Here is a 56,589-nt window from a genome sequence, read left to right on the forward strand (position 1 = left end):
ATCGATTCCCGGTCCCGATCCTTGAGTGTGATCTCGCATGGCGGACGCAATTCGCTCAGGATGTGAACTGCGGGGGCGGAGCGTCACGCCGCACCGACTGCCCGCGCCCCTGCTCAGGATGCCTCAGTATGCCTCGACGACCTTGACGTCCTCCTCCGTGACCTCGCCGTCCACGATGCGGTACGAGCGGAACTGGAAGGGGCCGGCGTCGTCGGAGTCGGCGGTGGAGACGAGGACGTAGTGCGCGCCGGGCTCGTTCGCGTAGCTGATGTCGGTGCGCGAGGGGTAGGCCTCGGTCGCCGTGTGCGAGTGGTAGATGATCACCGGCTCCTCGTCGTTGTCGTCGAGCTCGCGGTAGAGCTTGAGGAGGTCGGCCGAGTCGAACTCGTAGAACGTGGGCGAGCGGGCGGCGTTCAGCATCGGGATGAAGCGCTCGGGGCGGCCGGAGCCCTCCGGGCCCGCGACGACTCCGCAGGCCTCGTCGGGGTGGTCCGCGCGGGCGTGGGCGACGATCTGGTCGAACAGGGCCTGGGTGATGGTCAGCATGAGCCACAGGATAAGCAGACGGGCCGCCGCGTACCGAGTGGTGGTACGCGACGGCCCGGATGCTGGACGGAACGCTTACGAGCGCTTGGCGAAGGCCGCGCCCTGGGGGTTGCGGCTCTTGAGCACCAGGTAGGAGATGCCGAGGATCAGACCCCACAGCGGAGCGCAGTACAGCGAGATCCGGGCGTCCTTGTCGACGCCCATCATCACGATGACCATGCCGATGAAGGCGAGGGCGAACCAGCTGGTGAAGGGGGCGCCGGGCGCCTTGAAGGTCGACTCGGGCAGTTCGCCGCGGTTGGCCTTGGCCCGGTAGCGGATCTGGCTGACGAGGATCATGATCCAGGCCCACATGCCGGAGATCGTGGCGAAGGAGACGACCATCTCGAACGCCTTGCCCGGCCACTGGTAGTTGATCCAGACGCCGAACATCATCAGCAGCGCCGAGAAGGTGGTGCCGATGAGCGGGGTGCCGCTCTTGGTGAGGCGGGTGAAGAGCTTCGGGCCCTGGTTGTTGAGCGCGAGGTCGCGCAGCATCCGGCCGGTGGAGTACATGCCGGAGTTGCAGGACGACAGCGCCGCGGTGAGCACGACGAAGTTCACGATGCCGGCGCCGACGGCGAGGCCCATCTTGTCGAAGGCGGCGACGAACGGGGAGACGCCCGGCTGGAAGTTGGTCCAGGAGACGACCGACAGGATCATGATCAGGGCGCCGACGTAGAAGACGGCGATACGCCACGGCACGGTGTTGATGGCCTTGGGCAGCGTCTTCTCCGGGTCCTTGGACTCGCCGGCGGTGACACCGACCAGCTCGACCGCGAGGAAGGCGAACATGACGATCTGCAGGGTCATCAGCGTGCCGCCGATGCCCTTGGGGAAGAAGCCGCCGTCGGCCCACAGGTGGGTGACGGAGGCGGTCTCACCCGCGTCGGAGAAGCCGAGGGTGAGGATGCCGAGACAGATCAGGATCATGCCGATGATGGCGGTGACCTTGACCATGGAGAACCAGAACTCGAGCTCGCCGAAGAGCTTCACGGAGATCAGGTTCGCGCCGTAGAGGATGATCGTGAAGATCAGGGCGGACACCCATTGCGGGATGTCGAACCAGTACGTCATGTACTGGGCGGCTGCCGTGACCTCGGTCATTCCGGTGACGACCCAGAAGAGCCAGTACGTCCAGCCCGTGACGAAGCCCGCGAAGGGGCCGACGAACTCCCGCGCGTACTCGGAGAACGAGCCCGAGACGGGGCGGTACATGAGCAGCTCGCCCAGCGCCCGCATGATGAAGAAGATGACCAGGCCCGCGATGGCGTAGGCCAGGATGAGGCTGGGGCCGGCCTTCGAGATGGCCTTGCCCGCGCCGAGGAAGAGGCCGGTGCCGATGGCACCGCCGATCGCGATCATCTGGATCTGCCGGGCTCCCAGTCCACGCTGGTAGCCCTCGTCCGCGCCCGCGGCCTCTTTGCCGTCGTTCGGTTCGACCTGCAACGAGGTCATGGTGATGCGCCCTTTCTCCATGCTGATCCGCCGCGACCGCTGCGCGGTAACGGATCAGGTCCTGATCCCCCCGGATGTGGATGGAGTGCTACCGGCGGTCTGCCGGTCCAAGCGCCCTCGCGGACAGGGGTGGCGTCCGCGAGCGGTCGTGAAGATTTATCACGGCCGCAACAGTGATCCACTGAGGTGAGGGTGACGCACCACACAGGAAGAAGCGGACAAAGGGCACGCGAAGCAGCAAAGTGTCACAGTGCGGTGACGCGATCGTTATCCGGATTTGAGTGTCCGTTGAGCGAACACTCGTCCGGGACGGGTGTCACCGTCCCGGACAAAGAGGCCCCGATCCGGTGCCGTCAGGGCCGTAGCGTCTCGATGAGCGTCTCCTGGAGGGCCCCGAGCCAGAGGTAGGCCATCACCATGGGCTTGCGCGGGTCGGAGTCCGGCAGCCGGTACAGCTCGTCGTTCTCGTCCTCGTCGGTGACATCCAGCCGGGTACCGATGGTCAGCCGCAGGTCGTTGAGCGCGCCCAGCCAGTGCAGGCAGTCCTCGGCGCCGAGCTCCAGCACGGCGCCGCCGTCGCCCGCCACGGTCAGCGAGTCCAGGCTGCGGACCACCGCGAGCGCGTCCTCGCGCTTACGGGTACGCAGGTCGTTCTCGGTGAAGCGGCGGAACTCGGCGGAGGCGGCGCGCAGCTCCTCGTTCTCCTGTACGGCCTCGGGGTCCGCGTACGCCTCGGGGAACAGGCGCGCGAGCGCCGGGTCGGAGGGCGGTTCGCTCGGCCCGTCGGCGAACAGGGCGGCCAGCGGGTCCTCGCCCTGGGCCGGCTCGTCACCGGGACCGATGAGCTCCAGCATCTGGACGGCCAGGGAGCGCAGGATGGAGATCTCGACCTCGTCCAGCGCCACGGCGGCGCCGCCGCCCTTCAGCGGCTCGAAGTGAGAGCTCATCAGCCACGGTCCTGGGAGAGCGTGGCCCACAGTCCGTATCCGTGCATCGCCTGCACGTCCCGTTCCATCTCCTCGCGGCTGCCGCTGGAGACGACGGCGCGTCCCTTGTGGTGGACGTCGAGCATCAGCTTGTGCGCCTTGTCCTTGGGGTAGCCGAAGTAGGCCTGGAAGACGTAGGTGACGTAGCTCATCAGGTTGACCGGGTCGTTGTGCACCAGGGTCACCCAGGGCACATCGGGCTCGGGGACGGCCGCACTCTCCTCGGCCGACTCGGTCTGCTCGATCTCCAGTGGCACAGTCACTCCACCCATGCTGCCACCTGAGCCCCCTCGTCGCACAAACGACCCCGCCGGTTCAGCGAGGAGATCTCGTCAGAGTGACGAAATGTGCGCTAGCATGACGTCATGAACACTGCAGACCTTGGACTGCCGGTGGACGTGCCGTCGACCGCGCTCTTCACCGATCAGTACGAGTTCACGATGCTCCAGGCGGCGCTCAAGGCCGGGACCGCCGAGCGGCGCTCGGTCTTCGAGGTCTTCACCCGCCGGCTGCCCGAGGGCCGCCGTTACGGAGTCGTCGCGGGCACCGGCCGCGTCCTGGACGCGGTGGAGAACTTCCGCTTCGACGCGGGCGTGCTCGGCTTCCTGCGCGAGCGGCACATCGTCGACGAGCCCACCCTCGAATGGCTCGCCGGCTACCGATTCCGCGGCGACATCTGGGGCTACCCGGAGGGCGAGGTGTACTTCCCCGGCTCGCCGATCCTGCGGGTCGAGGGCTCCTTCGCCGAATGCGTGCTGCTGGAGACGGTGATCCTGTCGATCCTCAACCACGACTCGGCGATCGCCGCCGCGGCCTCGCGCATGTCCGCGGCCGCCGGCGGGCGCGGCCTGATCGAGATGGGCGCCCGCCGCACGCACGAGCTGTCAGCCGTCGCGGCCTCCCGCGCCGCCTACGTCGGCGGATTCGACTCGACCTCCGACCTGGCGGCCGGTTTCCGCTACGCCATCCCCACAGTCGGCACCAGCGCCCACGCCTTCACCCTGCTGCACGACACCGAGCGCGGCGCCTTCCGGGCACAGGTCGACTCGCTGGGCCGCGGCACGACCCTGCTGGTCGACACCTTCGACGTGGCCGAGGCCGTGCGCACGGCGGTCGACATCGCGGGCCCGGAGCTCGGGGCCGTACGGATCGACTCGGGCGACCTGCTGCTGGTCGCGCACCGGGTGCGCAGGCAGCTGGACGAGCTGGGCGCGGTGAACACCAGGATCGTCGTGACCTCCGACCTCGACGAGTACGCGATCGCGTCGCTGGCGGCGGCCCCGGTGGACGCGTACGGCGTGGGTACGCAGCTGGTCACGGGCAGCGGGCACCCGACCTGCTCGATGGTCTACAAGCTCGTCGCGCGGGCCCGCTCGGCGGATCCGAAGGCCCCGCTGGAGCCGGTGGCGAAGAAGTCGCTGGGTGGGAAGCTGTCGATCGGCGGCCGCAAGTGGGCCGCCCGCCGGCTGGACGAGCAGGGGGTCGCCGAGGCCGAGGTCGTCGGGCTCGGCGACGTACCGCCGGCGCTGGTGGACCGGCAGCTGCTGGTGGAGCTGGTCAAGGGCGGCGAGAGCGTGGCCCGTGAGCCGCTGGACGCGGCGCGCGAGCGGCACATCGCGGCACGGGCCGGGCTGCCCATGTCGGCGATCCAGCTCTCGCGCGGCGAGCCGGTGATCCCGACCGAGTACGCGTAGACGCCGGGAGAGGGGGCCGCGGGCCCGAGGCCCCCTCCCGCCGGGCGTGTCGAGTCTCTACGCTCGGTAGTTGAACGCTCCGCAGTCGTCCGGCCGACCCCATCCTGCCGGACAAGGTCCGCCCGGCCACCGTGCCGATCGTCATCCAGCCACCGAAGGACACCCGCCATGCACCGCGCCTTGATCGTCGTGGACGTTCAGAACGACTTCTGCGAGGGCGGCAGCCTCGCGGTGCCGGGGGGTGCCGATGTCGCAGCCGCCATCACCGAACTGATCGGCCAGGCCCAGCCGGGCTACCGCCATGTGGTGGCCACGCGCGACCACCACATCGACCCCGGCGGCCACTTCTCCGACCACCCCGACTTCGTCGAGTCCTGGCCGCGGCACTGCGTCGCGGGCACGGAGGGTGTCGGATTCCATCCGAACTTCGCGCCGGCCGTCGCCTCGGGCGCCGTCGCCGCGGTCTTCGACAAGGGCGCGTACGCGGCGGCCTACAGCGGCTTCGAGGGCACCGACGAGAACGGCTCGACGCTGGCCGAGTGGCTGTGGGCCCGCCGCGTCACCGAGGTGGACGTCGTCGGCATCGCGACCGACCACTGCGTACGCGCCACCGCGCTCGACGCGGCCCGCGAGGGCTTCACGACCCATGTGCTGCTGGACCTGACGGCAGGGGTCGCGAAGGAGACGACCGAGCGCGCCCTGGAGGAGCTGCGCGCGGCGGGTGTGGAGCTGAGCGGGAAGCCGGTGGTGGCCTAGGGGTGTTCGGCGGATCAGGGCCGGACAGGACGCGGCGTCTGGTGCATCTCCCGAGGCCCGCAAGGGCCGAGGTGCCGTCGCCCGGGGGGTGCCCCCGGGCGAAGCCCTGGGGGAGCGTCGTGGCCCCGGCCAAGATCCGCCGGACACCCCCCTGGGCCGCCGAACCCCTCGCGGCCGGTCAGGCGGGGCGTGCGGATCTGAGCAGGGCCCGTATCGGGCGCCAGAGCTCCGGGGCCGTGCCCTGGTCCGCGCGCCACAGCAGACCGTCCGGGTGGTGCAGCACGGCGGTGACCTCGTCCGGCGTGGGCGGCGCCGCGTTGCCCCGGAGGTAGACCGCGCGCAGGCCCAGATTGCGCAGCCGGGTCAGGGCCCTGGCCCGGTTCGCGGCATGCACCAGGAACCGGACGGTGGTCCCGTCTCCGGCCGGGCTGGGCAGGCTGAGCGCGACGACCACGCTGCCGTTGGGCAACTTGCAAAAACCTCCGCCGGGCATGCGGAACCACTCCCCCGTGCGTTCGCTGTCAATAAGGACTTCGTCCCCCGCACCTAAACACGATCGGCCGTCGCCCGCTAGAGGGCGACGGCCGATACTCCTGTGACCTGCTGTTTTACAAACTACTTGGTCGACGGACCGACCTGGACCGTGATCGTCTGGCCGCTGCGCGGCTCCTTGACGATCGCGATCTTGGTGTTGGTGTCAGTTACCTTGACGCCGGCTGTCGGATTCTCGGCGTACCAGTAGACGCCCTTGCGGTCGTCGAACACGGAGGTGCCGGGCTGCGACGCCAGCGAGAACGGAACGCCCGCGTTGTGCAGCTGGAAGGCGTCCGTGCGGTACCGGCTGAACGTCGAGTCGAACGTCTGGATCTTGTTGCGCATGAGCGTGCCGTCGGCCCACTTCAGCGGCTTGGCGTGCGCATCGATCGGAAGGACGAGGCCCTGGCCCGGGTGGGCGCTGGTGTTGTTGTCCTTCTGGGAGGTGTCCCACTGCCAGATCAGCAGGCCGTTCTGGTACGGGTAGTGCTCGACCCAGCCGTCCTTCGGCGCCTTCCAGCCGAAGTTGTACGGGCCGACCTTGAGGGTCTTGTCGTACGAGACGTACTGGCGGTTCTCCGCGATGTAGTACTGCTCGTACTCCTTGGTGAAGCCCTCACCGATGCGGGAGAAGCCCTTCGCGGTCCAGCCGGCGACCTCGGTCTCGGCGTTGTCCGAGAACAGCGGGGCGCCGTCCGCGTTGATCACGAGGGAGTCGGCCGCGAAGCCCTTGCCCGCGACGCCGCCGTCCGTCTGGTAGCGGAAGCGGACGTCGACCTTCTTGCCCGCGTAGGCGTCCAGCGCGTAGACGAGCTTCTTGTGGCCGCCCGACGGGCCGGTCAGCGCCGGCTTGTCGCTCGCGTCGCGGGTGATGGCCTTGCCGTCGGCGGTGCCCTCCACCGGCGTCCAGTTGGCGCCGCCGTCCGTCGACACCTCGGCGTAGAGGTAGTCGTAGTCCGCCTCGATGTCCCACCAGCCGGTGAGCTCCAGCGTGGCCTTGGACTTGCCGGAGAGGTCGACCGTGCGGGACAGGGTGTTCTTTAGGTCGTCACCCATGTCGCTCCACCACTGCTGCGAGCCCTCGGCGGGCTTCACGACATTGGTGGTGACCTTCTTCTTCGGCAGCTCGACGAGGAGCGCCTGCGGCTTCTTGGTGTTGTACGCGGCCACACCCAGCGTGTGGGTGGACTTCGTGGCCGCCTTGGCCTTGGTGTAGTTGAGCCAGCCCAGCTGCAGCTTGTCCCAGGCGGTCATGTCGCCGGGGAGGTCGCCGATGGAGTCCTTGCCGGTGCCGAGCCACGAGCCGGCCGACATCAGGGTCCAGTAGCCGGTCGAGTTCTCGCCCTTGCCCGAGGTGTCGTAGTGGTCGGGCAGACCGAGGTCGTGGCCGTACTCGTGGGCGAAGACACCGAGGCCGCCGTTCTCGGGCTGCACGGTGTAGTCGCCGACCCAGATGCCGGTGTCGCCGATCTGGGTGCCGCCGGCCTTGTTCTGGCCGGGGCCGGTCTTGCCGGCGTCGGTGCCGTACGCGTACCAGCGGTGGGCCCACAGGGCGTTGGGGCCCTCGGCGCCGCCGCCCGCGGACTCGTCCTCGCCGGCGTGGACGAACTGGAAGTGGTCGATGTAGCCGTCGGCCTCGTTGAAGTCGCCGTCGCCGTCGTGGTCGTAGCGGTCCCACTTGTCGTACTCGGCGAGGGTGGCCTTGATCTCGGCGTCCGACCTGCCCTTGGCCTTCTGGTCGGCGACCCAGGCGTTGACGCCGTCGCGGACGGCGTCCCAGGCGTTGGCGCAGTTGGACTGGCCGCAGTAGTTGGAGCCGTAACGAGCCTCGTTGTAGTCGACCTTGACCCAGTCGGAGACCATGCCGTCGACCGAGTAGCGGCCGGAGGAGGTCTTCTCGTAGTAGGTCTTCAGGGAGTGCTTCGGCCGGCCGTTCTCGTCCTTGCCGGTGCCGAAGTACAGGTCCTCGAAGTGCTTCTGGTTGTAGTCCGCCTGCCAGGCCGTGGAGTTGTCGACCGCGCGGTCGGGCTGGGCGATCTTGTTGTGCAGCGGGCCGGGCGTGCCGCCGTACTTCTTGACCGGGGGCTTGGGGCCGTCCGCGCCGTCCGGGTCGTACATCGTCGTGTCGTCGACCTTGTCGCCGAACTCCACGAGGATGGTGAAGATCTTGTCGGTCTTCTCCCGGGCGAGCTCGACGTACTTCTTGTCGTCGAGCTTGACGACGTTGGAGCCGCCGCGCTTCTGCACGGTGGCGTCGCCGGATATCAGCTGCTCCATGGCAGCCTCGCGCTGCGCTTCCTGCTGCTTGCTGAAGGGGCCGTCGAGGTCGTGGTCGACGTGCTCCTTCTGCGGTGCCGGGTCGTGCCGCTCGATGGCGGCCGCCGGGTCCGACGCCTGCTGGTTGTCGGCCTGGGCGAAGGTGAACGCCGAGGCCGTCGCGGTCGTCGCGGCAAGGGCAACGACAACCGCGGACGCTCTGAACGTCCGTCGCTTGCTGGTCACTTGATGGTGTCCTCCCCCGCGTTCCGTCGCCGCTGCGGACCGGAGTGTGGGGTCGTCCGCGCGCGCGGTATACGCGTCTCAAGTGACGACATTTGACCGGAGTTGAAGAAGAAAAGACAGCCCTTGACTTGCACACTCCAACTGCACTATGCAGGAGTGGAGTTCCGCTATCCGGACGATGCCGAATACGGACAAGAGGCGCAGAATCCCGGCCGAGCGGGGGCGGAATGACTCCGTGCGCCCCCCATGCACCGGCACCGTGGGTTAGGTCACGCTTACTGCCGGTTCCTCACGGGCATTCAGGACCGTAGAGTCTTGCGGCGGTGCGACTACCGGCCCCCAAGTCTCTCCCCGCCCCTGTCCCGAGGACGGATACCGTGATGCCGCGTCCGAATGCCGCACAGTACGCCTACGGTTCGGCCACCGTCGTCTTGTCGACCGTCGCCCTGCTGCTGCTGACCCGCGCGACGAGCGGCATCCCCGTCGCCGCGATCGGCGTCCTCGCCCTGGGGCTCGGCCTCGCCGTCGCGTTCGCCCTCCCCGCGCGCCGCTCCGCCCGGCCGTACGGGGAGTCCGCCGCCGCCGACGGTCTCACCACCCGGGTGCCGACGCCGCGCGCCGGGGCCGGGGTCGCCGGGCACTCGCTACGCCGCTGAGACGACGACCGTCTTTCCCGCCTTGTCGTGCAGGCCCTGCTTGTAGGGCTTGTCGGTCAGCACGGTGACGAGGATGACGAGCCACCAGAGGCAGTAGCAGCACACCAGCGCGGGCACCCACAGCACGACGGCCCGCATCAGCGCGGAGCTCGTGTCCGGCGTCCGCCCGTCGTTGAGCATCGCAACGCGCAGCTTCATCAGCCGTTTGCCGACGGTCTGCCCGTTTCTCTTCGTCGTCATGATCGTGTCGTAACCGATGTACGCGACCAGGGAGATGAGCGTCAGCAGCCACTGCCGGCCGGTGTTCACCTGGTCGGTGATCTCCTCCCAGTCGTCGCCGTCCGCCGTCATGTCCCAGCCGCCGATCAGCAGAGAGATCACCGCGAGCGGGATCGCGATGATCAGGATGTCGATGAGCCGGGCGACGAAGCGCTTGCCGAACTCGGCGAGCGGCGGCATCCCGGCGAGCGGGTCCGCCCCGCCGTAGGCGCCCCCATAGGCGTTCGGACCGTAGGGAGGCGGCATGCCGCCCTCGCCGTACGGACCGCCGGGCGCGCCCGCGCCGCCGCCGGGGGTGTCGTACGGGGACCCGCCACCGGGCGGCGGGCCGCCCTGCCCTCCGCCCGCGCCGTACGGAGAACCGGGCGGTGGGCCCTGCCCCGCGCCGCCGCCCTCCCCGCCGGGCGGAGGCTCCTGCGGCCTCTTGCGGAACGGGTCGTCATCGGGCGGCGGACCGGGCGGCGGCTGATCGTTGCTCATGGGGGCAGTGCATACCGGCACAAAGGGCCTCGCAACGGCTCGCGCGCGTTCGGGCGAACGCGCGCGCGGCGGCGTGCGACGCGGATCAGCCGGTCACGAACGTGTGCGCCGCCTTGTCGTGCCAGCACTGCCGCCACGGGCGGTCGAACAGGCACCACAGCACATTGAGCACACCGACGACGAGGACGCCCAGCACGCTGTAGGCCAGCCAGCGGCGCAGGGCCGCGCCGAACGGCGGCGGTTCGTGGGACTCGATGTCGACCACCTTCACCCCGCACAGCTTCTTGCCCAGGGTGCGGCCCCACTTGGCGGTCGGCAGCGCCTCGTACAGCGCGCCGAGGACGAGGAGCGCGCCGAGGACGATGCCGAGCTGGCCGGCGGTGGTCCCGTCGATGAGCCAGACCGTGACCGTTTCGCCGGACAGCTTCGCCGCCTCGATCTTGTCGCCGATGTGGTCGAGAGCGCTGGAGACGACCGGGACGGCGACGGCGCCTACCAGCGCGCCGAGCACCAGGGTGTCGACGAGCCGGGCGGCGAGCCGCTTGCCGAGGGATGCGGGCCGGGCATTCGCCTGGGCCTGGGCGGCCGCCAGGAACGGGTCGTTGACCGGGGGCTTCCACGGCAGGACGGGCTGGTCGCCGTCGGACGCCGGGCCCGACTGGGCGAGCTGGTGGACCTGCTGCGCCCAGGAGGCGGCGCCGCCGCCGGGGCCGTTGGTGACCGGCGTCTGCGGGGCGGGGGCCTGGGCGCTCTGTGCCTGCGGCTGCGACTGCTGCGGCTGCTGTTGCGGCTGCGGCTGCGGCTGCGGGGCAGGAGAGGAGGCCTGCGGCTGGGCGGGGACGCCCGGCTGGGGCCGCTTCGGGGGCGCGGCGGCACCCGCTCCGAGCGCGCGGATCGTCATGGTGCCGTCGGGCTGCCCGTCGGGAGCAGGGCCGCCGGGACGCCGGGCGCGGATGGCGGCCGTGTGCTCGGCGGGCTGACGGCCCGAGGGGGCGTCGCCGGACGGGGCGCCGCCGGATTCGCCGGCACCGGGGCGCAGCGCGCGGATGGCGACCGTACCGTCCGTGAGGGGCCCGTCCGTGGCGGAGGGCCCGATCGGACGGGCGTCGCCCGGGGCATCGCCGCGGCCAGTGCCGCTCTGCGGCGTGACCGACCGCATGCCGGGCAACTGGCCGCCGCTCGGGTCGACGGTGCCCGAGGGCTCGGCCGGCCGTCGCGGGTCGGACGCGCCCGCGCCGGGGCGGTCGGCGGCGCGCGGGTCCTGGGCGCCGCCCCAGGAGACGCGGTTGTCCAGGTCGCCGCCGAAGCCGGACTGGCGAGCGGCGTCCGCCTGCCAGGCGGACGCGGGCTCGGGGCGCGCCGGTGCGGCGTCGGGCTCCTCGTCGAGGAAGACGGGGCCCGTCTCCTCCACGGCCGGAGTGGGCGCGGGCGTCGCCCGGGCGGGTGCGGACGCCGCGGAAGCGGGCGGGGTGGGCATCTCCTCGCCCGACGCGGGCGCGGGCCTGCTGGTACCGGGCACCCACGCGGAGCCGTTCCAGTACCGGACATATCCGGGAATGGAAGGGTCCGGATAGTAGCCGGGCGTGGGGCTGCTGTCGCCGGTGGCCGGGGTTGGGGCGCTCATCACCGTGGTCCCGTATCTCTTCGAGGCCTCAATTCAAGGCTCCACATCTATCAGACCCTCGCCCGCGCCTGGACCGGTCCGTCGGTAACGACCACTTTCCGGTAGTGGCGGGGTCACGGAAAGTTACCACCCGAAGTCGCGTAAGAGCAGTGGGGGAAGCCGCTCTCTTCCTGTGAGGCCCGCTGCGGGCGGGCCCGATCGTCACACAGAAGAGAGGAAAAGCGACGATGAAGAACACCGTGGTGGAACGCGAGCTGGAGCTGAAGCTGGTGCTGTCGCCCGAGCGCAGCGTCCCCGTGCCGGCCCGGCTGACCTACCGGACCGGCGACCCGTACGCCGTCCACATCACCTTCCACATCGGCTCGGACCACCCCGTCAACTGGACGTTCGCACGCGAACTGCTCGTCGAGGGCGTGTTCCGGCCGTGCGGCAACGGGGACGTGCGGGTGTGGCCGACGAAGTCGCAGGGCCGCAGCGTCATCCTGATGGCGCTCAGTTCACCCGACGGTGACGCGCTGCTGGAGGCGCCGTCGGCGGTGGTGTCCGCATGGCTGGAGCGGACGCTGCGGGTGGTGCCGCCCGGCTCGGAGACGGAGCAGCTCGGCATCGACGACGGCCTGGCCGAGCTGCTCTCCCCGACCAGGACCGAGGACGCGTAGCGGAGCGAAGGGGTGAGGTCTCAGAACAGCTTGCCGGGATTGAGGATCCCGAGCGGGTCGAAGGTGCGGCGAATACCGCGCTGCAACTCCAGCCCCACCGGCCCGAGTTCGCGTGCCAGCCAGTCCTTCTTCAGCACGCCGACGCCGTGTTCGCCGGTGATGGTGCCGCCCAGCTCCAGACCGAGCGCCATGATCTCGTCGAACGACTCGCGGGCCCGCCGCGACTCGTCGGGGTCGAGGTGGTCGAAGCAGACGACGGGATGGGTGTTGCCGTCACCGGCGTGCGCACAGACGCCGATCGTGAGGTCGTACTTGTCGGCGATGGCCGCCGTCCCGTCGATCATCTCGCCCAGCTTCGAGCGCGGGACGCAGACGTCGTCGATCATCGTCGCCGACTTGACGGTCTCCAGCGCGGTCAGGGACAGCCTGCGGGCCTGGAGCAGCAGTTCGGACTCGGCCACGGTGTCGGCGGGTACGACCTCGCTCGCACCCGCCGCCTCGCAGAGCGCCGCGACCGCGGCGAGGTCGGCGGCCGGGTCCGGGGTGTCGAAGGCGCACAGCAGCAGGGCCTCGGTGGTCTCCGGCAGACCCATGTTCGCCAGCTTGTTGACCGCCCGCACGGTGGTGCGGTCCATGATCTCCAGCAGCGACGGTGTGTGGCCGCGCTCCATGATCGCGCAGACGGCGTCACAGGCACGCGCCGCGGAGGGGAACTCGGCGGCCAGCACGAGCTGGGCGGGCGGCTGCGGCCTCAGTGCCAGGACCGCCTCGACAACGATGCCGAGGCTGCCCTCGGAGCCGACGAACAGGCGCGTGAGGTCGTATCCCGCGACGCCCTTGGCGGTGCGCCGGCCCGTGGTCAGCAGCCTGCCGTCGGCGAGGACGACCTTCAGCCCGAGCACGTATTCGGCGGTCACCCCGTACTTGACGCAGCACAGACCGCCGGACGCGGTGCCGATGTTTCCGCCGATGGTGCACATCTCCCAGCTGGAGGGATCCGGCGGGTAGTACAGGCCGTGCTCGTTCACCGCACGGGACAGCGCCGCGTTGACGACGCCCGGCTCGACCACGGCGATCCGGTCGACCGGGTTGATCTCCAGGATCCGGTCCATCTTGGTCAGCGAGAGCACGATGCAGCCGTCCGAGGCATTGGCCGCGCCCGACAGGCCGGTGCGGGCGCCCTGCGGCACGACGGGAACGCGCAGCGCGGTGGCGGTCCGCATCACGTGCTGGACCTGCTCGACGGTCCGGGGCAGGACCACGACGGCGGGGCTGCCCGCGTCGCAGAAGCTCGCCATGTCGCGTCCGTACGAAGCGGTCACGTCCGAGTCGGTGATCAGTGCCTCGGCGGGCAGGCCGGCACGCAGCCGTTCCAGAAGATCGTCCATGATCCCAGCGTCGCACCGGGGGCCATCGGTGTGAACCCGTCTGCGTTCCGCTTCGCACAGCCGAGTGTGTTCTTCGTATGGGCTGCCCGCTGACGCACAGTGAGCGCCATGAAGAGCGAAACCCTGAAGAACGCCGCAGTCAGCACGCTGGTCGGCGCGACGCTGGTCACCGGGGTGATCCTGCTCGCGCCCACGTGGGGGGAGGAGGGGAGTACGGGGCCGTCCGTCCAGCGGCCCGCGTCCCGCGCGATGGCCGCCGCCGGGGCGGGCGCGCCGGCCGCCCCGGCGGATCTGAAGGCGCTGATCGGCGACCATGAGGCATGGCTGCGCGACCATCCGCGTGACGGGCAGTCATGGGCAGTGCTCGGCGCGGCGTACGTGGAACGGGGCAACCGGCTCGGGCAGCCGGCGGACTTCCCGAAGGCGGAGCAGGCGCTCAGACATGCGATGGAGCTCGGAACGGGGCAGGAGGGCGACGTCCGCGCGCTGGTGGGGATGGCCGCGCTGTCCAACGCCCGGCACGACTACGTGGCCGCGCGCATCTGGGGCGAGCGGGCACGCAGACAGGCGCCGAAGGCGTGGACGGTGTATCCCGTGCTCATCGACGCCTACAACGGTCTGGGCGACCGCAAGGCCGTCGGCAAGGCGACGGACGCCTTCCAGGAGCTGCACTCGGGGCCCCAGGTGCAGGGCCGCGAGGCGCAGCTCTACCAGGACCGGGGCTGGCGCGAGGACGCGGCGGCCCTCGCGTACGACGCGACGGCGAACGCCCGCACCCGCCCCGAGAAGGCAGCCGCGCTCGTCCGGCAGGGTGACCTGGCCTGGGAGCGGGGTGAGGCCGCAGAGGCCGTGCGCCACTACGACGCGGCGCTGGAGGCCGACCCGGACAGCCACCGGGCCCTGACAGGACGTGCCCGGGCCCTGGTGGCGCTGGACCGTACGGATGACGCACAGCGGGACTACCAGGAGGCGCTCGACAAGGCACCGCTGCCGGAGTACGCGCTGGAGGCGGGCGAGTTGGCCCAGTCGCTGGGCCTGGACGGGGACGCCGCGACGCACTACGCCCGGGTACGGACCCTGGTGGAGGAGGCGCGCGCCCACGGGGTCGACGACGATCTGGTGCTGGCGCGGTACGAGGCGGACCACGGCGACGCGGCGTCGGCAGTGCGGCGCCTCCAGGGCGAATGGTGGCGCGGCCACCGCAGCGTGGACGTCGCGGACGCGATGGGCTGGGCGCTGTACCGGGCTGGCCGGGCGAAGGACGCGCTGCCGTTCGCGAAGCTCGCGACGGGGCCGGAGCAGCGGAACGCGCTGTTCTCGTACCACCGGGGCGAGATCGAGCGGGATCTCGGCAACCATGGGCCGGCGCGCCGGCACATCGAGGAGGCGCTGCGGACGAACCCGGACTTCTCGCCGCTGCACGCGCCGGTGGCGCGCGATTCCCTGTCCGCGCTCGGCGAGCCGCCGCCGGGTGGCCCGGTGGACATGGACGGTGACGGGCCGGATGCGGTGACCGTGCCGGCGCCGTCGGCGGGGGCGGGGGTGCCGTCTGCGGTGCCGTCCGTCGTCCCGTCTGCCGTGCCGTCTGCCGTGCCGTCGGCCGGGGTGGAGGCTTCGACGTCCCCGTCCGCCAGTTCGTCGGCGGGGGCTTCCGTGGCACCGCAGCAGCGGATGGCGCAGCCGTCGGCGGCGCCGTCCGCGCCGTCGGGGCCGGAGTCGGCTTCTGCGTCGGTGGCGGGGGGCGGGGAGTCGGATTCCCCCACCCCGCCCCTTCCCGAAACCGGGGCTTCGCCCCGGACCCCGTAGGTCCGGGGCCGGGGTGGGTTGCCGCTGCGCGGCACCCGCCCCGTAGGCGGGGCCACGACGAGGGGGCACCCGGGGGCAGCGCCCCAGGGACTACAGGTTGCCGCGCTTGTCCTGTTCGCGCTCGATCGCCTCGAACAGCGCCTTGAAGTTGCCCTTGCCGAAGCCCATCGAGCCGTGGCGCTCGATGATCTCGAAGAAGACCGTCGGGCGGTCCTGGACCGGCTTGGTGAAGATCTGCAGCAGGTAGCCGTCCTCGTCGCGGTCCGCGAGGATCTTCAGCTCGCGCAGCTCGTCGATCGGCACCCGCGTGTCGCCGACCCACTCGCCGAGCGTGTCGTAGTACGCGTCCGGGACGGAGAGGAACTGGACTCCGGCCGCGCGCATGGTGCGCACGGTGGCGACGATGTCGTTCGTCGCGAGCGCGATGTGCTGGACACCGGCGCCGCCGTAGAACTCCAGGTACTCGTCGATCTGCGACTTCTTCTTCGCGATCGCCGGCTCGTTGATCGGGAACTTGACCTTCTTGGTGCCGTCGGCGACGACCTTCGACATGAGCGCGGAGTATTCGGTGGCGATGTCGTCGCCCACGAACTCCTTCATGTTGGTGAAGCCCATGACCTTGTTGTAGAAGGCCACCCACTCGTTCATCCTGCCGAGCTCGACGTTGCCCACGCAGTGGTCGATGGCCTGGAAGGTGCGCTTGGCCGGCGGCTCGACGATCGGGTCGGCGGCGACGAAGCCGGGCAGGTAGGGGCCGTCGTAGTCCTTGCGCTCGACGAGCGTGTGGCGGGTCTTGCCGTACGTGGCAATGGCGGCGAGGACGACAACCCCGTGGTCGTCCTTGACCTCGTACGGCTCGGCGATGCCCGTCGCACCGTGCTCGACGGCGTACGCGTAGGCGGCGCGCGCGTCCGGCACCTCGATGGCGAGGTCGACGACACCGTCGCCGTGGGCGGCGACGTGGTCCGCGAGGAAGCGGCCCCAGTCGGTGGACGCCTTGATCACGGAGGTGAAGACGAAGCGGGCGGCACCGTTGGTGAGGACGTAACTCGCGGTCTCGCGGCTGCCGTTCTCCGGTCCGGAGTAGGCGACGAGCTTCATGCCGAAGGCCGTGGAGTAGTAGTGCGCGGCCTGCTTGGCGTTGCCGACGGCGAAGACGACCGCGTCCATTCCCTTCACCGGGAAGGGGTCGGCCTCACGCGCGGTGTCCGGGGTGTGATGCGTGGTCTCAGTCATGGCAGCAGGCTCCCCCTGCTCCGCAAGGTGCGCAATAGTTGGCTTTTCGGCTGGACAATGTGCTCAGCCGGACGGGCGGTCCGCCGGACGTTGTGTACAGGATGACCATTGGGAGGGCGTCATGGCGATCGATCATCTGGACGGGCGGCTCATCGTGCTGCTGGCACGCGAGCCGCGGATCGGGGTCCTGGAGGCATCGCGGCGTCTGGGTGTCGCGCGCGGCACGGTGCAGGCGCGGATGGACAGGCTCCAGGCGAACGGGGTGATCAGGGGCTTCGGGCCGGACGTCGACCCGGCGGCGCTGGGCTATCCGGTGACCGCGTTCGCGACGCTGGAGATCAAGCAGGGGCAGGGCTCCGACGTACGGGCGCATCTGGCGACGGTTCCCGAGGTGCTGGAGCTGCACACGACCACAGGCCACGGCGACATGCTCTGCCGGCTCGTCGCGCGGTCCAACGCCGACCTGCAACGCGTGATCGACCGCGTCGTCGGCTTCGAGGGGATCGTGCGCGCGTCGACGGCGATCGTCATGGAGAACCCGGTGCCGCTGCGCATCATCCCGCTCGTGGAGCAGGCGGCGGAGGACCCTGCCGACCGGTGAGCGGGACCGGCGGCCGGCGCCACGGAGGAGGCTGCAAAGGAGTCGTTGCAAAAAAAGCTTGCAACGACTCCTTTGCAAGGATAGCTTTGCATCCATGAGCGAGAACCCGCCGCCGAACATCCACACGCTCGACCCGCACTCGCTGCGCGGTCTGGCCCATCCCCTGCGTATGCGCATCCTGTCGTCACTGCGGCACGACGGCCCGGCCACCGCCTCACAGCTGGCGGAGAAGTTCGGCGAGTCGAGCGGCGCCACCAGCTACCACCTGCGCCAGCTCGCCGCCCACGGCTTCGTCGAGGACGATCCCGGGCGCGGGAAGGGCCGGGAGCGGTGGTGGAAGGCGGCGGCGCACGGCACGCGCTTCGACGACGCCCTGCTCAGCAACCCGGACCCGGCGGTGCGCGGCGCCGCCGACCTCTTCGTCCACGAGATCGCGACCACGCACGCCCAGGAGGTCGCGACCTGGCTCGGCACCAAGGACGACTGGCCCGAGGAGTGGCGGCGCAGCGCCGACCTCAGCGACTTCACGCTGCGGCTGACCGCCGCGGAGGCCCTCGAACTCAGGGACAGGCTCCACGAGCTCATCGATAGCTACCGGGACCTCACGCACGCCCCCGGCACCGAGGGCGTCGCCCAGGTCCGTCTGCACACGCACGCATTCCCGCGCACCACCGACTGAGGGGACGAAGGACATGCACGCCGACATCCATCTGATGCTGCACGAACTGTGCGCCGAGGAGCTGCGCACCCAGGCCGCCACGCATGTGCCACCTCGACCCATGCGCATACAAGTGGGCTGGTTACTGGTCGAGTTGGGCCTCCACCTGGTGGGTCGTCAGCAGCCGGGACCCGGCCTCCGCACCACCCGTCTCGCGTGAGCGCGCAGGAGGCGCACGGCACCACCGCCGTGCGCGACCGCCGGCCGCTCGCCGCCGTGCTGGCGGCCAACGCCGTGTCCATCAGCGGCAATTCGCTCACCCTCATCGGGGTCCCGTGGTTCGCCCTGGAGACCACGGGCAGCCCCGCGAAAGCCGGGCTGGTCGCCTTCTGTGCGACGCTCCCGGTGGTCGTCTCGGCGATCACGGGCGGGCCGGTCATCGACCGTCTCGGCCGCCGCCGGGTCAGTGTCACGACCGACCTGGTCTGCGCCGCCGCCCTGGCGGCGATCCCGCTCCTGCACCAGGCGGGTGCGCTGCGGTTCTGGATGCTGTGCGCGCTGATGGCCGTCACCGGCCTGTTCCACGCTCCCGGCGAGACCGCGCGCCACGTCCTGGTGCCCGACCTCGCCGAGCGGGCCGGTACGAGCCTGTCCCGCGCCGCGAGCCTGTTCGACGCGGTCTCGCGCGGCGCGCGGATGACCGGGGCGGCACTGGCCGGCGTACTGATCGCTCTGATCGGCGCTGAAGCCGTCCTGCTCGTGGACGCGGCCACCTTCTGCGGCTCGGCGCTGCTGATCTCCCTCGGCCTGCGCGGCCTGCGCGCCGCCGCACCCGAGCGGGACGCGCCCCGGATCTCCTTCGCCGCCTACCGGGGCGAACTTCGGGAGGGGTACGCCTTCCTGCTGCGCAGCCGACTGCTGCTCGGCGCCGTCCTGATGGTGATGCTCACCAACGGCCTCGACCAGGGCTGGAGTTCCGTCCTGCTGCCCGTGCACGCGCGCGAGAACCTGGGCGGCGCACGCGATCTGGGCCTGCTCGTCGCCGTCTTCGGCGGCTGCGCGCTGCTCGGCGCACTGCTCTACGCCGCGGTCGGGCACCGTCTCCCGCGGCGCCTGCTGTTCACGGTCGCGTTCGTGCTGTGCGGGCTGCCGCGGTTCGTGGTGGCCGCGCTGGTGGACGGGACGGCGCCGCTCGCCGCCACGATGGCGGTCGGCGGGCTGGGGGCCGGCATGCTCAACCCGATCCTGACGACCATGATGTACGAGCGCATTCCGGACGCCCTGCGCAGCCGCGTGGCGAGCACGACGACGGCCGGGGTGCTCATGACGACGCCGCTCGGGGGTCTGGCGGCCGGCTACCTGATCGAGCAGGCCGGGCTCGTGGCGGCGCTGCTGACGCTGGGCGGGCTGTACTTCCTGGCGACCCTGGCACCGGCGGTGTTCCCGGCCTGGCGTGAGCTGGACGCAACGGCCGCGGGCGGGGGCGAGGGCGGTGCCGGGACTGGGACCGGGACCGGGACCGGCGACGGGAGCCGGGACGTCAGCAGCTCGGGACCTTCCCGCCCCGTTCCAGCGCCCGCAGGGAGTCGACCGCGCCCTTGAGCGTGGTGACCGGGATCAGCCGCATCCCGGAGGGCAGTTCCGCCTCGGCGTCCGCGCACTCGGCCTTGGGGACCAGGAACACGGTCGCGCCGTCACGCTTGGCCGCCTGGGTCTTCAGGGACACGCCCCCGACCGGGCCGACCTTGCCGTCGGCGCTGATCGTGCCCGTACCGGCGATGTTCCGGCCGCCGGTGAGGTCGCCGCCCGCGCCGTCGCCCTCGATCTTGGCGACGATTCCGAGGGAGAACAGGAGTCCGGCACTGGGCCCGCCGACGTCGGCCAGGTGCAGGGAGACCTTCACCTTCGCGGGGTCCTCGCCGAGATAGCCGAGGGCGGCGCGGGTGGCGACGTCCTGCGACTGCTCCATGTCGCGTACGTTGTGCCGCTCGATCTCCTTGTCGGACTTGCCCGCGGGGTAGACGGCGTCGCGGGGCAGCACCGCGCGGTCCGTACGGAACCACCCGTCGACGACGTCGCCGAGGTCGACCTCGGCGGACGGTCCGCTCGCCACGATCGTCGTCATGCGCAGGGCACCCTCGGTCTCCTGCGTCGGAGCGCCGGAGATCGTGATGATCTGCCGCCCCTGGTCCTTGCCGAGCACGTCCGCGGTCATCCCGGGCTGCGCGACGACGAACGGCAGCGGCGCCAGCCCGGCGACGGCGAGCAGCGTGACGACGGGCAGCGCGCAGAGGGCGAGGGCGCGGGGGCGCGTGAGACTGGAGAGCACGGTGCCAATCTATCTGCCCGCGCCGCCCGTCCCCCGGGGGGCGTGATCCCCCCACGGGCGCCCGCCGCCGCAGGCCGTCGGCGCGGGGCGTCGGAACGGAGCCGCCGCCGCACGCCGTCGGACGCGGCCGTCAGCGAAGGGCGTCCGCGACCTCGCGGGCCGCGTCCAGTACGCGGGGGCCGACCCGCTCCGGAACCGCGTCCGCCAGCATCACCACACCCACGCTGCCCTCTATCCCGGTCACGCCCACGAGCGCCGCAGCCGCGCCGCACGCGCCCGCCTCCAGCTCGCCGTGCGTGAGGGTGTAGCCCGGCTCCGCCTTCCCGTTCTGGCGGGCGGCGAGGATCGCCTTGCCGGCCGCCCCCCGGTCCAGCGGATGACGGAAGCCCGCCCGGTAGGCGACGTGGTAGTCGGTCCAGGTCGGTTCGACGACGGCGACCGCGAGGGCCTCCGCGCCGTCGACCAGGGTGAGGTGGGCGGTCGCCCCTATGTCCTCGGCGAGCGAGCGCAGGGCGGGCATCGCCGCCTCGCGTACGAGCGGGTGCACCTGCCGGCCGAGCCGGAGCACACCGAGGCCGACCCTGGCCCGGCCGCCGAGGTCGCGTCGGACCAGGGCGTGCTGCTCGAGGGTGGCGAGCAGGCGGTAGACGACGGTGCGGTTGACGCCGAGTTTGTTGGACAACTCGGTGACGGTCAGCCCGTGGTCGGTATCGGCGAGCAGTTTGAGGACACGTAGTCCCCTGTCGAGCGTCTGGGAGGTTTCCGCGGTCACGACGCCCTCTCTTTCGGAGTGAGTGACGGCGGTCCTCGAAGAGATGTCGCGGCACCGGTCCCATCGGCGACGCACCCAGAGGCCGCCGGCAGGCCATGGCACACCGACTGCGCTCCGCGGCGGCGCTGCCACGGGGCGTTTGCATTGCGGGGACAGTAGCGACAGGCACCGCTCAGCGGAAGGGCTCGTCCAGAATCCGGGCGATCTTGCGCCGACGACGGGCTATTGGTCCCCATAAGGGACCCCGGCCAGAAGAACGGCGGGGTCAGCGGGACGCGGGAGCGGAACAGGGAGCGGCGGGGGCGGGAGCGGGGGGTCACCGCATCCGCGTCGCCCACTCCTGCACCTTCTTGATCCGCTCGCGGATCTGCCCCGCCGTCGCCTCCGCGCTCGGCGGCCCACCGCACACTCTGCGCAGCTCGGTGTGGATGACACCGTGCGGTTTGCCGCTCTGGTGCACGTATGCGCCGACCATGGTGTTCAGCTGCTTGCGCAGCTCCAGCAGTTCCTTGTGGGAGACGACCGGACGCCGCTCGGCGGGCAGCTCCAGCAGGTCGGCCTCCTCGTCGGGCTTCTTGCGGCTGTGCGCGATCTGCCGCGCCTGCCGCTTCTGCAGGAGGAGTTGCACCTGGTCCGGTTCGAGCAGGCCGGGGATGCCCAGGTAGTCCTGCTCCTCCTCGCTGCCCGGATGGGCCTGCATGCCGAACTCGGCGCCGTCGTACAGCACCCGGTCGAATACGGCGTCGGACTCCAGCGCCTCGAAGGGCAGCATGTCCTGTTCGCCGGTGTCCTCGTCCTGCTGCTTCTCGGCCTCCGCCATCTCCTTCTCGGACTCGGCGTACGGGTCCTCCTCGCCGTCCTTCTTCGGCCGGTCGAGCACGTGGTCGCGCTCGACCTCCATCTCGGAGGCGAAGCCCAGGAGGTTCGGGATGGTCGGCAGGAACACGGACGCGGTCTCGCCGCGCCGCCTGGACCGTACGAAACGGCCCACGGCCTGCGCGAAGAACAGCGGCGTCGAGATGGTCGTCGCGTACACGCCGACGGCGAGGCGCGGCACGTCGACGCCTTCGGACACCATGCGGACGGCGACCATCCACCGGGAGCCGTCCTCGCTGAACTCCTCGATCCGCTTGGACGCGGCCGCCTCGTCGGACAGGACGACGGTCGCCTTGGTGCCGGTGATCTCGCGGATCAGCTTGGCGTACGCGCGGGCCGAGTCCTGGTCGGAGGCGATGACGAGCCCGCCCGCGTCGGGGATGCCCTTTCTGACCTCGGTCAGCCGCTGGTCGGCGGCGCGCAGCACGTTCGGCATCCAGTCGCCGCGCGGGTCGAGCGCGGTGCGCCACGCCTGCGAGATCGCGTCCTTGGTCATCGGCTCGCCGAGCCGGGCGGCGATCTCGTCACCGGCCTTGGTGCGCCAGCGCATGTTGCCGCTGTAGCTGAGGAAGATCACGGGCCGGACGACGCCGTCGCCGAGGGCGTTGCCGTAGCCGTACGTGTAGTCGGCGGCCGAGCGCCGGATCCCGTCGTTGCCCTCCTCGTACGCGACGAAGGGGATGGGGTTGGTGTCGGACCGGAACGGCGTACCGGTCAGCGCGAGCCGCCGGGTGGCCGGCTCGAACGCCTCCAGGCACGCCTCGCCCCAGGACTTGGAGTCACCGGCGTGGTGGATCTCGTCGAGGATGACGAGGGTCTTGCGCTGCTCGCAGCGGTTGCGGTGCAGCATGGGCCGTACGCCGACACCGGCGTAGGTGACCGCGACGCCGTGGTACTCCTTGCTCAGCGGACCCGCGCTGTACTCCGGGTCCAGCTTGATCCCTATCCGCGCCGCCGCGGCCGCCCACTGCTTCTTCAGGTGCTCGGTCGGCGCGACGACCGTCACCTGCTGCACGACGTGGTGGTGCAACAGCCAGGAGGCGAGGGTCAGCGCGAAGGTCGTCTTGCCGGCGCCGGGCGTGGCGACGGCGAGGAAGTCGCGCGGCTGCTCCTGGATGTACTTCTCCATGGCGCCCTGCTGCCAGGCACGCAGCTTGTTGGCCGTGCCCCAGGGGGCACGGCCGGGGAAGGCGGGTGAGAGGTGGTGGGAGGCGGTAGTAGTCACGGTCTCCGGTTCGGGGGCTCTCGGCGGGGGCTCTCGTACGACAACCGGGCCACCCTACCGGTGGCCCGGTCGTCGTCCGGGCGGCGCGACGCGGTGACCGCGCCGGGTGCGACTCAGCTCACACGAAACGCCGCGAGCGCACGCAGCCTCCCCGCGATGCGGACCGGATCGTCCACCGCGCCGGAGGCCACATCGACGACGAGGTCGTACGCCGCGTCCTGGTCGACGCCGGCCAGGTCGGCACCGTTGAGAGCGAGGAACGTGACGGCGGCCAGCCACGCCGTGCGCTTGTTGCCGTCCACGAAGGGGTGGTTGGCGGCGATCGCGTGCAGCAGCGCCGCGGACTGCTCGTACAGGTCCTGGTGGGCGATCACGCCGAACATCCGCGCCCGGGGCCGGTGCACCGCGGATTCCAGCAGGCCGGGTGCGCGCAGCCCCGGGGGCGTCCTGCCGAAGGCGAGCGTCGCGATGCCGGTCACCTCGGCGACCGTGAGGTGGCGTGTCACTCGCCCAGCCTCCTCAGGAGATCGGCGTGGTCCGCGGCGTACCGCGCCGCCACGGCGTGGACGCGCTCGCCCTCGGCGTGGAGGAAGTGGCGGGTGGCCTCGGTGAGGAGGTCCTCGACGCCGACGCCGCGGGCGTCGGCCAGGTCCCGGACGGCCTCCTGCTCGGTTCCGTCAGGCCGACGGTGAACTCGTCTTTCCGCTGCATGCCGTGATCGTAGAGAGGGCGTACGGCGGCCTCACTCGAATTTCGTCCGCAGCCGCGTCGCGACCCACGCCCCCACCAGCGCCACCCCCGCCATCGGCAGGAACACCGCGGCAAACGCACTCGGGTGCGAGGCGTCGGCCGCTGAGACCGCGTGGCCGCCCACCGCGCCGCCGCCGAGCGCGGCGAAGGCCGCGCCGCCCGCGGCCAGCAGCAGGATGTTCGACAGCGCGTCGGAGATCTGCAGCGCGGCCGAGTTGGTGCCCGCCTCATCAGGGGCCGACAGCTTGAGGAGCAGCACGCTCGTCGACCCGATCACGAGCCCCATGCCGAAGCAGCCGAACCCCCACGCCACGCCCACGATCCACACGGGCACGGCGTCGATCAGCACGCTGGGGGCGGTGGCGATCGCCGCGGCGACGAGCAGCATGCCGAGGACGACCAGGGGTTCGCGATACGGCTCGGTCCGCGGCCGGGACTGCACGTACGAGCCCAGCGCCCAGGTCGCGCCACCGACGGCGAGCGAGAGGCCGGCCAGGGTCGGGGACAGCCCGCGCTGGGTGACGAGCATCAGCGGCACGAAGGACTCGGCGGCGATGAACGACCCCGCGGCGATGCCGCGCAGCAGCACGACGGACGGCAGCCCGCGGGCCGCCCGGTACGTCCCCCGGGGCAGGATGCCCAGGACGCACGGCACCAGCAGCGCCGCGCCCGCCACCGCGGGCAGCACGGACAGCGGGCGCAGGTCCTGTCCCGCGTACTGGAGCAGCCCCGCGCCGAGCGAGATCCCGAGGGCCAGCCGGATCCTGCGCCGGTCGAAGGGCGGCACGGCCGCCGCCGGGTCGGCGGGCCCCGACGCGCGCTGCCGGATCGCGGGCAGCGCGAGGGCGAGCGGTACGGCGACGAGCGCGGGGATGCCGAGGAAGACCCAGCGCCAGCCGAGCTGTTCGGTGACGGTGCCGGAGGCGAGCGGGCCGACCACGGACGGGATCACCCAGCTCGCCGCGAAGGCCGCCATGATCGCCGGCTGGAGCCTGCGCGGGTAGGCGCGGCTGACGACGACGTACAGGGCGACGATGACGAGCCCGCCGCCGAGTCCCTGGACGGCGCGTCCCACGACGAACACCCACATCGCACCGGCCGTGCCCGACAGCAGCAGTCCGGCGGCCCAGGCGCTCATCCCGCCGGCCAGCGCGCCCAGCGGCCCCCTGCGGTCGGCCCACTGCCCGGCGACGACCATGCCGAAGAGGCTGGTGGTGAAGTAGGCGGAGAAGGCGAACGCGTAGAGCGGGATGCCGTGCAGCTCGCGCGCGGCCACGGGCATCGCCGTGCCGACGGCGGTCGCCTCGAAAGCGATGAGGAAGACGACGGAGACGATGCCGATGCTGAGGGCACGGTGGGCCGGGCCGAGAACACCGCCGCCGCCCGGTTCTTCGGGGCGGGCGGCGGTGCCGGCGGGCGGCTGCGTGACGTCGGTGTCACGCGGTTCGGGGGCGGTCATGACCCCCAGAGTAAGGGGCATGACACGCTTTGGGCCCTGTCGTTCGACCGGACCCTTCTGGTCCCTTGGTCGTACGACCGGCGCCCGACCGTGAACGGCGTGTGGCAGTCGTGTTGCGACCCCGGCCGGACGCTTGAGCGCCCCGCCGACTCCCGCCTACGGTCGAGGAGTTGGAACGCACGGCCGTGTGCCCGAGTGGCTGAGGGGCTCGCCTGCAAAGCGAGTTACGCCGGTTCGAATCCGGTCACGGCCTCTGCACGTACGGACGGGCGGTGGCCCTGGGAGACCCCGGGGCCACCGCCTTTCCGTGCGAGTCCTGCCTGTCACTCGTTACGAGTTGGGCGCCGCCACCGCCGCCTGGGGCCGGATCGGGAGCCTGTTGACCGGGCGGCCCGTGGCCGCGCGGACCGCGGCGGCCACCGCCGCCGGGGACGTGACCACCGGGACCGCGCTCGCCGCCTTCGCGCCGAAGGGGGCCACCACGTCCCGTTCCTCGATCAGTTTCACGAGGCGGATGTCCGGCGCGTCCAGCGATGTCGGGAGTGCGTAGCCCGTCAGGTCCGGGTGGCGGATCAGGCCACGCGCCGTGCGCAGGTTCTCCGTGAGGGCCGCGCCGATCCCCTGGGTGACGCCCGCCTCGATACGGGTCGCCAGCTGGGCCGGGTTCAGGACGCGGCCCACGTCCTGGGCCACGGCCATCTCGACCACACGGATCGAGCCGAGTTCGATGTCGACGTCCACCACCGCGCGGATCGCGCAGAACGCCAGCCCCACGAACGCGTCGCCCTGCCCGGAATCGTCCAGCGGCTCGGTCGGGTGGGGGCGGCACTGGGCCGTCGCCCACAGTTCCTTGCCGTCCATCGCCTCCGTGACGGTGGTGGAGAGTACGCCGTCGTACGACGTGATCTTGCCGTCGGTGATCTGGAGCAGCTCCGTGGACATGCCGAACTTGTGCGCCAACGGCTGCAGGAGCTGGGTGCGGACCATCTTGGCCGCGCGTTCGACCGCGCCGCCGGAGACCCAGGTGTGCCGGCCGTGCGCCGCCGGGCCCGCCGGGGGCTGGTCGGTGTCGACCGCCGCCACGTGGACCTCTTCGATGCCCAGCGTCTCCTGGACGATCTGGCGCGCCAGGGTGGAGAAGCCTGAACCGGTCTCCACCGCCGCGCAGATGACCGTCGCGACGCCGTCGTGGACCTTGACCGTCGCCGTGGAGACCTCGTCCGTGCCCTCCGCGCCGAGCATGTGCACCATGCCGAGCGCGTAGCCCACACCGCGGCGCACCGCGCCCGGTTCGCCCGCGCCCTCCGGGCCGCCCGGGAGGAGCCAGTCGTCCTCGGGGGTGTCCTTGGGGAGGGAGGGCAGCGGGAAGTCCCGTACGGCCTGGAGCAGCTCGGCGACCGGCGCCGGGCAGGTGACCGTCTGGCCGGTGGGGAGTATGTCGCCCGTGGCCAGCACGTTGCGCAGGCGGATCTCGGTCTGGTCCAGGCCGAGTTTGGTCGCGAGCTTGTCCATCTGCGCCTCGTACGCCGCGCAGACCTGCATCGCCCCCTCGCCGCGCACATGACCCGACGGCGGGTTGTTGGTGCGCACCGCCCAGCCCTCGATGAAGGCGTGCGGGACGACGTAGGGACCGCAGGCGAACGCGACCGCCGCGGCCAGGGATTCGGAGGACGCGTCGGCGTAGGCGCCCGCGTCCAGGAGGAGTTGTGCCTCGACCTTGACCAAGTGGCCCTCGGCGTCCGCGTGGTGGCGGTAGCGCAGCAGCGTCGGGTGGCGGTGGGCGTGGCCGAGGAAGGACTCCTCGCGGGTGGCGGTGAGTTTGACCGGGCAGCCGGTCCGCAGGGCCAGCAGGCCGAGCGGGAGCTGGAAGCCGGGATCCTCGCGATCGCCCGTCGCCCCGGGTACGCCGGTGACGACGACCTTGACCCGCTCCTGCTCCAGGCCGAAGCAGGCGGCGGCGAGGGCGCGGTCGGCGTGCGGGTCGGTCGAGGCCATGTAGAGCTCGACGCCGCCGTCGGGCCGCGGTACGGCCAGGCCCGCCTCCGCGCCGATCGGTGCCGGGTCCTGGCGGCCGATCCGGTACAGGCCCTCGACGATCACCTCTCCGGTCACGTCCGGGTCGCCGTAGCGCAGCGGGATGTGGCGGATCAGATTGCCGTCGGGGTGCAGCGGTTCGGCGGCGAACGCCTTCTCCGGGTCGGTCACCGGGTCGAGGAGCTCGTACTCGACGGTGATCGCGGCCGCGGCGAGGCGCGCGGTGTCCGGGTGGTCCGCGGCCACCGCGGCGATCGCCTCGCCGTGGTGGCGGACGATCTCGGACGCGAACACCGGCCGGTCGGCGATGCGCCTGCCGTACGCCGCGTCGCCCGGGATGTCTTCGTGGGTGATCACCACGCGGACGCCGGGCATGGCGCGGGCGGCCGACGTGTCGATGGAGACGATGCGCGCGTGCGGGTGCGGTGAGCGCAGCAGCGCGCCCCACAGCAGGCCCTCGGCCCACAGGTCGGAGGCGTACGGGAACGTGCCCTCCGTCTTGGCGCGGGTGTCCGCGGCGGGGAGGGAGGCGCCGAGCCCGTGGGCCGGCGGTTCCGGCCGGGGGCCGTCGACGGCCTGCGGATTCGCCGTGGTGGCCGCGTCGTTGCTCACGCCATGCCTCCGTCGTGCGGGTGGGCCTGCACCCTACCGGCGCCGGGGGGTGCCTGGTGCGGGATGCGGGCTTCCTCCTGCGCTTCCCTGTGCACTTCCTCGTACGGCTCGGCCGGCGCTTCCTCGGCCGCCGCGGCCGCGCTCGCGGCCCGCTCGGCGACGACCTCGCGTACGGCCTCCAGCACGCCCCGGTAGCCCGAGCAGCGGCACAGGTTGCCGCACAGGGCCTGGCGGGTCTCCAGTTCGGTGGGGGCGTGGTTGCCCTCCAGGAGGTCGTGCACGGTCATGGCCATGCCGGGAATGCAGAAGCCGCACTGGACGGCTCCGCAGTTGGCCAGCGCCCGCTGCACGTCGGACGGTTCGCCGTCGCCGGCGAGGCCCTCCACGGTGCGGACCTCCGAGCCGGCGGCCGTGGCCGCGGGCACGAGGCAGGAGGCGACGAGCCGGCCGTCCACCTGGACGTTGCAGGCACCGCACTCTCCCTGGGAGCAGCCGTCCTTGGCCCCGGCGAGGCCGAGGCGCTCCCGCAGGACGTAGAGGAGCGACTCGCCTATCCACGCGTCGGTGACGGGTCGGTCCGTGCCGTTGACCCGCAGGACGTACGAGGTCGGCGGGTGCTCGTCGGCACCCGGGAGCGGCTCGGGCCCGGCGGCGGGCGACTCCTCCCCGGAGGGCTGCGGGGCTTCTGCGGGCGTTGCCGGGTCCTGCGGCGCCTGGTGGTCGTGTCCGGCCTCCGGCGGCTGGGCAGCCTCCTCAGCGGCCTCCTGAGTGCCTTCCTGGGCGCCTTCTTGGGCCGTCTCCTGAGCGGGTTCCTGGCTCGGCTCGGGCTCGGGCTCGGCCGGTGGCTGCGGAGCGGCCGCGTCCGCGGGCTCCGCGGGCTCCACAGGGTCCGCGGCGTCGACCTGCTCGGCCGGGGCGCGCTCGGGCTCCGGCTCAGCCTGCTCCTGGGGCGCCTGATCGGCCCACGGCGCGGGCGCGCCGCCGGGCAGCGTCGCCCACGGTGCCGGCGCACCGCCCGGAAGCGTCGCCGGAGGCGCCGCCGCGGCCCAGGGCGTCTCGGGCACCGGCGGCGACGAACGCAGGAACTCGCCCGACTCGTCCGGAAGATCACCTTCGGCGATCGGGATCGACCACTGTCCGGTCATCTCGTGGCCTGCGGCGCCCTGCGCGGGCGCCGGGTCGGGGCCAGGCTCCTCGGGGAACGTCCACTGACCGGTCACCTGCGGATCGCCGTGCTGCTGCGCGCCCGCCTCCGGCCAGTGCACGGCCTCGGGCTGCACGGGCGCGGACGGCTCCACCTGCGCGTCGGCGGGCTGCGGCTGCTGTGCCGCCCAGCCGCCCGTGGCCGCCGGGTCGGTCCCGGCAGCCGGCGCGAGCGGGGTCAGCGGCATGATCATCGGCGGTACGTAGCCGTGGCCGGGCGCCTCCAGCGGGGCGGCGTCAAGCGAACCGTCGGACGGCAGCTGGAAGAAGCCCGTCGCGTCGCCGTCGTAGTCGGAGCCGGGGGCCGTCGGCTGCCAGCCGCCGTACTCGTGCGGGAAACCCTGCCCGTGGTCCTGGACCTGGGCCTGGTTCGGGTCCTGATAGCCCTGTCCCTGGTCGTGATAGCCCTGGCCGTGGTCCTGGTAGCCCTGGCCCTCGCCCTGGTAGCCCTGATAGTCCTGCGCGTCCGCGGCGTAGCCCCGCGCCGCGCTCTGCGGGTAATCGTGCGGGCCGTCCTGCACGAAGGCGTCCGGAAGGTCCAGCCGGCCCTCGCCGCCGTCCTGGTACTCCTCATGGTCCGACGGGTCGGGAAAACGCCCCTGCTGGTGGTCCTCGTTGCTCACGACAGCGCCCTCCCCAGTGCCCGTCGGGCCAGCGCGGCGACCGTGCGCCGCAGATGCAGTACGGCAGGCGGCAGTACCTGCTGTCCCTCGCCCGGTGCCGCCGGTGCCGGGTCCGGGATGCACGCGGCCGCCACGTACTCCCCGAAGGCCGCGAGCGCCTCGCCCGCGAGCCCCCGTTCGCCGTCCCAGTCGATCAGCGAGGCGATCCAGCGCTCGGCCTCCAGCGGGCGCAGCGGCATCGGCGCGATCGCGCCCACCGCACAGCGCACCCCTCGCCGCGCCGGGTCGAGGACGACGGCGACGGAGGCGGTGGCGCGGCCGGGGCCGGTGCGGCCGGTGGCCTTGAGGAACACCTGCGGGGCGTGCAGGAGGGGCACCCGTACGAAGCCGATCAGTTCGGCGGGGCCGAGCATCTCCCGCCCGGCGAGCAGGTGGGAGACCGGGATCTCGCGGCGCGCGCCATCGGGGCCCGCGACGACCAGGTCGGCCTCCAGCGCGGCCAGCACGGGCAGGGTGTCGCCGGTGGGCGCGGCGGTGACGATGTTGCCGCCGAGCGTGCCCGCGTTGCGGATCTGGGGCGGCCCGGCCGCGCGCGCGGAGGCCGCGAGGGCGGGGATGAGGGCCGCGAAGTCGGGCCGGCCCATCCGTGCGTGTGTGAGTCCGGCGCCGAGCAGCGCGTGCCCGTCCTGGTAGCGCCAGCCGCGGATCTCGCTGATGCGGCCGAGGCCGACGAGTCCCGCGGGGCGGAGCTGTCCCCTGTTGACGGCGGTCATCAGGTCCGTGCCGCCGGCGACGGGCACGGCGGCAGGCATGGCGGCGAGCGCCGCCACGGCCTCGTCGAGCGAGCCCGGCAGCGTCACCGACTGCGCCGTCTGCGGTGCGTGCGTGGTCACCCAGCTGCCCCTTCCCGGTGTCCCGGCTGTCCCGCCTGTGTGCCGTACCGTACGTGCTCACATGCCGGACGTGGCAACTCTGGCACATCTTCCGAGCCGACCGGCGGGAGGGTCCGCGAAGGGCGCATCCGACCCGTAAGTCCGGTTCCGTAGGCGATGGTCGGGTTCGCTCCCCGTCGTCCCGCCTGACGGGCGCGGCCCGGGGCGGGTGCCCCGGGGCGCGGCTCACACGTTCGGGGGCGCTCCCTCGATCGGGCGTCCGAGGCTGCCTGTCATTCCTTCAGGGGCCGGGCGGCGCTGCCAGGGCTTGGGGCCGCCGGGCGGGCGGTAGTCGACGCCGAGCGCGTCCAGGCGCGCGTAGTGGGTCTCCATGCGCCGCTCGAAATCGGCGAAGTCCCGTTCCGCGGGGGCGGGCAGGGTCGACCAGGCGACCTCGGCGAAAGCGGCGAGGCGCGGAAAGACCTGGTAGTCGACGCGGGAGCGGTCCTGCATGACCTCCGTCCAGACGTTGGCCTGCGTGCCGAGCACATGGGCGGCCGCCTCGGGGCCGAGCGAGGGCGGCACGGGCTCGAACCGGTAGACGTCCTCCAGGGTCCGGACGTAGCCGATGGGCATCGGCTCGTCGTCGCCCGCCGCCTGACGGTGGTCCAGATACACCTGCTGCTCGGGGCACATGACGACGTCGTGACCGGCCTCGGCGGCGGCGATGCCGCCCCGGTAGCCGCGCCAGGAGGAGACGGCGGCGCCGGGCGCGAGTCCGCCTTCGAGGATCTCGTCCCAGCCGATGAGGCGGCGGCCGCGGTCGGCGAGCCAGCGGTCGAAGTGCCGGATGAACCAGGACTGGAGCACGTCCTCGTCGGCGAGCCCGAGCTCCTGGATCCGGGCCTGGGCGGCCGGCGACTTCTTCCACTGGTCCTTGGGGCACTCGTCGCCGCCTATGTGGACGAAAGCGGAGGGGAACAGGTCGAGGACCTCCTCCAGGACGCCCTCGTAGAAGCGCAGGGTGGCGTCGGTGGGGGCGAGGACGTTGGGGCTGACGCCCCAGTTGTCCCAGACCGTCAGGGAGGTGGTGTCGACGACGTCGGTGTTGCCGAGTTCGGGGTACGCGGCGATGGCCGCCTGCGAGTGGCCGGGGATGTCGATCTCGGGGACGACGGTGATGTGCCGCGCGGCTGCGTAGGCGACGATCTCGCGGATGTCGTCGTGCGTGTAGTGACCGCCGTGCGGCTTCTCGTCCCAGAGGGGGGACGCCCGGTGCCCCCATTTCGTTCGCGAACGCCACGCGCCGATCTCGGTGAGCCTCGGGTACCGCTCGATCTCGATGCGCCAGCCCTGGTCGTCGGTGAGGTGGAAGTGGAAGACGTTGAGCTTGTGGGCGGCGAGCAGGTCGAGTTGACGCAGGACGTCGTCCTTGGGCAGGAAGTGCCGTGAGACGTCCAGCATCATGCCGCGCCAGGAGAAGCGGGGCGCGTCCTCGATGAACGTGCCGGGCACCTCCCAGCGCCTGCCCGTCGCAGCGGGCGCCTTGCGGTACGCCTGGGGCCCCAGGAGTTGGCGGAGTGTCTGCACACCCCAGAACACCCCGGCTGCCCCGCCGCCGTGGACGGTGATGCCGTCGCCGTTCACGTACAGCTTGTAGCCCTCGGGGCCGAGGTGCCCGGCGTCCGCGGCATCGATGCGCAGCCGGATCGTCTCCCCGTCGTCACCGGCACCGGGCGCCAGCGGCAGCCCTGTCGCGGCGCCCAGATCGGCGCGCAGCCGGCGCTCGGCGCGTTCGGTGCCGGGGCCGGCGTCGATGACGGTCGACTCGTCGAGGACGAATCCGCCGTTGAGCACCTTGCCGCTGCGCGGCAGGGGAAGGACATCCATCAGGTCCGCCTTTCCAGTCGGTCGACTCCCGGCAGGCCGACGCCGTGCCGGGCGGCGGGGCCCGGCGGCCCCGGGACACGGGGCGCCTCGGACACCGCCGTCAGTCCTTCACCGCGCCGCCGAGTCCGGAGACCAGGCGCCGCTGAACGAGTACGAAGAAGACGAGCACCGGCACGGTCATCACGGTAGAGGCTGCCATGATCCCGCCCCAGTCGTTCTCGTCCGGCTTGAAGAAGACCAGCAGCGCCATCGGCAGCGTCGACTGCGAAGTGTCGCTGATGATGAACGACTTGGCGAAGAGGAAATCGTTCCAGGTCGAGATGAACGAGAAGACGCTCGTCGCCACCAGCCCGGGGAAGACGAGCGGGAAGAGGATCTGCCACAGGAAACGGGTGCGGCTCGCGCCGTCGATGTACGCGGCCTCCTCCAGGGCTTCCGGCACCGCCTTGACGAATCCGCGCAGCATCCAGATCGCGAACGGCAGCGAGAAGGCGATGTGCGGCAGGATCAGCGAACCCAGGGTGTTCAGCTGGCCGGCGTCGCGCATCAGGAAGAACAGCGGAATGGTCAGCGCCTCGATCGGCACCATCTGCGCGACGAGGAACATGATGAGCAGCGTCGTACGGAACCGGAAACGGAACCGGGTCACCGCCGTGGCGGCCAGGAACGCGATCAGCGCCGAGGCGACGACCACCGTTCCCGCCACGATCAGGCTGTTGGCGAAATAGCGGCCGAATTCCTGCTGTTCGAAGACCCGGCGGAAGGAGTCCAGCGAGGGGGCGAGCGTCCAGGGACGCGGCCGGGTGGACTGGATCTCACCTGCCGGTTTGAAGGCGGAGAGGACCATCCAGTACAGCGGAAAGGCGACCACCAGCGCGACGGCGAGGGCCGTCGCCTCGGCGGCGAGCCGTCCGGGACGCCGGATCCGCCACGCGCTCGTACCGAGGCTCATATCTCTTCTCCCTGGCGTCGCAGCAGTCGCAGGTACACGAGCGTGACCGCGAGCAGAATCAGCAGCATGACCACGCCGATCGCCGATCCCAGGCTGTACTGGGAGGACGCGAACGCCTTCTGATAGGCGTACACATTGAGCACGAGATTCTGTCCGGCGATGCCTCCGCCGTTCGTCATCACATAGATCTGCGTGAAGACCTTGAAGTCCCAGATGATCGACTGGATGGTGACAACGACGAGGATGGGCCGCAGCATCGGGGCCGTGACGGAACGCCAGATGCGCCATTGCGACGCGCCGTCCAGCGAGGCCGCCTCCAGCACTTCGCCCGGAATCGCCTTGATGCCCGCGTACACCGTCACCATCACGAACGGGAACGAGCACCACACGACCTCGAAGAGGACGAGCGAGAACGCGCTCCAGCGGCCGTACATCCAGGAGAAGTCGCCCAGTCCGAGCACCCTGTTGACCGGGCCGTGGTCGGGATCGAAGAGGAAGACCCAGACGGTGGAGCCGGTGATCGCCGGGGTGGCCCAGGCGCCGAGCGCGGCCAGCATCAGGGCGAGGCGCGGCAGCGCCCGTACGCGGGTGAGCAGGACCGCGAGCGCGCAGCCGACGGCGAGCGTGGCGAGGACGCATGCGGCGGCGAACAGGACGGTCGCGAGGAGCACCTGCCAGAACTGGCTGTCGGCGAGGAGCGCGCGGTAGTTGCCGAGGCCCTGGAAGCTCGTCGGTTCACCGCCGCTGACCTGGGCCTGGGTGTATTCGAGGAAGGAGATCAGGCCGAGCTGGTAGATCGGGTAGACGAGCAGGGCGGCGAGCACGGCCAGCGCGGGGGCGAGGTAGATCCACGGGGTCCAGCGCGGCGCCCTCGCGGGCGCGGTGACTTTGCCGGCCCGCTTGGCCCCGGCGTCGGCCGATGCCACCGGGTTCGCCGGGGCCGCCGACCGGGCGGGACCCGCAGGGCCCTTGCCGGCCGCGGCAAGCGGGACCGCGTCCGCGGGGGGCGACGGGGCCCCCGGCGCCGTGGGCGGCGCGGTCGAGTCCGGCGGCGTGGCGGACTCACCGTTCGTACGGTGCGTCATCGGCGTCAGCCCGCCGACGCGAACGCCGCGTCCATCTTCTTCGCCGCGTCCTCGGATGCTGCCGCCACGTCCTTCTTGCCGCTGACGATCTCCTGGAACATCGTGGGCAGGACGAGCGAGGCGTCGATCTGGCCCCAGGCCGGGGAGGCCGGCACGAACCTGGCGCCCGCGCCGAGCGTCTTGATGAACGGTTCGACGAACGGCTCCTTCTTCGCGGCCTCGGCCCGCACATCGGTGTACGTCGGCAGGAAGCCCATCGCGTCGAACAGCTTCGCCTGCGTCTCCTTGCCCGCGAACCGCTTCATCAGGTCCACCGCCAGCGTCCGGTGCGAACTGCTCTTGAGCACACCGATGTTGTTGCCGCCCGCGAAGGCCGGGGCGATCTCCCCCGCCTTCACGCCGGGCAGCGGCACGACGGCGTACTTGCCCTTGACCAAGCCGGCCTCGACGGCCTGGTGGCTGAAGTCGCCGCCGATGGCCATGGCCGCCTTGCCGGAGGCGAACGCGGTGACGGTGGCGTTGCCGTTCATGGAGGCGCACTTGGCGGCCGGGCAGTTGTCGTCGCCGAAGAGGGACGTGTAGCTCTTGATGCCCTTCTGGGCGGCGGCGCTGTCGATGGCGGACGTGTAGGTGCCGCCGCTCTCGGAGGCCAGTTCGCCGCCGGCCGCCCAGATGAAGGGCATCGCGCCGTACGTGTACGCGCCGCCGACCGCGAGCCCGTACAGGTCGGGCTTCTGCTTGCGGATCGCCTTGGCGGTGGCGATCAGTTCGTCCTGGGTCCGCGGCGGTTCGATGCCCAGTTCCTCGAAGACGTCGGTGCGGTAGTAGAGCGCGCGGGCTCCGACGAACAGGGGCGCGCCGTAGACCTTCCCGCCGACCGTGACGGACTCCCGGGCGGTGGGGTCGGTGTCCTTCGCCTCGTCCCAGGCGTCGAACTCGGCGGTGACATCAGCGAGTCCGCCGTCCTTGACGTAGCCGGCGGTGTCGGTGTTGCCGTACTCGATGACGTCGGGAGCGCTCGCCGGGTCGTTGAAGGCGGCCTTGATGCGCTGGGCCCGCGTTTCGACGGGGATGTACTCGACCTCGACCTGTGCGCCCCGGTGCGCCTTCTCGAAGGCGGCGACCGCGGCGTCGACGACCTGTTCCTTGGGCTTGTTGTTGACCTCCTGGAAGAGCCACACCCGCAGGGTGCCGCTCCTGGCGTCCTCCTTGGCGCCGGTGTCGGAGGTCCGGGGGGCGCAGGCGGTGGCGGTGAGGCCCGCCAGAGCGAGGGCCGCCACGGGGGCGGCGAGTGTGGAGACGAGCTTCATGCGGGAAACCCCCACGCGTCATGGCGTTGCAACATGTGCAACGACTGTTTCGTTCTGCACAACACGCTGGAGGCTAGAGGGGTCCCCGGAGCCCGACAAGAGGTCTCAACCACTCTGTGACCGGCAGCTGCATAGCGTGCAACGCCGCGACGCCGTCCCGGAAACACGCGAACGGCCCCCGGGGCACGCGAAACGCGCGCCCCGGGGGCCGTCGGACGAAGCTGTCGAAGCTGTCGAGCAGCGGCGGACTACTTCTTCTTGTCGCCGTCCTTGCCCTTGTCGCCACCCGAGCCCATGGACTCGTAGATCTCCTTGCACATCGGGCAGACCGGGTACTTCTTGGGATCGCGCCCCGGCACCCAGACCTTTCCGCACAGCGCCACCACGGGAGTGCCGTCGAGGGCACTCGCCATGATCTTGTCCTTCTGGACGTAATGGGCGAAGCGCTCGTGGTCGCCGTCGCCGTGCGACACCTGCGGCGTCGGCTCTACCAGGGTCCCGGTGCCTGTCCCGCGCTCGGGCTCAAGAGTGCTCATGAGCTCCAAGGGTACCCACGCGAGCGCCGGTACGGGAGCGTGGACCCCGCGCGCGGCGATCCGCGTCAGTTGAGGGACGGGTCGTCCGGATAGGTCGCGAACATGGCCAGTTCGTTGCGCTGGCGGCGCAGCACCGCACGCCACAGCGTCTCCGGCCTGGGCGAGGACACGTCGCCGGGCTCCGACTCCACGACGTACCACGCGCCGTCCTGCAGCTCCGCCTCCAGCTGGCCGGGCCCCCAGCCGGCGTACCCCGCGAAGATCCGCAGCGAACCGAGTGCCGAGCCGAGCAGCTCGGGCGGCGCCTCGAGGTCGACCAGGCCGATCGCCCCGTACACCCGCCGCCAGCCGAGCGGGCCCTCGTCGCCGGGGATCACCGCGACGCCGAGCGCCGAGTCGAGCGAGACGGGACCGCCCTGGAAGACGACACCGGGCTCCCCGGCCAGCGCGGCCCAGGACTCGAGGATGTCGCCCACGTCCACGGGCGTGGGCCTGTTGAGGACGACACCGAGGGAGCCCTCGTCGTCGTGATCGAGCAGCAGGACCACCGCGCGGTCGAAATTCGGGTCCGCGAGGGCAGGTGTGGCGACGAGCAGCCGCCCTGTGAGCGAGGACACCTCGGTCATGCGACACATGATCCCGCATCTGGGGCCTCCGCGGGGCCGGAGCGGCACAGTACGCCGCCGCGGTGCGCGGGGGCGCAGGTCGGAGCGCGCCGCACGCGGAGGCGTCCGCCCCCGACGGCACCCGAGGGGCGGTGACGGTGCGCGAGAGACGGCGGACGGAACGTGTTGTGCCGAATTCATTACGTACCAAGGGGCGTCTCACCCATACATCGCAGGGCTCCGGGCCCCTTACCCTTTTCTCTGGCCACCCGACCGACGACTCCGGAACGCGAGATACATGACCGGCACAGACGATGTACTGCTTGTCCACGGCGGCACCCCGCTCGAGGGCGAGATCCGCGTCCGCGGCGCGAAGAACCTCGTGCCCAAGGCGATGGTCGCCGCACTGCTCGGCAGCGAACCGAGCCGGCTGCGCAATGTGCCCGACATCCGCGATGTGAGAGTCGTCCGCGGACTGCTGCAGCTGCACGGTGTGACGGTCCGCCCCGGCGACGAACCCGGCGAGCTGGTCCTCGACCCCACGTACGTCGAGAGCGCCAACGTCGCCGACATCGATGCCCACGCGGGCTCGTCGCGCATCCCGATCCTGTTCTGCGGCCCGCTGCTGCACCGGCTCGGGCACGCGTTCATCCCCGGCCTGGGCGGCTGCGACATCGGCGGCCGGCCGATCGACTTCCACTTCGACGTGCTGCGTCAGTTCGGCGCGACGATCGAGAAGCGCGCGGACGGCCAGTACCTGGAGGCGCCGCAGCGCCTGCGCGGCACAAAGATCCGTCTGCCGTACCCGTCGGTCGGCTCGACCGAGCAGGTGCTGCTGACGGCCGTGCTCGCCGAGGGTGTCACCGAGCTGACCAACGCGGCGGTCGAGCCGGAGATCGAGGACCTGATCTGCGTCCTGCAGAAAATGGGCGCGATCATTTCCATGGACACTGACCGGACGATCCGGATCACCGGTGTCGACAAGCTCGGCGGCTACACCCACCGGGCGCTCCCGGACCGCCTGGAGGCCGCGTCCTGGGCTTCTGCGGCGCTGGCCACCGAGGGCAACATCTATGTGCGCGGTGCCCAGCAGCGCTCGATGATGACCTTCCTGAACACGTACCGGAAGGTCGGCGGCGCCTTCGAGATCGACGACGAGGGCATCCGCTTCTGGCACCCCGGCGGCCGGCTGAAGTCCATCGCGCTGGAGACGGACGTCCACCCCGGCTTCCAGACCGACTGGCAGCAGCCGCTGGTCGTGGCCCTGACGCAGGCGACGGGCCTGTCGATCGTGCACGAGACGGTGTACGAGTCGCGGCTCGGCTTCACGTCCGCGCTGAACCAGATGGGCGCGCACATCCAGCTGTACCGGGAGTGCCTGGGCGGCTCCGACTGCCGCTTCGGCCAGCGCAACTTCCTCCACTCGGCGGTCGTGTCGGGCCCGACGAAGCTCCAGGGCGCGGACCTGGTCATCCCGGACCTGCGCGGCGGCTTCTCGTACCTGATCGCGGCACTGGCGGCGCAGGGGACGAGCCGGGTGCACGGCATCGACCTGATCAACCGCGGCTACGAGAACTTCATGGAGAAGCTGGAGAAGCTCGGCGCGAAGGTGGAACTGCCGGGCGGCCCGATCGTCTGACCCGCCCTCACCTCCCGACCGGCCCTCGCGGATTCTCCGCGGGGGCCGTCGCCGTCCCGCCGTCCGCGCCCCCGGACGCGTGCACTGCACGTGAGACGCCGCCTGCCACCGAGGCGGGCCCGGGTGAACCAGGGGGCTCGACGCTGCGCCGGAGGGTGCACTCCCGCCCGCGCCGCCACGGGGTCGCGGGGGCGCTCGGGCCGCGGGGGCGCTCGGGCCGCGGGGGCGAAGGCGCGAAGCCCGCGCCGACGCCGGGGCGCAGGGCCGTCGGCCGCAGGTCGCGGGGTCCTGGGGCGAGGCTCCCAGGCCCGTACCGCCAGCCCGCACGGGGGGCCGGCGCCGAAGCCCGCCGGGCCGCTGGCCCCGGGGCGAAGCCCCAGGAGACGCCGCCAGGCCGTTGACCCCGCAGCGCCGCCTGCCGTACGGGCGGTGCGTGGGGCGAAGTCAAACCCCCGTCGGGGCCGTAGATGGGCGCAAAGCCCCGAAGCCCGCCGCGCCACCAAAGTGCAAGGGGCCCGGGGGCGAAGACCCCGGGCCCCTTGCACGCCAGCCCGTACAGGGTTGGGGCACAGATCCGTCGGACCGGGGCCGCAGGGCCCGGGGGCGCAGGACCGCCCGGGCGGGGCCACGCCCCGCTTCGGAGCGCCACGGCCGCCGGGCCGAAACAGCCCGGCCACCCGGTCAAAGACACCACGGGCGACAGGCCAAACGGCGCGGCCAAGCCCGCTTCAAGAGCGCCACGGCCGCCAGGCCGAAACGGCCGGGCCGGCCCGGTCAAGGACACCACCGGTCAAGGACACCACCACGGGCGACAGGCCAAACGGCGGGGCCAAGCCCGCCTCGGGACATCATGGCCCGCAGGCCGTACGCGTGCGGAAGGGCGGGCACCCTTGGCGGGGCCCGCCCTTCCGGCGCTTTCAGGCCTTACTTGCCCTTGGCGGCTTCCTTGAGCTTCGAGCCCGCGGAGACCTTCACGCTGTAGCCGGCCGGGATCTGGATCGGGTCGCCGGTCTGCGGGTTACGAGCGGTGCGAGCGGCACGGTGGGTGCGCTCGAAGGTCAGGAAGCCGGGGATGGTGACCTTCTCGTCGCCCTTGGCGACGACCTCGCCGACGGTCTCGGCGAGAGCGGCCAGCACGGCGTCGGCGTCCTTGCGGGTCACCTCGGCGCGGTCGGCCAGCGCGGCCACCAGCTCACTGCGGTTCATTTCGTTACTCCCGTGTTCTTCTTGCCTGTGAGGCGTGGATCGAAGCCGATGCTGCCAGGGCCCTCGGACAGTCCCCGGACCCGGGTCTGCTGTCAGACCCCTCCGCGCCCGCGGGGGTCCCCCCAGGACGCAGGTCCTCGAGGAAGCATCCTGCCCCCACCAGCGGCGGGAAAGCCAATCCGGCACCCTCCGGAGTCACACGAAAAGCGCCAGCGCCTCGTCGTGGTGACGTTCCGTCGACTCCCTTGAGACTCATTGGAGCGGCCCGACCGCGGCTCGGACTCGGCCGCGGGCTCATGGTCCGCCACCCTAAAGGGGGGTTTGCGGTGCCGCGACCCGCGACGCGCCGTATGTCAGGCGGACGTGGGGCCCGTCACAGCCGCTGCCGCGGCCTTCGCGGCCTCGCGGACGGCGCCCGCGACGGCGCCCGCCACCTTGTCGTTGAAGACCGAGGGAATGATGTAGTTCGGGTTGATCTCGTCCTCGGTGACGACGTCCGCGAGCGCGGTCGCGGCCGCAAGCATCATCTCGGTGTTGACGGTCCGGGACTGGGCGTCCAGCAGGCCGCGGAACACACCCGGGAACACCAGGACGTTGTTGATCTGGTTGGGGAAGTCGGAGCGGCCGGTCGCCACAACTGCCGCCGTCTGACGGGCGATTGCCGGGTCGACCTCGGGGTCCGGGTTCGCGAGCGCGAACACGATCGCGCCTTCGGCCATGGCCGCGACATCCTCCGCACCGAGCAGGTTCGGCGCCGAGACACCGATGAAGACGTCCGCGCCGACGACCGCCTCCTTGAGCGTGCCGGTGACACCCTCCGGGTTGGTGTTGTCCGCGATCCAGCGCAGCGGCGAGTCGGCGGTGGCACCGATCAGGTCCTCGCGCCCCGCGTGCACCACACCCTGGATGTCGGCCACCACCGCGTGCTTGACGCCCGCCGCGATCAGCAGTTTCAAAATGGCCGTACCGGCGGCGCCCGCACCCGACATGACCACCCGCACGTCCCCCACCGACTTGCCCACCACACGCAGCGCGTTGGTCAGGGCGGCGAGGACGACGATGGCCGTGCCGTGCTGGTCGTCGTGGAAGACGGGGATGTCCAGCGCCTCGCGCAGCCGGGCCTCGATCTCGAAGCAGCGGGGCGCGGAGATGTCCTCCAGGTTGATGCCGGCGAAGCCGGGAGCGATCGCCTTGACGATCTCGACGATCGCGTCGCTGTCCTGGGTGTCCAGGCAGATCGGCCACGCGTCGATACCGGCGAACCGCTTGAACAGGGCCGCCTTGCCCTCCATGACCGGCAGCGCGGCCTTCGGGCCGATGTTGCCCAGGCCCAGCACCGCGGAGCCGTCCGTCACCACTGCAACGGAGTTGCGCTTGATGGTCAGACGGCGCGCGTCCTCCGGGTTCTCCGCGATCGCCATGCACACACGGGCCACACCCGGCGTGTAGATCATCGACAGGTCGTCACGGTTGCGGATGGGGTGCTTGGACGCCATCTCGATCTTGCCGCCGAGGTGCATCAGGAACGTACGGTCGGAGACCTTGCCGAGGACGACGCCCTCGATCCTGCGCAGTTCCTCGACGATCTCGTCGGCGTGCGCGGTCGAGGTCGCGGCGATCGTGACGTCGATGCGCAGCTTCTCGTGGCCGGAAGCGGTCACGTCGAGGCCGGTCACGGAGCCGCCGTTGGACTCCACCACCGTGGTGAGCTGGGAGACCGCGGTTCCGCTCGCGGGCACCTCCAGCCGGACCGTCATCGAGTACGAGACGCTGGGCGCCGTTGCCATGACCGGGTTCCTCTGCTTTCCCTAGCATTCGTTGCTATGCGACGCCCGGGGCCGGGCCCGGCAGCGCCTTCCGATGGTGACACCTACCTGCCGGTAGCAGGTAATGCGGTCATTTTGTTTTCGGAAACTCTTTTCCACCATACGAGAAGTTGCGGGGAAACAGAAGAGGCTCGGACCACCGATGCGGTGGTCCGAGCCTCTTCCCGGCTGTTCGAGTGGCACCGACCCGCCATGCTCGCCTCGCGGCAAGTGGTCGCTCGTAGCGACGAAGGTTGGGCCCGGGGGCTTGGATCGAGCCGGTGCCACACCCAGGCTAACGCACCACCCGGGCAAGTGATTCCCGTACCGCACGTTGACTCGCCGTCAGTCGCGCAACAGGTCCGGCACACCCTCCCCGTCCGGCTCGTCACGGCGGTCCGAGACGACAGTGAGCTGCTGCGTCGCACGGGTCAGCGCCACGTACAGCACCCGCAGCCCGGCCGGGGACTCGTCCGCGATCTCCGCGGGCGAGACCACCACCGTCGCGTCGTACTCCAGCCCCTTGGCCTCCAGGGAGCCCAGGGCCACCACCCGCTCACCGAGGCCCGCGAGCCAGCGCGCCGCCTCCTCGCGCCGGTTCATGGCGACGACGACACCGACGGTCCCCTCCACCCGTTCCAGCAGCCGCTCGGCCTCGGCCCGCACCGCCCCGGCCAGGTCGCCGTCCGGGACGACGGCGAACCGCGGCTCCACTCCGGTCGAGCGGACCGCCGAGGGGGCCTGCATGCCGGGCATCGCGAGGGCGAGCACCCTGGCGGCCAGCTCGGCGATCTCGGCCGGGTTCCGGTAGTTCACGGTCAGCTCGAAGCGGCGCCGCGGACGGGTCCCCAGCGCCTCGTCGCGTGCCTCGGCCGCCTCGTCCGGGGACGACCAGGACGACTGGGCCGGATCGCCCACCACCGTCCAGGTGGCGTGTCTGCCGCGGCGGCCGACCATGCGCCACTGCATGGGGGTGAGGTCCTGCGCCTCGTCGACGATCACGTGCGCGTACTCGGTCCGCTCGGCGGCGAGCCGCTCCGCGCGTTCGCGCTGCGACTCCTCGCGCTGCGGCATCAGCTCGTCGAGACCGGTGAGCTGGTCCAGCGGGTCGAGCTCGCGCTTCCTGCGCGGCCGGGCGGGCGTGCCGAGCAGGGTGCCCAGCTCGTCCAGGAGCGCCACGTCGTGCACGCTCAGGGCGTCGCGGCGCAGCGAGCGGGCGAGCCTGCGCACCTCCCCCGGGTTGAGCACCCGGCGGGCCCAGCGGCCGAGCCGCTTCTCGTCCGCCATGGCCGCCAGCACCCCGCGCGGGGTCAGCTCCGGCCACCAGGCGTCCAGGAACGCGAGGAAGCTGTCCTCGCCGGTGACGTCCTCGTCGAAGGACGAGCGCAGCTCGGCGGCCAGCTCGGGGTCCGTGTGCCGGCCGGCGGCGCCGGACTTGGCGTACAGGGCGTCCAGCAGCAGCCGGCGGGCGCGGGGGCGCAGCAGGTTGACGGGGGTGGTGCCGCCGAGCACGTTGTTGCGGATGCGCTGGAGCTCGTCGGCCTCCAGCTCCAGACGCCGCCCGAAGGCGACCACCCGCAGCATCGTGGGGGCCTCCGCCCGTTCGAGGGCGCCTCTGGCGGCCTTGCGCAGCACCTTGAGCATCCGGGAGGAGCCCTTGACGCGGGCCACGGCCGGTTCGTCGTACGCCGTCGCCTCCGCGCCGTCCACGAGCGAGCCGACCGCGCGGATGGCGACCTGTCCCTCCTCGCCGAGCGAGGGCAGCACGCCCTCGGTGTAGGCCACCAGGAGCGGGGTCGGGGAGACGATCAGGATGCCGCCCGCGTAGCGCCGGCGGTCCTGGTAGAGCAGGTACGCGGCCCGGTGCAGGGCGACCGCCGTCTTGCCCGTGCCCGGGCCGCCCTCGACATAGGTCACGGAGGCGGCGGGCGCGCGGATGACGAGGTCCTGCTCGGCCTGGATGGAGGCGACGATGTCGCGCATGGTGTGGCTGCGGGCCTGCCCCAGGGCCGCCATCAGCGCGCCGTCGCCGACGACGGGCAGCCGCTCGCCGCCGAGGGTGGCGGTCAGCTCGGGGCGCATCAGGTCGTCCTCGACGCCGAGGACCTTGCGCCCCTTGGAACGGATGACGCGCCTGCGCACCACACGGCCCGGGTCGACGGGCGTGGAGCGGTAGAAGGGCGCGGCGGCCGGGGCGCGCCAGTCGATGACCAGCGGGGCGTAGTCGGAGTCCAGGACGCCGATGCGGCCGATGTGCAGGGTCTCGCCGATGTCGGCGGTGTTGTCCGGCCGTACGGCGTCGTCGGCGGGCTCGACGGAGGTGTACGCGCCGTCGGGGCCCTTCTGGCCGTCCTTCCCGTACAGCAGGTCGATCCGGCCGAAGAGGAAGTCCTCGAACTCGTTGTTGAGCCGGTTCAGGTGCACGCCGGCGCGGAAGACCTGGGCGTCCCGTTCGGCGAGCGCGCCGGGGGTGCCGACCTGGCCCCGCTTGGCGGCGTCGCTCATCAGGAACTCCGCCTCGTGGATCTTCTCCTCGAGGCGGCGGTACACCCGGTCCAGGTGGATCTGTTCGACGGCGATCTCCCGGTCCCGCACCGAGTCGGCTGCGGAGCCGATCATGGTGTCGACAACGGAATCAACGGATTCAGCGGCATCCTGCGCGGCCACCGAGGCCCCCTTCTGACGTGCACTGGGCAGCCGTCAACCGTACGCCAAGGGGGGCGGACATTGCACCTGTACCGGCCGCGCCAGGACAACGGTGTGCCCGGGCGCGTCCGGCGGCGGACTACGCGTCGACCTCGACGAGGCGCTGTCCGTCGAAGGTGCGCACCTCGAAGTGGTCGATGTCGTTGCGGTCCATGGCGGCGCCGCCGTGCACGTACAGCGGGTTCTTCGCCGCCTTGTCGGGGCTGTCGGGGATGCCGTATCCCCACTTCGGCACGGCCCAGGACGTGACGACCTCCTCCTCGCCGGTCTTGGAGACGGCGATGAGGTTGCACTTCAGGGGGCCCTTGACGTTCTTCAGCTCCAGGACGGTGTGGGTGCCCCAGCCCTTTTTCTCCATGCCGACGACCGCGCTGACCTTGGTCGACGCGTCGGTGGCGCGCACCTTCTCCTCCATGTGGTTGAAGAAGGCGTCCTCGGCGGGGCTGGTGGGATGCGGCTCGACCGCCTGGTTGCCGGTGGTGTCGTCGGCCGTGACGACGACCGCGACGGCCGGGCCGCCGATGATCAGGGCCGCCGCGGCCGCGAGGAGGTACATGCCGCGCCGGCGCTTGGCGGCGCGGCCCGCCGCCACTTCGTTCAGCAGGCCGTCGAGGACCCGCGGGCTCGGGGAGGTGGGGACGACGGGTGCCGGGCGCGACGGCGGGAAGTCCATGCGGCCCGGCATGCCGGGCAGGCCCTGGACGTTCTGCGGCGGCGGGGCGGGTGCCTCGGCCAGCATCGCCAGCATCGGCTCCATCCCCGAGAACTCCTCGAGGCGGGCGACGCAGATGTCGCATCCGGCGAGATGCGCCTCGAAGGCGGAGGCGTCCGCGTCGTCGAGCACGCCGAGCACGTACGCGCCGACGGCGTCGTGTACGGACTCCTGCTCGTACCTGGTCATGCCGAGACCCCCCTCTCCTCCAGAGCGAGCTTCATCGAACGGAGCGCGTAGAACACTCGGGACCGCACGGTCCCACTGGGTATGCCGAGCGTTTCGGCCGCCTCATTGACCGTACGCCCCTTGAAATACGTCTCGACAAGGACTTCCCTGTGGGCGGGCGTCAAATCGTCGAGCGCATCCGAGAGCGTCATCAGCCACAACGCCTTGTCGATCTCGTCCTCCGCGGGCATGACCTCCAGCGGCGACGGATCGACCTCCTGCGGCCGGGCCTGCCGGCTGCGGTGACCGTCGATGACGATGCGCCGGGCGACCGTCACCAGCCAGGGTCGGACAGAGCCGGTCGCCCGGTTGAGCTGGCCGGCGTTCTTCCAGGCACGGATGAGCGTCTCCTGCACGACGTCCTCGGCTCGCTGGCGGTCGCCGGCGACGAGACGCAGTACGTAGGCGAGCAACGGTCCCGCGTGTTCGCGGTACAGCGCGCGCATCAGCTCCTCGTCGGGCACGGAGGTGTCGATACGCGGCCTTTCTCCCCCGGAGCCCTCCGGGCCCGGGTGGTGCCCCCTGCGATGGCGGGCCCGTTGCGGACGGTCATCGGCCACGGCGGCATCCTTGCGCACCTGAACCTCCCGGTCGAGACCCTGTTTCCTGGTCCCCCTTCACTACGGGGGCCGACGGGGGATCACTCAACGCGCGGAGAAGAAATTTTCGAGATCTTTCAGTGGGCGGCCGCTTTGCGCCGGTGGCGGGCCACGCGCTCGCGATTGCCGCACACCTCGCTGGAGCACCAGCGCCGCCGCCGGCCGCGGGAGGTGTCCAGATAGACGCGGGCGCAGCTGTCGCCCTCGCACCGGCGGAGCCGGGAGCGGGCGACGGGGTCGGTGAGCAGGTCGACGGCGTCGCGGGCGACGGCCGCGAGCAGCGCGTCCCGCCCGGGGGCGGTGCTCAACGCCCGTACGAGCGTGCCGTCCTGGTCCCGTACGGCCCTGATGCCGGGCGGCGGCCCCGCGGCGAGGGCGTTGAGGGTCTCCAACGCCGGTCCCGCGGCGCGTCCTTCGAGTGCGGCGCCCACCAACTGCTCGACGCATTCGCGAAGTTCGACGAAGCCGCTGACCCAGGAGGCGTCGACGGCGCCGATCAGGGTCCCGCCGGGCACGAGCCCGGCGGCCGCCAGCCAGTGGGCGAGCCGCCCCGGCCCGGCGAGCGGTTCGCACCGGTCGCCCGCCCGGTCGGCCTGTGGTGCCGTGGCCACGAGATCCAGGCAGACGCGCCCGGAGTCGAACCGCCACTCGTACGAGCCCGTGCCCGCCGCCATGCGCCTGTCACCGCCTAGGGGTTCACCGCCGCGTGTCCCCACCAGAGTGCCCGCCCACCCGCGCCCCCGAAAGCCCGCATCGAGCCTTCGGCCCACTCGGCTCCGCCGGCGATTGAGGCGCGGGGCACGGGGCAGCGCCCGGTAAGCACGCCACACCACGGACCGGGCACCACGGGCGCGACGCGCCCCCCTCACGCCCCCGCGTACTTCGCGTCCGCCGCCGGGTCCAGCGACAAGCGGTACCCGCGTTTGACCACCGTCTGGATCAGCTTCGGCGCGCCCAGCGCCGTCCGCAGACGGGCCATCGCCGTTTCGACGGCGTGCTCGTCCTTGCCCGTGCCGGGCAGCACCCGCAGCAGGTCGGCCCGGGAGACGACCCAGCCGGGCCGCACCGAAAGCGCCCGCAGCAGTGCCATACCGGCGGGCGGCACGGGGCGCAGGTCGTCGTCGACCAGGACCGCGTGCCCGCGGATCTCCACGCGGTGGCCCGCGATCGGGAGCGTACGGGCGCGGGCCGGCAGTTCGGCGCCGAGCAGCTGGACGAGCGGGCCGAGCCGGAACCGTTCGGGCTGCACGGTGGTCACCCCGGCCGCCTGGAGCGGCACCGCCGTGACCGGCCCCACGCACGCCGCGAGGACGTCGTGCTCGAAGGACTCCAGCAACTGGCCCAGCAGTCCCCGGCTCTCCGCGCGGGAGAGCAGGGACGCCGCGGCGGGCGCGCTCGTGAAGGTCACGGCGTCCAGGCCGCGCGCGAGTGTCGCGTCGATGAGCCGGTCGAGCGGGGCGATGTCCTCCGGCTCCATCCACCGGTAGACCGGGACGAGGACGACGTCGGCACCCGCGGCCCGCAGCGATTCGACGAACCCGGGCAGCGGCTCGCCGTGCAGCTGGAGCGCGATCCGGCGGCCGGCGACGCCCTCGTCGAGCAGCCGGTCCAGCACCTCCGCCATGGACTCGGAGGCGGGGGACCACTCCTCGGTGAGCCCGGCGGCCCGGATCGCGCCCTTCACCTTCGGTCCGCGCGCGAGGAGTTCGACGCCGCGCAGCCGGTCGAGGAGGTCCTCGCCGAAGCCCCAGCCGTCGGCGGCCTCGACCCAGCCGCGGAAGCCGATGGCGGTGGTGGCGACGACCACGTCGGGCGCGTGGTCGATGAGTTCGTTTGTGGCGGCGAGCAGCTCGGCGTCGTCGGCGAGCGGCACGATGCGCAGCGCCGGGGCGTGCAGGACGGCCGCGCCCCGCCGTCGCAGCAGTGCGCCGAGCTCGTCGGCGCGGCGGGCGGCGGTGACGCCGACGGTGAAGCCCGCGAGCGGGCCGTGCGGTTGGCCGTGGTCGTGCATCTCGGTCGTCCCTACTGGATGTGCCCCTGGATGTACCCCATTGGACTGCTGAACTGGCGGCCGAGCCTGTCAAAGGCGCGTGACAGGCCCGGATCGCTCATATTTCGCCGTTGTTACGCTCGCGAAGGCGCGTCGGGCGACCCGCCCGGCCGGCTCAGACCCGGGCGTAGGCGCGCTCGGGCTCCGCCGCGGACTCCGCGGTGCGGGCCGGGACGACGGCGGGCCGGCGAAGGTATACCGCCCAGGTCACGGCGGAGCACATCGCGTAGAAGGCGAGGAAGGCGACGAAGGCAGCGGTGCCCGTGCCGGAGGTCTGGAAGGACTGGCGGAAGGCGAGGTTGATCGCGAGTCCGCCGACGGCGCCGACGGCCCCGATGAGCCCCATGGAGGCGCCGGAGAGCCGGCGCCCGTAGGCGGCCGCGGTCTCGCCGGTCATGCCCATGGCCAGCGCCTTGTTCTGGAAGATGCCGGGGATCATCTTGTAGGTCGAGCCGTTGCCGAGGCCGCTCAGGACGAACAGGGCGATGAAGCCGACGAGGAAGACGCCGAGGGACTCCTGGACGGACGCGGCGATGACGACACCGGTCGCGGCGGCCATGCCGGCGAAGTTCCCCAGCGTGATGCGGGCACCGCCGAAGCGGTCGGCGAGCGCCCCGCCGAGGGGCCGGATCAGCGAGCCGAGGAGCGGGCCGATGAAGGTGAGCGAGGCGGCCTGGAGCGGGGTGCGCCCGAACTGGGTCTGGAGCACGAGGCCGAAGGCGAAGCTGTAGCCGATGAACGAGCCGAAGGTGCCGATGTAGAGGAAGGCCATGATCCAGGTGTGACCGTCCTTGGCGGCGTCCTTCGCGGCCCCGGTGTCGTTCTTGACCGGCGCCAGGTTGTCCATCCACAGGGCGGCACACAGGGCGGCGACCACGATGAGCGGCAGGTAGATGCCGAGGACGAGGCGGGGATGGGCCGCGCCGGCGGTGCCGATGATCAGCAGGGCGACGAGCTGGATGACGGGGACGCCGATGTTGCCGCCGCCCGCGTTGAGGCCGAGCGCCCAGCCCTTCTTCCGCAGCGGGAAGAAGGCGTTGATGTTGGTCATCGAGGAGGCGAAGTTGCCGCCGCCCACGCCGGTGAGGGCGGCGACCGCGAGGAAGGTGCCGTACGAGGTGCCGGGCTCCATCACCGCGTAGGCCGCGCCGGTCGGCAGGAGCAGCAGCAGGGCGCTGAAGATCGTCCAGTTGCGTCCGCCGAACCGGGCCACGGCGAAGGTGTACGGCACCCGGATCACCGCCCCGACCACGGTCGCGGTGGCGATCAGGAAGAACTTCCCGGCCGGGTCGACGCCGTACTCGGGTCCCATGAAGAGGACCATCACGGACCACAGGCTCCAGATGGAGAAGCCGATGTGCTCACTGAGTACGGAGAAGGCGAGATTGCGCCGGGCGATCCTCTCCCCCTTCGTCTGCCAGAAGGTCTCGTCCTCGGGGTCCCACTGCTCGATCCATCGGCCTGCCATCGCGCGCCTCCACCTGGGTCTGGTCCTGGACAAGACGTTATGGACGGCGCGTTTCAGGCCGGTGCCGCGAGGTGACCGGTGCGAAACCTTGCTCTCACGCCCGCCGGACCGCCCCCGTGAGGCCGGCTCCGGGACGGGCGGCAGGCCGCGGAGGTCGGCGGCACCGGCCAGGCGGCCTCAGAGGTGGTCGTTCAGCAGGGCCGCGTCGCTCTCCGGCAGCCACCCGGCGGGATCCCTTTCCAGCCAGCCCTCACGCGCCGCGAGCTCGGCCGCCGCCCGGCGCAGCGCATCCAGACCGGGATGGCCCAGCCCCTTGCGCCACACCAGCGAGACCGGCGACAGCGGCACGGGATCGACGAGCGGCCGCCGTACGGTGCCGGGCAGGGCGGGGAAGTCGACGACGACGAGCACCGGGTTGCCGAACTTCTCCATCACCCGCCGGAACTCCTCCTCGCCCACCGCCAGCGGCGCGGGCGGCGCGACAGCGATCCCCCGCCCGGCGAACAGCCGCCGCGCCAGGTCGGTCCACTCCGGCGTCCGCGGGTTCCCGTCGCCGGCGTACACGGTCTCGCCGGCCAGCGCGGCGAGAGGGACGTGCTCCCCTGCCGTGAGCGGGTGGGCCTCGGGCAGCAGGACGGCCATCGGTTCCAGCCGTACGGGCTGCTGGGCGAGCTGCGCCCGCACGGAGGGCTCCAGTCCGGCGAAGCGCCCGAAGGACACGTCGAGGCGGCCGGCGAGGATCTCGGCCGCGGCATGGGTCAGTCCGCTCTCGTAGCGGGCCATCAGCTCGCATTCCGGGGCGAGGGTGCGGGCGCGGGTGAGGACGCGCGCGGACGTCATGGTGGGGCCGGGGCTGTTGAGGTCGACCAGCAGCGGGCGGGTGGCCCCGTCGGCGGCGGCGAGCAGTTCGTCCTGGGCGGCGAGAACGCGCCGGGCGTACGGCAGCAGCCGCTCGCCGTCCGCGGTGAGCGTCACGTGCCGGGTGGTCCGCACGAACAGCTCGACGCCCAGTTCGCGTTCGAGCCGCCGGACGTCGCGGCTGAGCGCCTGCTGGGCGACGTAGAGCCGGGCGGCGGCGCGGGTGAAGTGGAGTTCGTCGGCGACGGCGGCGAAGGCGCGCAGCAGGCGCGGCTCGAGGTCTCGGGGCACGCCGCATTCAACAACACAGATGCGTGAATGGCCAGCGATCAGGTGTTGGACGGGCCACGGCGGCTGCCCCGAGGGTGGAGTCATGCCGCAGACCTCCCGGCCGTGCCAGGCCGTTCGCCCTCTCCTGCCCGCGATCACGCCCGGGTCCCCCGCTTTCGTGCCGCGGTTCGACGACGGTGCGCGGCGTGTCCGGCGGCGCAGGCCGCCCGGCCCCTACCGGCGGCTGTTCGCCACTCCGGGTGTCCGCGCGTTCACCGCGGGGAACCTGATCGCCCGCCTGCCGATGGGGATGTTCAGCGTCAGCGCCGTCATCATGATCGCCGGGTCCCGGGGTTCGTACGCGCTGGCCGGCGCCGTCACCGCGGCCGGCCTCGCCGCCACCGCGCTGGTCGCGCCGTGGACGGCACGGCTCGTCGACCGGTACGGGCAGGCCCGGGTCGCCGTGCCCGCCACGGCCCTGGCCGTGCTCGGCTCGGTCGCGCTGCTGCTGTGCGTGCGCTTCGGCGCCCCCGACTGGACGCTGTTCGCCGCCTACGCGGCGACCGCCACCACCCCGAACACGGGCGGCATGTCGCGGGCCCGCTGGGCGCACCTGCACCGGGGCGATCCGGCCGCCCTGCACACGGCGAACTCCTTCGAGCAGGCGGCCGACGAGCTCTGTTTCATGCTCGGTCCCGTCCTCGCGGCCCTCCTGTGCGCGGCGCTGTTCCCGGAGGCGGGCACGCTGATCGGCGCGATCCTGCTGCTCACCGGCATCCTCGTCTTCGCCGCCCAGCGCTCCACCGAGCCGCCGGCCGCGCCGCGCGCCGCTGCCGGCTCGCCGCTGCGTACCGCCGGTATGCCCGCCCTCCTCGCCGTGTTCCTGGCCACGGGAGCGGTCTTCGGCGCGATGGAGGTCGTCACGCTCGCCTTCGTCGACGGTCCGGCCGCCGGTGCGGTGCTCGCCCTCCAGGCCGCGGGCTCGTGCGGTGCCGGGCTGGTGTACGGCCGGGTCGGGCGGAGCGCCGGACTGGTGACCACGCTCACCGCGATGACCGCCCTGATGTCCCTCCCGCTGCTGGCCGCGGCGGGCACCGGCTCCGTCCTGGCAGTGGCGGGCGCCCTGCTGCTCGCCGGCATGGCGACGGCGCCCACGATGGTGACCGGGATGACCACCGTCCAGCGTCTGACCCCGGCGGGCCAGGCGAACGAGGGCATGACGCTGGCCGTCACCGCGCTGCTCGGTGGCATCGCGGCGGGCTCGGCGAGCGGTGGCTGGGTGGCGGAGCACCTGAGCCCGACGGCCGGATACGCCGTGCCGGTGTGTGCGGCGGCGGTGGCGCTGGCGGTCGCGGGCATGACGAAGGCCCGGCAGCCGTAGCTGCCGGGCCTTGTCCACATGGGATGCGGGGACCCCGGGGGCGTACGCCTCCGGGACCTCCATCGGTGGAGATGGCGGGAATCGAACCCGCGTCCAACGGTGCTAAACCAGGGCTTCTCCGTGTGCAGTCCGCTGCGCTTTTCTCGGCCCCGGAGATCACGCGGACAAGTCTCCGACGGGCTCAGTCACTGTTTGGTTTCCCTCTCGACCCCGTGACCGGGCCTAGAGGTTTAGTTCCCTAGCTGATGCCAGGATCCGGGTCGGGAACAGCCCCGGGCTGACACTTCGCGAATCGCTACTTAGGCAGCGAGGGCGAAGGAATCGCGCTTGGTGTTGGCGATTATTGGTTGCGACATATGGTTTACGAGATCATTGCCGCTTCCTCGACACGCTTCCCCTGCTTCGACATCCGCTGTCGAAACCGATCATCCCCATGTTGATTTTTCAAACCCCCGAGGGGGCGACGCGCCCCTGCCGTGCGGGGCAGGTGCCATCGTACGTGACCAACGCACGAGGGTGCCAGCATATTCCGGGGCCTCCGGCAGGCGTCCCCGGGACGGCACGGCCCGGCGGCTACGCCCGCTGACGCCGCCGTACCGCCGACATCGCGCGGTCCGCCTCGCGGCGGTCCTGCTTCTCCCGCAGTGTCTGGCGCTTGTCGTACTCCTTCTTGCCCTTCGCCAGCGCGATCTCGACCTTGGCCCGGCCGTCCTTGAAGTACAGGACGAGGGGCACGATCGTGTGACCCGTCTCCTGGGACTTCGACTCCAGCTTGTCGATCTCCGCCCGGTGCATCAGCAGCTTCCGCTTGCGCCGCGCGCTGTGGTTCGTCCACGTGCCCTGGCTGTACTCGGGGACGTGCACGTTGTGCAGCCAGGCCTCGTGGCCGTCGATCTGGACGAAGCCGTCCACCAGCGAGGCCCGCCCCTGGCGCAGCGACTTCACCTCGGTCCCCATCAGCACGAGACCGCACTCGTAGGTGTCGATGATGTGGTAGTCGTGCCGCGCCTTCTTGTTCTGGGCGATCAGCTTGCGCCCTTTTTCCTTTGCCATAGTGTGCTCATTTTCGCACTACGAGGCCCCCCTGAGGCCACTCAATACCGACCGGGCACGCTGCTCGGCCCCTTCGCCGGCCGGCAGGTCCGGAGCGATGCCCCGGCCGTCGACGCTGTGACCGGCCGGAGTCCGGTAGTGGCCCACCGTGAGCTCGGCGACCGAGCCGTCGGGAAGCCGGCTCGGCATCTGCACCGAGCCCTTGCCGAAGGTGCGCGAGCCGACGGTGATCGCCCGGCCGCGGTCCTTCAGCGCCCCTGTGACCAGCTCGGCCGCGCTCATCGTGCCGGCGTCGACCAGCGCGACGAGGGGCCGGCGGGTGTCGCCGCCGCCTTCCGCGTAGAGCGCCTGCTGTTCCCCGCGGACGTCGTAGGTGGCGACCAGGCCGCCGTCGAGGAAGGCGGACGCGGCCGTGACGGCCTCGGAGACCAGGCCGCCGGCGTTGCCCCGCAGGTCGAGCAGGACGCCCGCGCCCGCGGGTGCCCGGCGCACCGCGTCCCGCACCCGCGCCCCGGAGCCCTTGGTGAACGAGGCGACCTTGATCACGACGGCGTCCTCGCCGAGGTGGCGGACGGTGACCGTCTCGGTGGTCAGCCGGGCGCGGGTCAGGGTCTCGGTCCACTGGCGGCCGTCCCGCTCCAGTCCGAGGACGACGTCCGTGCCGTCCGCCCCGCGCAGCAGTGCCACGACATCGGTGACCGGACGCCGGGCGACCTCCTGACCGTCCACGGTCCGCAGCCGGTCGCCGGCACGGATGCCGGCCCGGTCCGCGGGGCCGCCCTTCTGGACCTCGGCGACCTCGGTGCGGCCGCCGGTGCGCCGGGTCCGCAGGCCCACGCCGGTGTACGCGCCGTCGAGGGCGTTCTCGAACTCCTCGTACTCCTTGCTGTCGTACACCGCGCTCCAGCGGTCGCCGCTGCGGCTGACGAACTGCTCGGCAGCCTCGGTGCCCGACTTGCCGTCAGCCATCGCCTCGGCGGCGGCGCGGGCCACCGCGTCGCGGTCCACGGCCTGGGCCACCGCGCGGACGGAGAGTCTGCGCGACGTCTCGTGCTCCTCGCTCGGCAGGCCGCCGGTGGCGGCGGCGGTGGCGAGGACGGTCGCGAAGACCAAGGTCAGGGCTGCCCCGCGGCGGATGCCGTGGGGCCGGGTACTGAACTCGGGTCCCGACATGGCGTCGAGTCTAGGACAAGCAAAGGGCGCCGTACGGCCGTTGACCGTACGACGCCCGGGGCGCTTGTCACACCTTGAGGTACTTGCGCAATGCGATGAAAGCCGCAACAGCGGGCATCAGCAGACCGATCACGAGGATCAGGGGCAGGACGGCCAGAACCGAGTCCCAGCCGATGAAGTTCACCAACTGCATCTTGTCGGCAAGGGCAAGGCCGTTGTCGATGAGGAAGTACCGGCCGACGAGCAGCATCACGCAGGCGACACCGCCGCCGAGCGCACCGGCGACGGCGGCCTCCATGATGAACGGCGTCTGGATGTAGAAGCTGGACGCTCCCACCAGGCGCATGATTCCGGTCTCACGCCGTCGGCTGAACGCCGATACGCGCACGGTGTTGACGATGAGCATCATCGCGATCACCAGCATCAGACCCATGACGCACAGGGCGGCGATGCGCATGCCGTTCATCAGGTCGAAGAGGTTCTGCAGGATGTTGCGCTGGTCCTGGACGGACTGCACACCGTCCCGGCCGGCGAACGCGGTCGCGACCACCTTGTACTTCTCCGGGTCGTGCAGCTTGACCCGGAACGACTCCTGCATCTGGTCCGGCGTGATCGTGGACGCGATGGGGGTGTCGCCGTACTGCTCCTTGTAGTGCTTGTACGCCTGCTCGGCCGTCTCGTGGTCGACGGTGTCGACGACGTCCATCTTCTTCAGATCGGACTCGATCTGTTCCTTCTGCGCACTGGTGACGGCGCCCTTGGCGCACTGGGGCGAGGTGGCCGCGTCGTTCTTGTTGCACAGGAAGATGGAGACGTTGACCTTGTCGTACCAGAAGTCCTTCATGGTGTTGACCTGCTCACGCATGAGCAGCGCACCACCGAAGAGAGCCAGCGACAGGGCGACGGAGACGATGACGGCGAACGTCATCGTGAGATTGCGACGGAGACCGACACCGATCTCCGACATGACGAACTGGGCGCGCATGGCGTGCTTTCAGCCTTTCAGTCTGTCCGGGCTCAGTGCTGGTAGCCGTAGACGCCGCGTGCCTGGTCGCGTACGAGACGGCCCTGCTCGAGCTCGATGACGCGCTTGCGCATCTGGTCGACGATGTTCTGGTCGTGCGTCGCCATCACCACGGTCGTCCCGGTGCGGTTGATGCGGTCGAGAAGCTTCATGATGCCGACCGACGTCTGCGGGTCGAGGTTTCCGGTCGGCTCGTCCGCGATCAGCAGCATCGGGCGGTTGACGAAGGCACGGGCGATCGCCACGCGCTGCTGCTCACCGCCGGAGAGCTCACCGGGCATCCGGTCCTCCTTCCCGCCGAGCCCGACGAGGTCGAGGACCTGCGGCACGGCCTTGCGGATCTCACCGCGCGGCTTGCCGATGACTTCCTGGGCGAACGCCACGTTCTCCGCGACGGTCTTGTTGGGCAGGAGGCGGAAGTCCTGGAAGACGGTGCCCAGCTGGCGCCGCATGTGCGGCACTTTCCAGTTGGACAGGCGGGCCAGGTCCTTGCCGAGGACATGGACCATGCCCTGGCTGGCGCGCTCCTCCCGAAGGACGAGCCGCAGGAACGTGGACTTGCCGGAACCCGACGACCCCACGAGGAAGACGAACTCGCCCTTCTCGATTTCGAGGGAGACGTCGCGCAGGGCAGGTCGGTTCTGCTTGGGGTAGCTCTTGGAGACGTTGTCGAATCGGATCACGAGTGCACCACGGTCGGCCGGGAGTAGGTGAGCGTGACCTTACGCGAACCGGCACGCGCCATGCATGCACCGTCCTGACTTGCACCTTTTGTCGCGTCGCGGATCGGGTGCAATCCGGCGGGGCGCGCCGAAAAGCGCGCGAGCTGGCACAGTGGTAGGGGAACAGTGGCGTTTCCCCGTGCGTTGTCGGGAGAGAAATGTGCTGACGGTCCGCGCCTGCGGCTCCGGTGCGCGGGAGGAGGAGAGCGCATGACCTATGACCGATTGGTGTGCGCCAACTGCGCGGCACCTGTTGCCGAGGGCCGCTGCCCGGTCTGCCGGGCCAACCGTGAGCGCCTCCAGCAGGAGGGCCCGTTCGGCGCAATGAGCCCCGTGATGCTGCTGGCGCTGCTGGTGGCTCTGATAACGACAGTGGCGATGCTGGCGGCGTACAGGACCGCGTAGCTCCTCCGCGAGGTCGTCAAGGACGAAGAAGGGCCCGGGTGCTCGGCACCCGGGCCCTTCTGTCGCGCTATGCGCTCGTTACGTCACGTACCGCTCAGACAGCGGCGCGGCCGCCACCGACGAGACGCGGGAGCATACGGAAACCGATGCCACCGGCGATCATCGTCGCGGCGCCCAGCAGCAGGAACGTGGTCTCGGCGGCGCCGGTCTCGGCGAGCTCGCCGCCGTTGCCGGTACCGGACAGCTCGTCCTTGC

At 71.5% G+C, this 56,589-nt stretch carries 51 protein-coding genes, 1 tRNA gene and 1 other RNA gene (1 of these 53 running past the window's edge); 14 read left to right on the plus strand and 39 right to left on the minus strand.

Translation table 11 applies throughout. The annotated features are described in order from the left end of the window. Nucleotides 1–123 precede the first annotated feature (123 nt). The 4 genes from ACF08N_RS10725 to clpS form a co-directional block, all read right to left on the minus strand. Nucleotides 124–546, minus strand: a complete 423-nt coding sequence (locus ACF08N_RS10725) for a Mov34/MPN/PAD-1 family protein (protein ID WP_392324238.1) — start codon at nt 544–546, stop codon at nt 124–126. A 75-nt stretch (nt 547–621) separates the two neighbouring features. After that, entirely contained in the window at nt 622–2,043 is a 1,422-nt protein-coding gene (locus tag ACF08N_RS10730) for an amino acid permease (protein ID WP_392324239.1), read from the minus strand. 353 nt (nt 2,044–2,396) lie between these two features. Further along, entirely contained in the window at nt 2,397–2,990 is a 594-nt protein-coding gene (locus ACF08N_RS10735) for a DUF2017 domain-containing protein (RefSeq protein WP_392324240.1), read from the minus strand. Continuing rightward, nucleotides 2,990–3,301, minus strand: coding sequence for an ATP-dependent Clp protease adapter ClpS (gene clpS, locus ACF08N_RS10740; protein ID WP_392324241.1), 312 nt, complete (start codon nt 3,299–3,301; stop codon nt 2,990–2,992). Before clpS ends, ACF08N_RS10735 begins: the two co-directional genes overlap by 1 nt. A gap of 93 nt (nt 3,302–3,394) precedes the next feature. Here clpS and ACF08N_RS10745 point away from each other — a divergent pair, with 93 nt between their 5' ends. Then, nucleotides 3,395–4,723, plus strand: a complete 1,329-nt coding sequence (locus ACF08N_RS10745) for a nicotinate phosphoribosyltransferase (protein WP_392324242.1) — start codon at nt 3,395–3,397, stop codon at nt 4,721–4,723. Between the two features lie 168 nt (nt 4,724–4,891). Continuing rightward, a complete protein-coding gene (locus ACF08N_RS10750; protein ID WP_392324243.1) occupies nt 4,892–5,479 on the plus strand; it encodes an isochorismatase family protein in 588 nt (195 codons plus the stop codon). Nucleotides 5,480–5,657: 178 nt separating this feature from the next. Here the strand turns inward: ACF08N_RS10750 and ACF08N_RS10755 are convergent, their stop codons facing one another. Continuing rightward, complete coding sequence (locus ACF08N_RS10755; RefSeq protein ID WP_392324244.1) at nt 5,658–5,972, minus strand: hypothetical protein; 315 nt, start codon at nt 5,970–5,972, stop codon at nt 5,658–5,660. A 122-nt stretch (nt 5,973–6,094) separates the two neighbouring features. Next, nucleotides 6,095–8,515 carry an immune inhibitor A domain-containing protein gene (locus tag ACF08N_RS10760; RefSeq protein ID WP_392324245.1) on the minus strand — a complete coding sequence of 807 codons (2,421 nt, stop codon included), beginning with the start codon at nt 8,513–8,515 and terminating at the stop codon, nt 6,095–6,097. A gap of 380 nt (nt 8,516–8,895) precedes the next feature. Between ACF08N_RS10760 and ACF08N_RS10765 the strand changes: the two genes are divergently transcribed. Continuing rightward, nucleotides 8,896–9,171, plus strand: coding sequence for a hypothetical protein (locus ACF08N_RS10765; protein ID WP_392324246.1), 276 nt, complete (start codon nt 8,896–8,898; stop codon nt 9,169–9,171). On the opposite strand, the gene ACF08N_RS10770 is transcribed toward ACF08N_RS10765, so the two are convergent. Then, entirely contained in the window at nt 9,160–9,930 is a 771-nt protein-coding gene (locus ACF08N_RS10770; protein ID WP_392324247.1) for an RDD family protein, read from the minus strand. The two genes, ACF08N_RS10765 and ACF08N_RS10770, sit on opposite strands and share 12 nt — an antisense overlap. Nucleotides 9,931–10,015: 85 nt before the next feature. After that, nucleotides 10,016–11,554: an RDD family protein gene (locus tag ACF08N_RS10775; protein WP_392324248.1), complete on the minus strand. Its 1,539-nt coding sequence runs from the start codon at nt 11,552–11,554 to the stop codon at nt 10,016–10,018. 227 nt (nt 11,555–11,781) lie between these two features. Here ACF08N_RS10775 and ACF08N_RS10780 point away from each other — a divergent pair, with 227 nt between their 5' ends. Beyond that, nucleotides 11,782–12,213, plus strand: a complete 432-nt coding sequence (locus ACF08N_RS10780) for an SsgA family sporulation/cell division regulator (RefSeq protein ID WP_392324249.1) — start codon at nt 11,782–11,784, stop codon at nt 12,211–12,213. 20 nt (nt 12,214–12,233) lie between these two features. On the opposite strand, the gene ACF08N_RS10785 is transcribed toward ACF08N_RS10780, so the two are convergent. Beyond that, a complete protein-coding gene (locus tag ACF08N_RS10785; RefSeq protein WP_392324250.1) occupies nt 12,234–13,601 on the minus strand; it encodes an FAD-binding oxidoreductase in 1,368 nt (455 codons plus the stop codon). 108 nt (nt 13,602–13,709) lie between these two features. Between ACF08N_RS10785 and ACF08N_RS10790 the strand changes: the two genes are divergently transcribed. After that, a complete protein-coding gene (locus tag ACF08N_RS10790) occupies nt 13,710–15,407 on the plus strand; it encodes a tetratricopeptide repeat protein (RefSeq protein ID WP_392324251.1) in 1,698 nt (565 codons plus the stop codon). 90 nt (nt 15,408–15,497) lie between these two features. Here ACF08N_RS10790 and hppD read toward each other — a convergent pair whose 3' ends face one another. Continuing rightward, nucleotides 15,498–16,643 carry a 4-hydroxyphenylpyruvate dioxygenase gene (hppD, locus tag ACF08N_RS10795; RefSeq protein WP_392324252.1) on the minus strand — a complete coding sequence of 382 codons (1,146 nt, stop codon included), beginning with the start codon at nt 16,641–16,643 and terminating at the stop codon, nt 15,498–15,500. A 121-nt stretch (nt 16,644–16,764) separates the two neighbouring features. On the opposite strand from hppD, the gene ACF08N_RS10800 reads away from it, so the two are divergent. From ACF08N_RS10800 to ACF08N_RS10815, 4 genes are all read left to right on the plus strand, one after another. Further along, on the plus strand, nt 16,765–17,244 hold the full coding sequence (locus ACF08N_RS10800; protein WP_177152582.1) for an Lrp/AsnC family transcriptional regulator: 480 nt from the start codon (nt 16,765–16,767) through the stop codon (nt 17,242–17,244). 94 nt (nt 17,245–17,338) lie between these two features. After that, the gene (locus tag ACF08N_RS10805) at nt 17,339–17,923 is read left to right on the plus strand and encodes an ArsR/SmtB family transcription factor (protein ID WP_392324253.1); all 585 of its coding nucleotides are present in this window, start codon (nt 17,339–17,341) and stop codon (nt 17,921–17,923) included. A gap of 13 nt (nt 17,924–17,936) precedes the next feature. Further along, nucleotides 17,937–18,122 carry a hypothetical protein gene (locus ACF08N_RS10810; protein WP_392324254.1) on the plus strand — a complete coding sequence of 62 codons (186 nt, stop codon included), beginning with the start codon at nt 17,937–17,939 and terminating at the stop codon, nt 18,120–18,122. A gap of 29 nt (nt 18,123–18,151) precedes the next feature. Beyond that, a complete protein-coding gene (locus ACF08N_RS10815; protein WP_392324333.1) occupies nt 18,152–19,504 on the plus strand; it encodes an MFS transporter in 1,353 nt (450 codons plus the stop codon). Here ACF08N_RS10815 and ACF08N_RS10820 read toward each other — a convergent pair. The 4 genes from ACF08N_RS10820 to ACF08N_RS10835 form a co-directional block, all read right to left on the minus strand. After that, nucleotides 19,443–20,231 (minus strand): S16 family serine protease, encoded by a 789-nt coding sequence (locus ACF08N_RS10820; RefSeq protein WP_392324255.1) that lies wholly within the window; start codon nt 20,229–20,231, stop codon nt 19,443–19,445. The two genes, ACF08N_RS10815 and ACF08N_RS10820, sit on opposite strands and share 62 nt — an antisense overlap. Nucleotides 20,232–20,361: 130 nt before the next feature. Further along, nucleotides 20,362–21,003 (minus strand): IclR family transcriptional regulator, encoded by a 642-nt coding sequence (locus ACF08N_RS10825; RefSeq protein WP_392324256.1) that lies wholly within the window; start codon nt 21,001–21,003, stop codon nt 20,362–20,364. A gap of 316 nt (nt 21,004–21,319) precedes the next feature. Then, nucleotides 21,320–23,104, minus strand: coding sequence for a DEAD/DEAH box helicase (locus tag ACF08N_RS10830; RefSeq protein WP_392324257.1), 1,785 nt, complete (start codon nt 23,102–23,104; stop codon nt 21,320–21,322). Nucleotides 23,105–23,217: 113 nt separating this feature from the next. Beyond that, nucleotides 23,218–23,610, minus strand: a complete 393-nt coding sequence (locus tag ACF08N_RS10835) for a type II toxin-antitoxin system death-on-curing family toxin (protein WP_392324258.1) — start codon at nt 23,608–23,610, stop codon at nt 23,218–23,220. Here ACF08N_RS10835 and ACF08N_RS10840 point away from each other — a divergent pair. Continuing rightward, nucleotides 23,604–23,822 carry a hypothetical protein gene (locus ACF08N_RS10840; RefSeq protein WP_392324259.1) on the plus strand — a complete coding sequence of 73 codons (219 nt, stop codon included), beginning with the start codon at nt 23,604–23,606 and terminating at the stop codon, nt 23,820–23,822. The two genes, ACF08N_RS10835 and ACF08N_RS10840, sit on opposite strands and share 7 nt — an antisense overlap. 24 nt (nt 23,823–23,846) lie before the next feature. On the opposite strand, the gene ACF08N_RS10845 is transcribed toward ACF08N_RS10840, so the two are convergent. Then, nucleotides 23,847–25,313 carry an MFS transporter gene (locus tag ACF08N_RS10845; RefSeq protein WP_392324260.1) on the minus strand — a complete coding sequence of 489 codons (1,467 nt, stop codon included), beginning with the start codon at nt 25,311–25,313 and terminating at the stop codon, nt 23,847–23,849. Nucleotides 25,314–25,494: 181 nt separating this feature from the next. Between ACF08N_RS10845 and ACF08N_RS10850 the strand changes: the two genes are divergently transcribed. Then, nucleotides 25,495–25,566 (plus strand) — tRNA-Cys (locus ACF08N_RS10850). 77 nt (nt 25,567–25,643) lie between these two features. Here the strand turns inward: ACF08N_RS10850 and ACF08N_RS10855 are convergent. The 9 genes from ACF08N_RS10855 to ACF08N_RS10895 form a co-directional block, all read right to left on the minus strand. Beyond that, nucleotides 25,644–27,959: a xanthine dehydrogenase family protein molybdopterin-binding subunit gene (locus ACF08N_RS10855; protein ID WP_392324261.1), complete on the minus strand. Its 2,316-nt coding sequence runs from the start codon at nt 27,957–27,959 to the stop codon at nt 25,644–25,646. After that, a complete protein-coding gene (locus ACF08N_RS10860; protein WP_392324262.1) occupies nt 27,956–29,785 on the minus strand; it encodes a 2Fe-2S iron-sulfur cluster-binding protein in 1,830 nt (609 codons plus the stop codon). The genes ACF08N_RS10855 and ACF08N_RS10860 overlap by 4 nt, the downstream gene beginning before the upstream one ends. Beyond that, nucleotides 29,782–30,678, minus strand: a complete 897-nt coding sequence (locus ACF08N_RS10865) for an FAD binding domain-containing protein (protein WP_392324263.1) — start codon at nt 30,676–30,678, stop codon at nt 29,782–29,784. Before ACF08N_RS10865 ends, ACF08N_RS10860 begins: the two co-directional genes overlap by 4 nt. Nucleotides 30,679–30,903: 225 nt before the next feature. Continuing rightward, on the minus strand, nt 30,904–32,547 hold the full coding sequence (locus ACF08N_RS10870) for a beta-N-acetylhexosaminidase (protein ID WP_392324264.1): 1,644 nt from the start codon (nt 32,545–32,547) through the stop codon (nt 30,904–30,906). A gap of 100 nt (nt 32,548–32,647) precedes the next feature. Then, the gene (locus ACF08N_RS10875; RefSeq protein WP_392324265.1) at nt 32,648–33,499 is read right to left on the minus strand and encodes a carbohydrate ABC transporter permease; all 852 of its coding nucleotides are present in this window, start codon (nt 33,497–33,499) and stop codon (nt 32,648–32,650) included. Next, complete coding sequence (locus ACF08N_RS10880) at nt 33,496–34,584, minus strand: ABC transporter permease subunit (protein ID WP_392324266.1); 1,089 nt, start codon at nt 34,582–34,584, stop codon at nt 33,496–33,498. Before ACF08N_RS10880 ends, ACF08N_RS10875 begins: the two co-directional genes overlap by 4 nt. 5 nt (nt 34,585–34,589) lie before the next feature. Continuing rightward, a complete protein-coding gene (locus ACF08N_RS10885; RefSeq protein ID WP_392324267.1) occupies nt 34,590–35,894 on the minus strand; it encodes an extracellular solute-binding protein in 1,305 nt (434 codons plus the stop codon). A 248-nt stretch (nt 35,895–36,142) separates the two neighbouring features. Beyond that, nucleotides 36,143–36,430, minus strand: coding sequence for a DUF3039 domain-containing protein (locus ACF08N_RS10890; RefSeq protein WP_392324268.1), 288 nt, complete (start codon nt 36,428–36,430; stop codon nt 36,143–36,145). A gap of 65 nt (nt 36,431–36,495) precedes the next feature. Then, nucleotides 36,496–37,056, minus strand: a complete 561-nt coding sequence (locus ACF08N_RS10895; RefSeq protein WP_307715238.1) for a YqgE/AlgH family protein — start codon at nt 37,054–37,056, stop codon at nt 36,496–36,498. Between the two features lie 277 nt (nt 37,057–37,333). Between ACF08N_RS10895 and murA the strand changes: the two genes are divergently transcribed. Beyond that, nucleotides 37,334–38,674, plus strand: coding sequence for a UDP-N-acetylglucosamine 1-carboxyvinyltransferase (gene murA, locus ACF08N_RS10900; RefSeq protein ID WP_392324269.1), 1,341 nt, complete (start codon nt 37,334–37,336; stop codon nt 38,672–38,674). A gap of 924 nt (nt 38,675–39,598) precedes the next feature. Here the strand turns inward: murA and ACF08N_RS10905 are convergent. From ACF08N_RS10905 to ACF08N_RS10945, 9 genes are all read right to left on the minus strand, one after another. Then, nucleotides 39,599–39,880, minus strand: coding sequence for an HU family DNA-binding protein (locus tag ACF08N_RS10905; RefSeq protein ID WP_004571953.1), 282 nt, complete (start codon nt 39,878–39,880; stop codon nt 39,599–39,601). 353 nt (nt 39,881–40,233) lie between these two features. Further along, nucleotides 40,234–41,667: an NAD-dependent malic enzyme gene (locus tag ACF08N_RS10910; RefSeq protein WP_392324270.1), complete on the minus strand. Its 1,434-nt coding sequence runs from the start codon at nt 41,665–41,667 to the stop codon at nt 40,234–40,236. 363 nt (nt 41,668–42,030) lie between these two features. Next, the gene (locus tag ACF08N_RS10915) at nt 42,031–44,304 is read right to left on the minus strand and encodes a HelD family protein (protein ID WP_392324271.1); all 2,274 of its coding nucleotides are present in this window, start codon (nt 44,302–44,304) and stop codon (nt 42,031–42,033) included. A 166-nt stretch (nt 44,305–44,470) separates the two neighbouring features. Then, nucleotides 44,471–45,292 (minus strand): anti-sigma factor family protein, encoded by an 822-nt coding sequence (locus ACF08N_RS10920; protein ID WP_392324272.1) that lies wholly within the window; start codon nt 45,290–45,292, stop codon nt 44,471–44,473. Further along, nucleotides 45,289–45,909, minus strand: a complete 621-nt coding sequence (locus tag ACF08N_RS10925) for a sigma-70 family RNA polymerase sigma factor (RefSeq protein WP_392324273.1) — start codon at nt 45,907–45,909, stop codon at nt 45,289–45,291. Before ACF08N_RS10925 ends, ACF08N_RS10920 begins: the two co-directional genes overlap by 4 nt. 98 nt (nt 45,910–46,007) lie before the next feature. After that, entirely contained in the window at nt 46,008–46,604 is a 597-nt protein-coding gene (locus ACF08N_RS10930) for a CGNR zinc finger domain-containing protein (RefSeq protein WP_392324274.1), read from the minus strand. 191 nt (nt 46,605–46,795) lie between these two features. Next, entirely contained in the window at nt 46,796–47,941 is a 1,146-nt protein-coding gene (locus ACF08N_RS10935; protein ID WP_392324275.1) for a uroporphyrinogen-III synthase, read from the minus strand. A gap of 154 nt (nt 47,942–48,095) precedes the next feature. Beyond that, complete coding sequence (locus tag ACF08N_RS10940) at nt 48,096–49,448, minus strand: nitrate/nitrite transporter (protein ID WP_392324276.1); 1,353 nt, start codon at nt 49,446–49,448, stop codon at nt 48,096–48,098. Nucleotides 49,449–49,625: 177 nt separating this feature from the next. Continuing rightward, the gene (locus ACF08N_RS10945) at nt 49,626–50,597 is read right to left on the minus strand and encodes a LysR family transcriptional regulator (protein ID WP_392324277.1); all 972 of its coding nucleotides are present in this window, start codon (nt 50,595–50,597) and stop codon (nt 49,626–49,628) included. Nucleotides 50,598–50,679: 82 nt separating this feature from the next. Between ACF08N_RS10945 and ACF08N_RS10950 the strand changes: the two genes are divergently transcribed. Continuing rightward, complete coding sequence (locus ACF08N_RS10950) at nt 50,680–51,957, plus strand: MFS transporter (RefSeq protein WP_392324278.1); 1,278 nt, start codon at nt 50,680–50,682, stop codon at nt 51,955–51,957. A 63-nt stretch (nt 51,958–52,020) separates the two neighbouring features. Here ACF08N_RS10950 and ssrA read toward each other — a convergent pair. From ssrA to ftsE, 5 genes are all read right to left on the minus strand, one after another. Beyond that, nucleotides 52,021–52,390, minus strand: a transfer-messenger RNA (tmRNA) gene (ssrA, locus tag ACF08N_RS10955). A 140-nt stretch (nt 52,391–52,530) separates the two neighbouring features. Beyond that, nucleotides 52,531–53,010: an SsrA-binding protein SmpB gene (smpB, locus tag ACF08N_RS10960; protein WP_392324279.1), complete on the minus strand. Its 480-nt coding sequence runs from the start codon at nt 53,008–53,010 to the stop codon at nt 52,531–52,533. A gap of 18 nt (nt 53,011–53,028) precedes the next feature. Next, nucleotides 53,029–54,183, minus strand: coding sequence for a S41 family peptidase (locus ACF08N_RS10965; RefSeq protein ID WP_392324280.1), 1,155 nt, complete (start codon nt 54,181–54,183; stop codon nt 53,029–53,031). A gap of 67 nt (nt 54,184–54,250) precedes the next feature. Further along, on the minus strand, nt 54,251–55,168 hold the full coding sequence (gene ftsX / locus ACF08N_RS10970; RefSeq protein ID WP_392324281.1) for a permease-like cell division protein FtsX: 918 nt from the start codon (nt 55,166–55,168) through the stop codon (nt 54,251–54,253). A 32-nt stretch (nt 55,169–55,200) separates the two neighbouring features. Continuing rightward, nucleotides 55,201–55,890, minus strand: a complete 690-nt coding sequence (gene ftsE, locus ACF08N_RS10975) for a cell division ATP-binding protein FtsE (RefSeq protein ID WP_365995320.1) — start codon at nt 55,888–55,890, stop codon at nt 55,201–55,203. A gap of 249 nt (nt 55,891–56,139) precedes the next feature. Here ftsE and ACF08N_RS10980 point away from each other — a divergent pair, with 249 nt between their 5' ends. Further along, the gene (locus ACF08N_RS10980) at nt 56,140–56,334 is read left to right on the plus strand and encodes a hypothetical protein (protein WP_392324282.1); all 195 of its coding nucleotides are present in this window, start codon (nt 56,140–56,142) and stop codon (nt 56,332–56,334) included. Between the two features lie 94 nt (nt 56,335–56,428). Here ACF08N_RS10980 and ACF08N_RS10985 read toward each other — a convergent pair whose 3' ends face one another. Next, on the minus strand, nt 56,429–56,589 hold the end of the coding sequence (locus ACF08N_RS10985; protein WP_392324283.1) for a hypothetical protein. 736 nt of this gene lie beyond the right edge of the window; only the last 161 of its 897 coding nucleotides appear in the window; its start codon lies beyond the right edge, outside the window; the stop codon is at nt 56,429–56,431.

This window comes from Streptomyces sp. NPDC015127, from assembly GCF_043080095.1.
In the GTDB taxonomy this organism is placed as follows: domain Bacteria; phylum Actinomycetota; class Actinomycetes; order Streptomycetales; family Streptomycetaceae; genus Streptomyces.

Coding starts and splice junctions, on each gene's coding strand:
- ACF08N_RS10725 (WP_392324238.1), bottom strand. CDS start 546: ATGCTGACCATCACCCAGGCCCTGTTCGACCAGATCGTCGCCCACGCC.
- ACF08N_RS10730 (WP_392324239.1), bottom strand. CDS start 2,043: ATGACCTCGTTGCAGGTCGAACCGAACGACGGCAAAGAGGCCGCGGGC.
- ACF08N_RS10735 (WP_392324240.1), bottom strand. CDS start 2,990: ATGAGCTCTCACTTCGAGCCGCTGAAGGGCGGCGGCGCCGCCGTGGCG.
- clpS (WP_392324241.1), bottom strand. CDS start 3,301: ATGGGTGGAGTGACTGTGCCACTGGAGATCGAGCAGACCGAGTCGGCC.
- ACF08N_RS10745 (WP_392324242.1), top strand. CDS start 3,395: ATGAACACTGCAGACCTTGGACTGCCGGTGGACGTGCCGTCGACCGCG.
- ACF08N_RS10750 (WP_392324243.1), top strand. CDS start 4,892: ATGCACCGCGCCTTGATCGTCGTGGACGTTCAGAACGACTTCTGCGAG.
- ACF08N_RS10755 (WP_392324244.1), bottom strand. CDS start 5,972: ATGCCCGGCGGAGGTTTTTGCAAGTTGCCCAACGGCAGCGTGGTCGTC.
- ACF08N_RS10765 (WP_392324246.1), top strand. CDS start 8,896: ATGCCGCGTCCGAATGCCGCACAGTACGCCTACGGTTCGGCCACCGTC.
- ACF08N_RS10770 (WP_392324247.1), bottom strand. CDS start 9,930: ATGAGCAACGATCAGCCGCCGCCCGGTCCGCCGCCCGATGACGACCCG.
- ACF08N_RS10775 (WP_392324248.1), bottom strand. CDS start 11,554: ATGAGCGCCCCAACCCCGGCCACCGGCGACAGCAGCCCCACGCCCGGC.
- ACF08N_RS10780 (WP_392324249.1), top strand. CDS start 11,782: ATGAAGAACACCGTGGTGGAACGCGAGCTGGAGCTGAAGCTGGTGCTG.
- ACF08N_RS10785 (WP_392324250.1), bottom strand. CDS start 13,601: ATGGACGATCTTCTGGAACGGCTGCGTGCCGGCCTGCCCGCCGAGGCA.
- ACF08N_RS10790 (WP_392324251.1), top strand. CDS start 13,710: ATGAAGAGCGAAACCCTGAAGAACGCCGCAGTCAGCACGCTGGTCGGC.
- hppD (WP_392324252.1), bottom strand. CDS start 16,643: ATGACTGAGACCACGCATCACACCCCGGACACCGCGCGTGAGGCCGAC.
- ACF08N_RS10800 (WP_177152582.1), top strand. CDS start 16,765: ATGGCGATCGATCATCTGGACGGGCGGCTCATCGTGCTGCTGGCACGC.
- ACF08N_RS10805 (WP_392324253.1), top strand. CDS start 17,339: ATGAGCGAGAACCCGCCGCCGAACATCCACACGCTCGACCCGCACTCG.
- ACF08N_RS10810 (WP_392324254.1), top strand. CDS start 17,937: ATGCACGCCGACATCCATCTGATGCTGCACGAACTGTGCGCCGAGGAG.
- ACF08N_RS10845 (WP_392324260.1), bottom strand. CDS start 25,313: ATGACCGCCCCCGAACCGCGTGACACCGACGTCACGCAGCCGCCCGCC.
- ACF08N_RS10870 (WP_392324264.1), bottom strand. CDS start 32,547: ATGGATGTCCTTCCCCTGCCGCGCAGCGGCAAGGTGCTCAACGGCGGA.
- ACF08N_RS10875 (WP_392324265.1), bottom strand. CDS start 33,499: ATGAGCCTCGGTACGAGCGCGTGGCGGATCCGGCGTCCCGGACGGCTC.
- ACF08N_RS10880 (WP_392324266.1), bottom strand. CDS start 34,584: ATGACGCACCGTACGAACGGTGAGTCCGCCACGCCGCCGGACTCGACC.
- ACF08N_RS10885 (WP_392324267.1), bottom strand. CDS start 35,894: ATGAAGCTCGTCTCCACACTCGCCGCCCCCGTGGCGGCCCTCGCTCTG.
- ACF08N_RS10890 (WP_392324268.1), bottom strand. CDS start 36,430: ATGAGCACTCTTGAGCCCGAGCGCGGGACAGGCACCGGGACCCTGGTA.
- ACF08N_RS10895 (WP_307715238.1), bottom strand. CDS start 37,056: ATGACCGAGGTGTCCTCGCTCACAGGGCGGCTGCTCGTCGCCACACCT.
- murA (WP_392324269.1), top strand. CDS start 37,334: ATGACCGGCACAGACGATGTACTGCTTGTCCACGGCGGCACCCCGCTC.
- ACF08N_RS10905 (WP_004571953.1), bottom strand. CDS start 39,880: ATGAACCGCAGTGAGCTGGTGGCCGCGCTGGCCGACCGCGCCGAGGTG.
- ACF08N_RS10910 (WP_392324270.1), bottom strand. CDS start 41,667: ATGGCAACGGCGCCCAGCGTCTCGTACTCGATGACGGTCCGGCTGGAG.
- ACF08N_RS10915 (WP_392324271.1), bottom strand. CDS start 44,304: ATGATCGGCTCCGCAGCCGACTCGGTGCGGGACCGGGAGATCGCCGTC.
- ACF08N_RS10920 (WP_392324272.1), bottom strand. CDS start 45,292: ATGACCAGGTACGAGCAGGAGTCCGTACACGACGCCGTCGGCGCGTAC.
- ACF08N_RS10930 (WP_392324274.1), bottom strand. CDS start 46,604: ATGGCGGCGGGCACGGGCTCGTACGAGTGGCGGTTCGACTCCGGGCGC.
- ACF08N_RS10935 (WP_392324275.1), bottom strand. CDS start 47,941: ATGCACGACCACGGCCAACCGCACGGCCCGCTCGCGGGCTTCACCGTC.
- ACF08N_RS10940 (WP_392324276.1), bottom strand. CDS start 49,448: ATGGCAGGCCGATGGATCGAGCAGTGGGACCCCGAGGACGAGACCTTC.
- ACF08N_RS10950 (WP_392324278.1), top strand. CDS start 50,680: ATGCCGCAGACCTCCCGGCCGTGCCAGGCCGTTCGCCCTCTCCTGCCC.
- smpB (WP_392324279.1), bottom strand. CDS start 53,010: ATGGCAAAGGAAAAAGGGCGCAAGCTGATCGCCCAGAACAAGAAGGCG.
- ACF08N_RS10965 (WP_392324280.1), bottom strand. CDS start 54,183: ATGTCGGGACCCGAGTTCAGTACCCGGCCCCACGGCATCCGCCGCGGG.
- ftsX (WP_392324281.1), bottom strand. CDS start 55,168: ATGCGCGCCCAGTTCGTCATGTCGGAGATCGGTGTCGGTCTCCGTCGC.
- ACF08N_RS10980 (WP_392324282.1), top strand. CDS start 56,140: ATGACCTATGACCGATTGGTGTGCGCCAACTGCGCGGCACCTGTTGCC.